48 protein-coding genes, 1 pseudogene and 1 riboswitch (2 of these 50 cut by a window edge) are annotated in these 57,671 nt (G+C 66.9%); of the genes and pseudogenes, 23 read left to right on the top strand and 26 right to left on the bottom strand.

Features of this window, described 5'->3' with window-relative positions:
* On the top strand, positions 1-167 hold the 3' portion of the coding sequence (locus tag QTH90_RS26800) for a JAB domain-containing protein (protein WP_286667606.1). 316 nt of this gene lie to the left of the window's left edge; 167 of the gene's 483 nt are visible here — the last part of the coding sequence; the start codon falls outside the window, past its left edge; the stop codon is at positions 165-167.
* An 18-nt stretch (positions 168-185) separates the two neighbouring features.
* Here QTH90_RS26800 and QTH90_RS26795 read toward each other — a convergent pair whose 3' ends face one another.
* Complete coding sequence (locus tag QTH90_RS26795) at positions 186-839, bottom strand: redoxin domain-containing protein (protein ID WP_286667605.1); 654 nt, start codon at positions 837-839, stop codon at positions 186-188.
* Positions 840-861: 22 nt separating this feature from the next.
* On the bottom strand, positions 862-4,128 hold the full coding sequence (locus QTH90_RS26790; RefSeq protein WP_286667604.1) for an adenylate/guanylate cyclase domain-containing protein: 3,267 nt from the start codon (positions 4,126-4,128) through the stop codon (positions 862-864).
* Positions 4,129-4,363: 235 nt separating this feature from the next.
* On the opposite strand from QTH90_RS26790, the pseudogene QTH90_RS26785 reads away from it, so the two are divergent.
* The 3 genes and pseudogenes from QTH90_RS26785 (at position 4,364) to QTH90_RS26775 (ending at position 5,853) form a co-directional block, all read left to right on the top strand.
* Positions 4,364-4,847, top strand: a pseudogene (locus tag QTH90_RS26785) (Hcp family type VI secretion system effector).
* A 59-nt stretch (positions 4,848-4,906) separates the two neighbouring features.
* On the top strand, positions 4,907-5,452 hold the full coding sequence (locus QTH90_RS26780; RefSeq protein ID WP_286667603.1) for a peptidoglycan recognition protein family protein: 546 nt from the start codon (positions 4,907-4,909) through the stop codon (positions 5,450-5,452).
* Positions 5,452-5,853, top strand: coding sequence for a hypothetical protein (locus QTH90_RS26775; RefSeq protein WP_286667602.1), 402 nt, complete (start codon positions 5,452-5,454; stop codon positions 5,851-5,853). Before QTH90_RS26780 ends, QTH90_RS26775 begins: the two co-directional genes overlap by 1 nt.
* A gap of 71 nt (positions 5,854-5,924) precedes the next feature.
* On the opposite strand, the gene QTH90_RS26770 is transcribed toward QTH90_RS26775, so the two are convergent.
* Entirely contained in the window at positions 5,925-6,839 is a 915-nt protein-coding gene (locus QTH90_RS26770) for a LysR family transcriptional regulator (RefSeq protein WP_286667601.1), read from the bottom strand.
* Between the two features lie 134 nt (positions 6,840-6,973).
* Here QTH90_RS26770 and QTH90_RS26765 point away from each other — a divergent pair, with 134 nt between their 5' ends.
* The 14 genes from QTH90_RS26765 to QTH90_RS26700 all read left to right on the top strand — a co-directional run bounded on the left by QTH90_RS26765 (position 6,974) and on the right by QTH90_RS26700 (position 24,118).
* Positions 6,974-9,103, top strand: coding sequence for a 3-hydroxyacyl-CoA dehydrogenase NAD-binding domain-containing protein (locus tag QTH90_RS26765; RefSeq protein WP_286667600.1), 2,130 nt, complete (start codon positions 6,974-6,976; stop codon positions 9,101-9,103).
* Positions 9,104-9,115: 12 nt separating this feature from the next.
* Entirely contained in the window at positions 9,116-10,306 is a 1,191-nt protein-coding gene (locus QTH90_RS26760; RefSeq protein WP_286667599.1) for an acetyl-CoA C-acyltransferase, read from the top strand.
* 10 nt (positions 10,307-10,316) lie between these two features.
* Positions 10,317-11,519 (top strand): acyl-CoA dehydrogenase family protein, encoded by a 1,203-nt coding sequence (locus tag QTH90_RS26755; protein ID WP_286667598.1) that lies wholly within the window; start codon positions 10,317-10,319, stop codon positions 11,517-11,519.
* Between the two features lie 9 nt (positions 11,520-11,528).
* Positions 11,529-12,665 (top strand): acyl-CoA dehydrogenase family protein, encoded by a 1,137-nt coding sequence (locus tag QTH90_RS26750; protein WP_286667597.1) that lies wholly within the window; start codon positions 11,529-11,531, stop codon positions 12,663-12,665.
* The gene (locus QTH90_RS26745; RefSeq protein ID WP_286667596.1) at positions 12,665-13,864 is read left to right on the top strand and encodes a CaiB/BaiF CoA transferase family protein; all 1,200 of its coding nucleotides are present in this window, start codon (positions 12,665-12,667) and stop codon (positions 13,862-13,864) included. Before QTH90_RS26750 ends, QTH90_RS26745 begins: the two co-directional genes overlap by 1 nt.
* Before the next feature lie 20 nt (positions 13,865-13,884).
* Positions 13,885-14,889 carry a Bug family tripartite tricarboxylate transporter substrate binding protein gene (locus QTH90_RS26740; RefSeq protein WP_286667595.1) on the top strand — a complete coding sequence of 335 codons (1,005 nt, stop codon included), beginning with the start codon at positions 13,885-13,887 and terminating at the stop codon, positions 14,887-14,889.
* A gap of 68 nt (positions 14,890-14,957) precedes the next feature.
* Positions 14,958-16,898 carry an acyl-CoA synthetase gene (locus QTH90_RS26735; RefSeq protein WP_286667594.1) on the top strand — a complete coding sequence of 647 codons (1,941 nt, stop codon included), beginning with the start codon at positions 14,958-14,960 and terminating at the stop codon, positions 16,896-16,898.
* Positions 16,899-16,935: 37 nt separating this feature from the next.
* Positions 16,936-17,934, top strand: coding sequence for a Bug family tripartite tricarboxylate transporter substrate binding protein (locus QTH90_RS26730; protein ID WP_286667593.1), 999 nt, complete (start codon positions 16,936-16,938; stop codon positions 17,932-17,934).
* A 34-nt stretch (positions 17,935-17,968) separates the two neighbouring features.
* Complete coding sequence (locus QTH90_RS26725) at positions 17,969-18,718, top strand: electron transfer flavoprotein subunit beta/FixA family protein (RefSeq protein WP_286667592.1); 750 nt, start codon at positions 17,969-17,971, stop codon at positions 18,716-18,718.
* Positions 18,719-18,729: 11 nt separating this feature from the next.
* Entirely contained in the window at positions 18,730-19,665 is a 936-nt protein-coding gene (locus QTH90_RS26720; protein ID WP_286667591.1) for an electron transfer flavoprotein subunit alpha/FixB family protein, read from the top strand.
* Between the two features lie 24 nt (positions 19,666-19,689).
* Positions 19,690-20,661 (top strand): NAD(P)H-dependent flavin oxidoreductase, encoded by a 972-nt coding sequence (locus tag QTH90_RS26715; protein WP_286667590.1) that lies wholly within the window; start codon positions 19,690-19,692, stop codon positions 20,659-20,661.
* A gap of 155 nt (positions 20,662-20,816) precedes the next feature.
* Positions 20,817-21,377, top strand: a complete 561-nt coding sequence (locus QTH90_RS26710; RefSeq protein ID WP_286667589.1) for a TRAP transporter small permease — start codon at positions 20,817-20,819, stop codon at positions 21,375-21,377.
* Positions 21,374-22,672: a TRAP transporter large permease gene (locus QTH90_RS26705; protein WP_286667588.1), complete on the top strand. Its 1,299-nt coding sequence runs from the start codon at positions 21,374-21,376 to the stop codon at positions 22,670-22,672. Before QTH90_RS26710 ends, QTH90_RS26705 begins: the two co-directional genes overlap by 4 nt.
* Positions 22,673-23,083: 411 nt before the next feature.
* Positions 23,084-24,118, top strand: coding sequence for a DctP family TRAP transporter solute-binding subunit (locus QTH90_RS26700; RefSeq protein WP_286667587.1), 1,035 nt, complete (start codon positions 23,084-23,086; stop codon positions 24,116-24,118).
* A gap of 74 nt (positions 24,119-24,192) precedes the next feature.
* On the opposite strand, the gene QTH90_RS26695 is transcribed toward QTH90_RS26700, so the two are convergent.
* The 3 genes from QTH90_RS26695 to uvrA all read right to left on the bottom strand — a co-directional run bounded on the left by QTH90_RS26695 (position 24,193) and on the right by uvrA (position 32,424).
* Entirely contained in the window at positions 24,193-25,155 is a 963-nt protein-coding gene (locus QTH90_RS26695; RefSeq protein ID WP_286667586.1) for a Bug family tripartite tricarboxylate transporter substrate binding protein, read from the bottom strand.
* Positions 25,156-25,274: 119 nt separating this feature from the next.
* Positions 25,275-26,321 (bottom strand): histone deacetylase family protein, encoded by a 1,047-nt coding sequence (locus tag QTH90_RS26690; RefSeq protein WP_286667585.1) that lies wholly within the window; start codon positions 26,319-26,321, stop codon positions 25,275-25,277.
* 286 nt (positions 26,322-26,607) lie between these two features.
* Complete coding sequence (gene uvrA, locus QTH90_RS26685) at positions 26,608-32,424, bottom strand: excinuclease ABC subunit UvrA (protein ID WP_286667630.1); 5,817 nt, start codon at positions 32,422-32,424, stop codon at positions 26,608-26,610.
* Between the two features lie 251 nt (positions 32,425-32,675).
* On the opposite strand from uvrA, the gene QTH90_RS26680 reads away from it, so the two are divergent.
* On the top strand, positions 32,676-33,233 hold the full coding sequence (locus tag QTH90_RS26680) for a nucleotidyltransferase family protein (RefSeq protein ID WP_286667584.1): 558 nt from the start codon (positions 32,676-32,678) through the stop codon (positions 33,231-33,233).
* Between the two features lie 67 nt (positions 33,234-33,300).
* Positions 33,301-34,596 (top strand): acetyl-CoA hydrolase/transferase family protein, encoded by a 1,296-nt coding sequence (locus QTH90_RS26675; protein ID WP_286667583.1) that lies wholly within the window; start codon positions 33,301-33,303, stop codon positions 34,594-34,596.
* Here the strand turns inward: QTH90_RS26675 and QTH90_RS26670 are convergent.
* The 7 genes from QTH90_RS26670 to QTH90_RS26640 all read right to left on the bottom strand — a co-directional run bounded on the left by QTH90_RS26670 (position 34,583) and on the right by QTH90_RS26640 (position 40,268).
* Complete coding sequence (locus QTH90_RS26670) at positions 34,583-35,680, bottom strand: DnaJ C-terminal domain-containing protein (protein WP_286667582.1); 1,098 nt, start codon at positions 35,678-35,680, stop codon at positions 34,583-34,585. The genes QTH90_RS26675 and QTH90_RS26670 overlap by 14 nt on opposite strands.
* A gap of 122 nt (positions 35,681-35,802) precedes the next feature.
* Positions 35,803-35,961, bottom strand: coding sequence for a hypothetical protein (locus QTH90_RS26665; protein ID WP_286667581.1), 159 nt, complete (start codon positions 35,959-35,961; stop codon positions 35,803-35,805).
* A 171-nt stretch (positions 35,962-36,132) separates the two neighbouring features.
* On the bottom strand, positions 36,133-37,827 hold the full coding sequence (locus QTH90_RS26660) for an MFS transporter (RefSeq protein ID WP_286667580.1): 1,695 nt from the start codon (positions 37,825-37,827) through the stop codon (positions 36,133-36,135).
* 143 nt (positions 37,828-37,970) lie between these two features.
* On the bottom strand, positions 37,971-38,612 hold the full coding sequence (locus QTH90_RS26655; protein WP_286667579.1) for a 2-hydroxychromene-2-carboxylate isomerase: 642 nt from the start codon (positions 38,610-38,612) through the stop codon (positions 37,971-37,973).
* Entirely contained in the window at positions 38,609-38,848 is a 240-nt protein-coding gene (locus tag QTH90_RS26650) for a DUF1289 domain-containing protein (RefSeq protein ID WP_286667578.1), read from the bottom strand. Before QTH90_RS26650 ends, QTH90_RS26655 begins: the two co-directional genes overlap by 4 nt.
* 11 nt (positions 38,849-38,859) lie before the next feature.
* Positions 38,860-39,348, bottom strand: coding sequence for a YbaK/EbsC family protein (locus tag QTH90_RS26645; RefSeq protein WP_286667577.1), 489 nt, complete (start codon positions 39,346-39,348; stop codon positions 38,860-38,862).
* The gene (locus QTH90_RS26640) at positions 39,348-40,268 is read right to left on the bottom strand and encodes a hydroxymethylglutaryl-CoA lyase (RefSeq protein ID WP_286667576.1); all 921 of its coding nucleotides are present in this window, start codon (positions 40,266-40,268) and stop codon (positions 39,348-39,350) included. Before QTH90_RS26640 ends, QTH90_RS26645 begins: the two co-directional genes overlap by 1 nt.
* A gap of 247 nt (positions 40,269-40,515) precedes the next feature.
* Between QTH90_RS26640 and QTH90_RS26635 the strand changes: the two genes are divergently transcribed.
* Entirely contained in the window at positions 40,516-41,232 is a 717-nt protein-coding gene (locus QTH90_RS26635; RefSeq protein WP_286667575.1) for a Crp/Fnr family transcriptional regulator, read from the top strand.
* 56 nt (positions 41,233-41,288) lie between these two features.
* Here QTH90_RS26635 and QTH90_RS26630 read toward each other — a convergent pair whose 3' ends face one another.
* From QTH90_RS26630 to QTH90_RS26595, 8 genes are all read right to left on the bottom strand, one after another.
* On the bottom strand, positions 41,289-42,218 hold the full coding sequence (locus QTH90_RS26630; RefSeq protein ID WP_286667629.1) for a 2-hydroxyacid dehydrogenase: 930 nt from the start codon (positions 42,216-42,218) through the stop codon (positions 41,289-41,291).
* A 21-nt stretch (positions 42,219-42,239) separates the two neighbouring features.
* The gene (locus QTH90_RS26625) at positions 42,240-44,234 is read right to left on the bottom strand and encodes an acetyl-CoA carboxylase biotin carboxylase subunit (protein ID WP_286667574.1); all 1,995 of its coding nucleotides are present in this window, start codon (positions 44,232-44,234) and stop codon (positions 42,240-42,242) included.
* A complete protein-coding gene (locus QTH90_RS26620) occupies positions 44,227-44,898 on the bottom strand; it encodes a DUF4126 domain-containing protein (RefSeq protein ID WP_286571190.1) in 672 nt (223 codons plus the stop codon). Before QTH90_RS26620 ends, QTH90_RS26625 begins: the two co-directional genes overlap by 8 nt.
* A gap of 124 nt (positions 44,899-45,022) precedes the next feature.
* The gene (locus QTH90_RS26615) at positions 45,023-45,811 is read right to left on the bottom strand and encodes an enoyl-CoA hydratase/isomerase family protein (protein WP_286667573.1); all 789 of its coding nucleotides are present in this window, start codon (positions 45,809-45,811) and stop codon (positions 45,023-45,025) included.
* A 5-nt stretch (positions 45,812-45,816) separates the two neighbouring features.
* Positions 45,817-46,326, bottom strand: coding sequence for a DinB family protein (locus tag QTH90_RS26610; protein WP_286667572.1), 510 nt, complete (start codon positions 46,324-46,326; stop codon positions 45,817-45,819).
* 11 nt (positions 46,327-46,337) lie between these two features.
* Positions 46,338-47,945: a carboxyl transferase domain-containing protein gene (locus QTH90_RS26605; protein WP_286667571.1), complete on the bottom strand. Its 1,608-nt coding sequence runs from the start codon at positions 47,943-47,945 to the stop codon at positions 46,338-46,340.
* Complete coding sequence (locus QTH90_RS26600; RefSeq protein ID WP_286667570.1) at positions 47,942-49,648, bottom strand: AMP-binding protein; 1,707 nt, start codon at positions 49,646-49,648, stop codon at positions 47,942-47,944. The genes QTH90_RS26605 and QTH90_RS26600 overlap by 4 nt, the downstream gene beginning before the upstream one ends.
* A 28-nt stretch (positions 49,649-49,676) precedes the next feature.
* Positions 49,677-50,849 (bottom strand): isovaleryl-CoA dehydrogenase, encoded by a 1,173-nt coding sequence (locus tag QTH90_RS26595; RefSeq protein WP_286667569.1) that lies wholly within the window; start codon positions 50,847-50,849, stop codon positions 49,677-49,679.
* Between the two features lie 126 nt (positions 50,850-50,975).
* Between QTH90_RS26595 and QTH90_RS26590 the strand changes: the two genes are divergently transcribed.
* Positions 50,976-52,028, top strand: coding sequence for an AraC family transcriptional regulator (locus tag QTH90_RS26590; protein ID WP_286667568.1), 1,053 nt, complete (start codon positions 50,976-50,978; stop codon positions 52,026-52,028).
* Positions 52,029-52,103: 75 nt separating this feature from the next.
* A complete protein-coding gene (locus QTH90_RS26585; RefSeq protein ID WP_286667567.1) occupies positions 52,104-52,304 on the top strand; it encodes a hypothetical protein in 201 nt (66 codons plus the stop codon).
* Between the two features lie 2 nt (positions 52,305-52,306).
* Here QTH90_RS26585 and QTH90_RS26580 read toward each other — a convergent pair whose 3' ends face one another.
* From QTH90_RS26580 to QTH90_RS26560, 5 genes are all read right to left on the bottom strand, one after another.
* Positions 52,307-53,680 carry a patatin-like phospholipase family protein gene (locus QTH90_RS26580; protein ID WP_286667566.1) on the bottom strand — a complete coding sequence of 458 codons (1,374 nt, stop codon included), beginning with the start codon at positions 53,678-53,680 and terminating at the stop codon, positions 52,307-52,309.
* 10 nt (positions 53,681-53,690) lie between these two features.
* Complete coding sequence (locus QTH90_RS26575; protein WP_286667565.1) at positions 53,691-54,383, bottom strand: HAD family hydrolase; 693 nt, start codon at positions 54,381-54,383, stop codon at positions 53,691-53,693.
* Positions 54,384-54,518: 135 nt separating this feature from the next.
* Positions 54,519-56,402: a phosphomethylpyrimidine synthase ThiC gene (gene thiC / locus QTH90_RS26570; protein ID WP_286667564.1), complete on the bottom strand. Its 1,884-nt coding sequence runs from the start codon at positions 56,400-56,402 to the stop codon at positions 54,519-54,521.
* An 82-nt stretch (positions 56,403-56,484) separates the two neighbouring features.
* Positions 56,485-56,590: riboswitch (TPP riboswitch) on the bottom strand.
* Positions 56,591-56,617: 27 nt separating this feature from the next.
* Complete coding sequence (locus QTH90_RS26565; protein WP_286667563.1) at positions 56,618-57,595, bottom strand: rhodanese-like domain-containing protein; 978 nt, start codon at positions 57,593-57,595, stop codon at positions 56,618-56,620.
* A gap of 45 nt (positions 57,596-57,640) precedes the next feature.
* A protein-coding gene (locus tag QTH90_RS26560; protein ID WP_286667562.1) for a DUF3047 domain-containing protein crosses the window boundary here: on the bottom strand, positions 57,641-57,671 show its 3' portion. It continues 803 nt past the right edge of the window; 31 of the gene's 834 nt are visible here — the last part of the coding sequence; the start codon falls outside the window, past its right edge; its stop codon occupies positions 57,641-57,643.

Raw genomic sequence — 57,671 nt, 5'->3', positions numbered from 1 at the left:
TCGTGGTCCACAACCATCCTTCCGGCACCTGCAAGCCTTCAAACGCCGACGTCGCCGTGGCACTCCGCATGAGTGAACTCGGCAAGCTGCACGACATGATTCTTCAAGACTTCATCATCATCGGCTTCGGCGAGTTCTACAGTTTCCGTGACCACGGCCAGTTCTGACCCTGCGGGACAGCAGAGTCAGGCCGCACAAGCGCGCGCCGCACCCAGGATCACCTCATCGGACGGCAGCTTGCCGATGCCCGGCAGGCCCTCCTTCTCGCACTCGATTTCCGCCCAGCGCACGATGCCGTCGCGATCGATCATGAACTGCGCCTTCAGTTGCGGCCATTGCCTGTCGACCTCACCCATGTCGGTCGGCGTGCAGACGTAGCCGTCGAGCGCTCCGATGACCTTGGCCGCCTCTGGTACCGGGAGCGGCTCCGGCAGGTCGCCGAAAGGATTCACGCGGGTCTGCTCCAACTGCTGCAGCATCTCCGGCGTCGACTCGGGCTTCGGAACCCGAAAGGCCCGGTGGATCGACAGCTCGGGGTCGGACGCGAGGCGCAGGCGCGTGGGCCTGAACTTGAAATAGAGCCGCGCGTTTTCCGGTTCCGTCGCCACGACCGCCAGGGTCTCGACGCCCACGGCCTTCAGTTTCTGTTCAAGCGCCCCGAGCTGGACGAGCTGCCGCCGGCAGAACGGGCACCACAAGCCCACCAGCAGCGCGAGGAACAAGGGGCTCCGTCCACGATAGTCGTCGAGCGAAACGGTTTCGGGGCCGGCCACGGCCGGGAGTGCGAAGTCGGGAGCCGGTTCACCCGGCGCCACGGGTTGATTCATCGCGTATGCCATGTCGAGGCTCCTTCAGGCAGGTTCAGCAGAGGAACGGAAGCACCATCAGGGCGTCGGGCTCGAGGCCGGCGCGCTCGCATACCGCTTGTGCCTTGGCGAGATAGGTTTCCGCCTGTGCGGGGCGCCCGGCATCGAGGTACAGCGTAGCCAAACCATCGTAGCAGGGAAAGAGCAGCTGAGGCTCGTCAACCTGCTCTGCCAGTTGCAGGGCTTCGGTGTACGACGCGAAGGCGCGCGCGTGGTCGCCGTGGCACTGGTAGATCTGGCCCAGCACGATCAGCGGCACCGCCAGATGGTCGAGCAATCCCAGGCGGCGATCGAGGCTGGCGGCCGCGTTCGCGGCCTCGATGCCCTCGGCCTCGCAACGGTTGGTCAAGGCGCAGTAAGCGACTGCAAGATTGGCGTACAGACGCGACTGGAATCCAAGGTCGCCCACCTTCCGGGCGGTCTCCAGACCACGCAGGCAGGTCTCGATGCTGCGTTGCGGGTCGAGCGATGCGTACAGCACACCCAGGTTGGTGTAGCCGCGGCAGGCGGCCTGCAGCATGTTGTTGGCTTCGGCCTGCGCGACGCTGCTTTCGACATGTTCCACGGCCTCGGCGGGCCGGCCCAGCCGGGCCAGTGCGACGCCGAGTGTGTTGCAGGCCTCGGCGCGCACGACGCTCGCTTCCCTTGCGCGCCCTGCCGGTTCGGCGGGCACCTCGGCCAGCGCGCGCTGCGCGAGCGCCAATGCCCTGTCGTTGTCACCGGCCCGAAAGGCCAGCCGCCCCATTTCCTGGAAAAGGTGCGCACGTTCGATCGGATCGCCGCTGTCGCCCAGCCGTTCGAGGCCAGCTGTGAAGCAGGCGCCGGCGCGCTCGCGCTCGCCCGCTTCCCAGTGCAGGCCACCCGTCTTGCGCAGCGCGCGCGCGGTGCGGACAGGATCGCGGTGTCGTTCATCCGCACGCTGCACGATCTCGTACTGCGCGAGCGCATCGCTGCGCCGCCCCTGCAATCCGAACAGATCGGCAACGCGCTCGCGCGCATCGAGTTCCGCGGCTTCGATCTCGGCCTTCGCGGCGGGCGTGTCGGCGGTCGACTCGGCCAGCGTGCGCAAGGCGCGTTCGTAGTGGCGAATGGCGTCGTCGTTGGCATAGACGGCGCGCGCCCAGTCGCCGGCCGCCACGAGGTAGTGAGCGCCGTGTGCCTTGTCCGGCGAAAGGCTCCAGTGGCGGGCCAGCGCCTCGAGGTCCGCCAGGCGCAGCGGGCTTCGGGCTTCGTCCTCGACGGGCGCCTTGGCGTCGACGCCCAGCACGGTTTCGAGGGCGCGGCCGGCGCGATGGTGCAGCTCCGTGCGCCGCGACAGCAGCAGGTTCTGGTAAGCCACTTCATGCAGCAGCGCGTGCGTGAAGCACCAGCCTTGCCCGGACGCACGGACGAGATCGGCCGCCGCCAGCCGATGCAGCGACGCTTCGAGCGATCGCGGCTCGCTCGCGATGCGCTGCAACAGCAAGCTGTCGAAGTCGGTGCCCAACACGGCGGCTTCCTGCAGCGTCCGCCGATCGTCGGTGCCCAGCCGGTCGATGCGCGACAACAGCAGTCCGTAGAGCGTCGGCGGAACATCCACGGCTTCGCGCGCGTCCTCGCAGGACCAGCGCCCGCCCTCTTTGCGAACCAGCAGGCCACGCCCCGCGAGGCTGCGAACGATCTCCTCGACGAACAGCGGATTGCCGCCCGCACGCGCCGCGACGAAATCGAGCAGGGGCGCCAGGCCGTCATCGGCCGGGGCACCCAGCAGGTGGAGCACGAGCGATCGTGCGTCCTGCTCGCCCAACGGGCTCAGATCGATCACGGTCTGCTCGGCACGACCCGCGCGCAGCGAACGTGCGTCGGGACGCTGGAAGGCCAGCACCATGAACGGCCGGTCCGCGAGTTGGTCGACGACCTCGCCCAGCAGGTCCACCGAAGCCGCATCCGCCCAGTGCAGGTCATCGACCACGACCATCACCGGCTGCTGCGACAGCCGGCGCTCGATCAACGCCCGCGCCGCCAGCGTGATCTGGCGCTGCAGTTGCTCGGGCTCGATATCGCGGGGCCGCGCCTCCTGGATGCCAAGCAGGTAGTTCAGCACCTGCGCCACCGCATCGGCCTCGTCCGCTTCGGCACCCAGCGCCGCCAGGCCCTCCTGCAGTTTGCGCCGCGCGGCTTCCAGCGAATCGCCGGCCTCCACGCGGTACGCATCGCGGAACAGCGCACCGAAGGTGCCGTAGGTCGGCTCGCCGAGCGACGAACAGGCGGCACGGCGAACGCCCGTGGTCTTGAACCGATCATCGCCTTCGAGGCGCGCGAACACCTCGGCCAACAGCCGCGACTTGCCGGCACCGGCTTCGCCGACCACGCTGACGACCTGGGCGTGGCCACCCTGCATGCGGTCAAATGCGGCCAGCAAACGCCCGAGCGCATCACCTCGCCCGACCAGCGGCGCCGACAGCCCGAGATCGGCGAGCCCGCGGGCGGACGCCCGCTCGGTGCGAACGCCGATCAGGCCATGCACCCGCATCGGCTCGGTCTTGCCGCGCAGCGCCAGTTCGGCGGGCGGCTCGAAATCGAAGTGGTGCCGCACCATCGCATGCGTCGCTTCCGACACCAGTACCCTGCCCGGCGCCGCCGCCGTCAGCAATCGCGATGCGGTGTTCACCGTGTCGCCGGTGACCGCGTAGGCACCGCCGGTGCCACTGCCCAGGCTGCCGGCGACCACCGCGCCGGTGTGCACGCCGATGTGCAGGGTGACCGCCCGCCCGAGGCGCGCCATCCATTGCGCGCTGAGCTGCTCGATGCCCCGCAACATGTCCTGCGCAGCCTCCACGGCACGCAGGGGATCGTCCTCGTGCGCGCGCGGCGCGCCGAACACCGCCATCACCGCATCGCCGACGAACTTCTCCACGAAGCCGTCGTAGCGCGCAATGGCCTGCGCCATCACGGCGAACAGCGCGTTCTGAAAAGTGCGCAGCGTTTCGGGGTCGAGGCCTTCGGCTAGCGATGTGAAGCCGGTCAAGTCGGCGAACACCACCGTGACCTGCCGGCGATCGGCTTCATGGCTGGGTTCGCTGGCGGCTGGTGGCGGCGGCACGGCAGAGGTCGCCGGGCCGGCCGCACCGCGCGCCGTGCCGCAGCGCGGGCAGAACGCAAAGTCGGACTCGCATTCATAGCCGCAGGACGCACAGGAACAGGCGAGCCGTCGCCCGCAGCGCTGGCAGAAGGAAGACGTGGGCAGCACATCGGCGCCGCAGCCGGCACAGGTCGTGGTCATCGAGCGTTCCGTGGCCCCGATGCTGCTCCACTTCCGGCGTCCGCGCCATGTCGCTTGCGTGCCGCCGTCCCCACCAGCGCCACCGGACGAGTCTTATTCGACGTGAGATTTTTCCCGGAACACGAAAGGCAGTGCTGTCCGCACTGACCCGTGCTGTAGCGTCGAATGCGGTGGAGCGCATCGCATGCCATCGCGCCCATCAGAACTACACGGTAGCTATCAGTGGAGGACACCTTTGACACAAGATATTTTCATGAAGCTGACCGGCATTGCCGGTGAATCACAAGACGCCAGTCATAAAGACGAAATTGAAGTCTTGGATTGGGAATGGGAGATCACCCAGAGATCCTCCATGCATTCCGGTAGCGGCGGCGGTGCCGGCAAGGCCACCGTCGGCGACCTGTGTTTTGACCACTACGTGGATCGGGCGAGCCCCAACCTGCTCAAGTACTGCCTGACCGGCAAGCACTCCGACACGGCGACCCTCGTCGTCAGAAAAGCTGGAGGCTCACCTCTGGAGTACCTCACGATCACCATGAGCAATGTGATCGTGACCCGCGTCGCCTCGGTACTCAACGCCAACATGGCGCGACCCCGAGAAACGGTCAGCCTTTCCTTTGCCCGGGTGAAACAGGAATACGTCATGCAGAGCCAGCAGGGTGGTTTCCGGCGGCACCGTTTCGGCCAGCTATGACATTCGAGCCAATCGCGAAGCGTAAGGAGGATAAGGATTCTTTACATCGCCAGGGGCGGGCACGTCGATGCGGAAAGAATCAAGATGAAGATCTTTTCGACCATTGAACGAAGACAACTCGACAAGATAAACGGCATTGTGGTACACCAAACGGCATCGCCCACAGCTCAATCCGCATTCAACAGCTATTCCAACGCGGGTGCGAACGGCGCGCATTTTCTGATTGACAAGGATGGAACGATTTATCAAACGGCGTCCCTCTACAAAACCACCAATCACGTAGGTTTATTGCAATCTCGCTGCATCGTCACAAAGAGATGCAGCCCATCTGAACTTAAAGCAGCCTCGTCAATCAGAAATGCCAAGCTACTGACTAGACACGAATCGAAGAAGGCATTTCCTGATCGTTTCCCCATGAACGAGGATTCCATTGGCATCGAAATCGTCAGTGCAGCCCCAAAGAAGGATGGCAAGGAAATATTCGATGCCGCGACGGAGGCGCAGAACGGCGCCCTTAAATGGCTCGTGAAAGAGCTCGCCGAGACTTTGGGGGTTTCGATGCAGGAGACATACAGACACCCCGAAATCGGCAGAAAAAATCCGACTGAGGCGAGCACCGCAAAATGGTAATGGCATGCATTCATCGTCTTGTGCTGGCTGCGGCGGCAATATTCTGCGTCTCTCATGCAACCGGACAAGAGAGAAAGATCCTCAAACTCGAGATTAAAAATCTCGGAATGAGCCTGAATGAGGGGGACGAAACCTCGGTGGCGACATGCAGAGATTTCAGACCCACTGCGCGCCAAGTAAGAAATTTTTTTCTCAGATCCTATCCAGTGCCCGGCGCATATATGGCACACGATTTGTATTCCGACTGCTACGCGATCGGCGAAATCACCTTCAACGACAACAAGAGCTTTGGAAAATGGATCCTTTACTCCACCGGAGTCGCGAGGATAGATTGGGATTTCGGAGGAGAAGTGTATTTGCTATACAGAAAAAACAAATGGTACAACCCAATGGGGGAGTAAACGTCTGTCACGGAGTCGATGTGATCGAGTCCAAGAAAATTGCGGATTCTTGAGTAATTCGGCCAAGGCCTTCAGACTTCCTGCTCGGCCCCGGCCACAGCGCCTCTCGCCCGTTCCAGGATGAAATCGATGAAGGTCCGCGTCGCCCGCGTGTGCTGGCGGTTCGGCATGTAGAGCATGAACATCTGCGTGCCGAAGATGCTGAGCCGCCAGTCGTCGAGCGTGGTCACGACGTCGCCACGCCGCACGTCGTCGTTCACCACATAGTCGGGCACGAGCCCGATGCCCAGGCCGGCCAGGATGGCCTGCCGCAGGAACAGAAAGTTCTCCGAGATCAGCGTGGGCTCCAGCACCACTTCGCGGCGCTCTTCGCCCTGATAGGCCGACACGCGCAGTTGTCGCCCGATCACCGCCGCGGTGACCACCGGGGCGCTCTGCAATTCATCAAGCTGCGTTGGCAGCGTGTGTTCCTGCGCATAGGCTGCCGATGCGCAGGCCACGTACCGAACCGGTCCCAGCGCGCGCGCCACGAGGTTCAGCGGCGGCTCGGGGATCACGCGGATCGCGATGTCCACTTCGTCGCGCAGCAGATCCTCGATGCGGTTCTCGAACAGCACGTCGAGCACGATGCCGGGGTATTGCCGCTTGAAGTCGATGAGCCACTCGGACATCACGAGTTGCCCGTAGCCGCTCGGCACGCTGAGCCGCACACGGCCTTGCAGGCTCTGGCCCAGCGTGGTCACCGATTCCCTCGCCGCCATCAGCTCGCCCTGGATGGCAAGGCCGTGCTGGTAGAGCCGCAGGCCGATCTCCGTCGGCTCGGCTCGCCGCGTCGTGCGCCGCACCAGTTGCGCCCCGACCGAGCGTTCGAGCTGGTTCAGGTGGTAGCTCACATTGGCGCGGCTCATCTTCAGCCGGCGGGCGGCTGCGCTCAGGTTGCCGGCGTCGAGGATTTCGACCAGCAGAGTCAGCGATTGCAGGTCCATGGGAACTATTGTGTCAAAAATCCTTTGACAGTCTGTCAATGCGTAATGCAATTGTCAAAGCCGCATGCCGGATCAAGAATCCGGGGTTCACCCCTCAAGGAACCATTCGGTTCCGCCATCCGGAGACACACAGCATGGCCACGACTCCCACCCCTTCTACGTCCGAACCCGTCACGTTCCAGCGAGATGCCGATGTGCTGGTCGTGACCATCGACAACCCGCCGGTCAATGCGCTGGGCGTCGACGTCCGCCGCGGGCTGGTGGCTGCGATCGACGCGGCCGAAGCCGACAGCGGCGTGGCCTCGGTGCTGATCGTGGGTGCGGGACGCAACTTCATCGCCGGCGCGGACATCCGCGAGTTCGGCAAGACGCCGCAGCCGCCGTCGCTGCCGGAAGTCTGCGCCCGGATCGAGAACTGCAGCAAGCCCGTGGTGGCTGCGATCCACGGTGCCGCGCTCGGCGGCGGCCTGGAGATCGCGCTGTCGGCGCACTACCGCCTGGCAGTGGCCTCGGCCAAGCTGGGCCTGCCTGAGGTGCAGCTCGGCCTGCTCCCCGGTTCTGGCGGCACGCAGCGTGCGCCGCGCCTGATCGGCGTGAAGACCGCGATCGAACTCATGCTGAGCGGCCGCCACGCCGGCGCGAAGGAAGCGCTGTCGCTGGGCCTGATCGACCGCCTCGGCGAAGGCACCGACGCGCTCCCGCAAGGCCTCGCCTACGCGAAGGAACTCGTCGCCGCCAAGGCGCCGGTCCGCCGCACCCGCGATGCGCAAGGGCTGGCCGATGCCGAAGCCAGCCGCGCCGCGCTCGAAGCCGCCCGTGCCGACACCGCCAAGAGGAGCCGCGGCCTGTTCTCGCCGATGAAGATCATCGAAGCCGTCGAAGCCGCGCTCACGCAGCCCTTCGACGAAGGCATGGCGCTCGAACGCAAGCTCTTCCTGCAATGCATCGACAGCCCGCAGCGCGCCGGCCTGATCCACGCCTTCTTCGCCGAACGCGAAGTGCTGAAGGCCCCCGAAACCAAGGCCGCCAAGCCCCGTCCGCTGGATTCGGCCGGCATCGTCGGCGGCGGCACCATGGGCGCCGGCATCGCGGTCGCGATGCTCGACGCCGGCATGCCGGTGACCATGATCGAACGCGACGAGCCCAGCCTCGCGCGCGGCCGTGCCCACGTCGAGAAGGTCTACGACGGCCTGATCCAGAAGGGCCGCATGACGGCCGAGGCCAAGGCCGCCGTGATGGCGCGCTTCAGTGGCTCGACCTCCTACGACGCACTCGCGAAGGTCGACATCGTGGTCGAGGCCGTGTTCGAGGAGATGGGCGTCAAGAAGGCCGTCTTCGCCGAACTCGACCGCGTTTGCAAGCCCGGCGCGGTGCTCGCCACCAACACCTCGTACCTGGACATCGACGAGATCGCGGCCAGCATCTCGCGCCCGGCCGACGTGGTGGGCCTGCACTTCTTCTCGCCGGCCAACATCATGAAGCTGCTGGAGATCGTGGTGCCCGCCAAGGTGAGCGCCGACGTGGTCGCCACCGGCTTCGAACTCGCCAAGAAGCTCAGGAAGGTGCCGGTGCGCGCCGGCGTGTGCGACGGCTTCATCGGCAACCGCATCCTCGCGGTGTACCGCCAGGCCGCCGACCACATGATGGAAGACGGGGCATCGCCTTATCAGATCGACAAGGCCGTGCGCGACTTCGGCTACCCGATGGGCCCGTTCCAGGTGTCCGACCTCGCGGGCGGCGACATCGGCTGGGCCACGCGCAAGCGCAAGGCCGCCACGCGCGACCCCAAGGCGCGCTACGTGCAAGTGGCCGACCGCATCTGCGAGCGCGGCTGGTTCGGCCAGAAGACGCAGCGCGGCTACTACCTCTATCCCGAAGGCGCGCGCGCCGGCAAGGAGGACCCGGAGGTGCTCGCGATCATCGATGCCGAGCGCCAGCGCGCGGGCATCACGCCGCGCAGCTTCACCGACGACGAGATCATGCGCCGCTACATGGCCGCGATGATCAACGAAGGCGCCAACGTCGTGCACCAGCGCATCGCGCTGCGCCCGCTCGACGTGGACGTGACCTTCCTCTACGGCTACGGCTTCCCGCGCCATCGCGGCGGTCCGATGAAGTACGCCGACACCGTGGGCCTCGCCAATGTGCTGGCCGACATCCGCGAATTCGCGAAGCAGGACCCGCTGTTCTGGAAACCCTCGCCGCTGCTGGTCGAGCTGGTCGAACGCGGCGCCGATTTCGCCAGCCTCAATCAATCCGAATAAGGAGATCTCCCCATGCGCGAAGCCGTCATCGTCTCAACCGCCCGCACGCCGCTCACCAAGGCGCACCGCGGTGAATTCAACATCACGTCCGGCGCGACGCTGGCCGCCTTCGCGGTGAAGGCCGCGGTCGAGCGCTCGGGCATCGACCCCGCGCTGATCGAGGACGCGATCCTCGGCTGCGGCTACCCCGAAGGCACGACCGGCCGCAACATCGCACGCCAGAGCATCATCCGCGCCGGCCTGCCGATCGGCATCGCCGGCACCACGGTCAACCGCTTCTGTGCCTCGGGCCTGCAGGCCATCGCCATGGCGGCGGGCCGCATCGTGGTCGACGGCGCCCCGGCCATGATCGCGGGCGGCGTGGAAAGCATCTCGCAGATCCGCACCCGCAGCGCCACCGACAGCGGCGACAACGGCATGGACCCGTGGATCGTCGAGCACAAGCCCGCGCTCTACATGGCGATGATCGAGACGGCCGACATCGTGGCCCAGCGCTACGGCATCAGCCGCGAGGCGCAGGACCGCTTCTCGGCGGAGAGCCAGCGCAAGACCGAGGAAGCGCAGATCGCCGGCCGCTACAAGGATGAGATCGTCGCCTGCACCACCACGATGGCCGTGACCGACAAGGACACGAAGGAAGTCACCTACCGCGAAGTCACCGCGACGGAAGACAACTGCAACCGCCGCGGCACCACCTACGAAGCGCTCGCCAAGCTGAAGCCGGTGATGGGCGAAGACAAATTCATCACCGCCGGCAACGCGTCGCAGCTCTCCGACGGCGCCTCGGCCTGCGTGCTGATGGAAGCCAAGGAAGCCGAGCGCGCCAACCTCAAGCCCCTGGGCGCCTTCCGCGGCCTCGCCGTGGCCGGCTGCGAGCCCGACGAAATGGGCATCGGCCCGGTGTTCGCCGTGCCGAAACTGCTGGCGCGTCACGGCCTGAAGGTCGACGATATCGGTCTCTGGGAACTCAACGAAGCCTTTGCTTCGCAGTCCATCTACTGCCAGGACAAGCTCGGCATCCCGGCCGAGCGGCTCAACGTCGACGGCGGCGCGATCTCCATCGGCCATCCGTTCGGCATGACGGGCGCGCGGCTCGCCGGCCACGTGCTGATCGAAGGCAAGCGCCGCGGCGCGAAGTACGCCGTCGTCACGATGTGCATTGCCGGCGGCATGGGCGCCGCCGGCCTCTTTGAAATCTATTGAGGAGTCCGCCATGGACCTGAACTTCACCCCCGAAGAAGAAGCCTTCCGCAGCGAGGTGCGCGACTTCCTGGCCGCCAAGCTGCCCAAGCGCCTCTCCGACAAGGTCGCGACCGGCAAGCACCTGAGCAAGGCCGACATGCAGGAGTGGCATGCCATCCTCAACGAGCGCGGCTGGCTGGCCAACCATTGGCCCGAACAGTACGGCGGCCCCGGCTGGACCGCGGTCGAGAAGTTCATCTTCGAGAACGAATGCGCGCTGGCGCATGCGCCGCGCATCGTGCCCTTCGGCGTGAACATGCTCGGCCCGGTGCTCATCAAGTACGGCAACGAGGCGCAGAAGCGCCACTGGCTGCCGCGCATCCTCGACGGCTCGGACTGGTGGTGCCAGGGCTATTCGGAACCCGGCGCGGGCTCCGACCTGGCCTCGGTCAAGACCTCCGCCGTGCGCGGCGTGGATGCCCAGGGCGACCACTACATCGTCAACGGCCAGAAGACCTGGACCACGCTCGGCCAGCACGCCAACATGATCTTCTGCCTGGTGCGCACCAACCGCGAGGCGAAGAAGCAGGAGGGCATCAGCTTCCTTCTGATCGACATGACATCGCCGGGCGTCGAAGTGCGCCCGATCATCACGCTCGACGGCGAGCATGAAGTCAACGAAGTGTTCTTCAGCGACGTGCGCGTGCCGGCCGAGAACCTCGTCGGCGAGGAAGACAAGGGCTGGACCTGCGCCAAGTACCTGCTGACCTACGAGCGCACCAACATCGCCGGCGTCGGCTTCTCGGTCGCCGCGATGGAGCAGTTGAAGGTCATCGCCGGCAAGCAGACGAAGAACGGCCGCCCGCTCGCCGAAGACCCCGCCTTTGCGGCGCGCATGGCGAAGGTCGAGATCGACCTGGAGAACATGAAGACCACCAACCTGCGCGTGATCGCGGCAGTGGCCGGCGGTGGCGTGCCGGGCGCGGAAAGCTCGATGCTCAAGATCCGCGGCACCGAGATCCGCCAGGAGATCTCGTCGCTGACCCGTCGCGCGATGGGCGCGCAAGCCCGCCCGTTCGTCGTCGAGGCGCTGGGGGAAGGCTACACGGGCGAGACCTTCAGCCCCGCACCGGCAGCCGCTGCGCGCTACTTCAACAACCGCAAGCTGTCGATCTTCGGCGGCTCGAACGAAATCCAGAAGAACATCATCTCGAAAATGATTCTGGGCCTGTGAGGAACTGACATGAACTTCGAACACACCGAAGACCGGCGCATGCTCGCCGACAGCCTGAACCGTTTCATCGCAGAGCAATACGCCTTCGAGGCGCGCGACCGCATCGCCAGGTCCGCGCAGGGATTCAGCACCGAGATCTGGCAGCAGTTCGCCGAACTGGGCGTGATCGGCGCGCTGTTCAGCGAAGCCGATGGCGGCTTCGGCGGCGGTGGCTTCGATGTCGCCGTGGTCTTCGAGGCGCTGGGCCGCGGGCTGGTGGTCGAGCCGCTGCTGGGCGCCGTGATGGCCGGTGAGGCGATTTCGGTTGCGGGCAATGACAAGCAGAAGGGTCTGCTCCCGGAGATCGTCGGCGGCACCACGATCGCCACGCTCGCCCATGACGAACCCGAGACCCACTACGAACTCAGCCGCGTGCAGACGCGCGCCGAGCGCAGCGGCGACGGCTGGGTGCTGAAGGGCGCCAAGGCAGTCGTGCAGCAAGGCGAACAAGCGAACCTCTTCGTCGTCTCCGCCCGCACTTCGGGCACGGTGGACGACGAAGCCGGCATCTCGCTCTTCCTCGTGCCCGCGAAGACGGCCGGCCTGACGGTGCGCGGCTGCCCCGCCATCGACGGTGGCCGCGTGGCCGAACTGCGCTTCGACAACGTGAAGCTCGGCGCCGACGCCCTGCTGGGCACCGAAGGTCAAGGCCACGCCACGCTGGAGCGTGCCATCGGCCGCGGCGTGCTCGCACTGTGCGCCGAAGCGCTCGGCGCGATGGAAGCCGCCAAGACCGCCACGCTGGAATACCTGCGCACGCGCAAGCAGTTCGGCACGCTCATCGGCAGCTTCCAGGCATTGCAGCACCGCATGGCCGACCTGCTGCTGGAGATCGAGCAGGCGCGCTCGGCCGTGATCAACGCGGCAGCCGCCATCGACGCCGATCGCGTGACGCGCGAGCGCGCGCTGTCGGCCGCCAAGGTCAGCATCGGCCGCATCGGCACGCTGGTTGCAGAGGAAAGCATCCAGATGCACGGCGGCATCGGCATGACCTGGGAACTGCCGCTGGCCCACTACGCCAAGCGGCTGGTGATGATCGACCACCAGCTCGGCGACGAAGACCACCACCTCCAGCGCTACATCGCGCTCGGAAAGGAGCGTCACTGATGAAAGGCGCTCTGCCGCTGGCCGGCGTCCGCGTTCTCGACCTTTCTCGCATCCTCGCCGGACCGTGGTGCGGCATGGTGCTGGCCGACCTCGGTGCCGAGGTCATCAAGGTCGAGCACCCCGGCCGCGGCGACGACACGCGCGACTGGGGCCTGCGCGTCGGCAACACCGAGACGGCCTACTTCAACAGCGTCAACCGCAACAAGCGGTCGATCGGCCTCGACCTGCAGACGCCGGAAGGCCAGGAGATCGCCCGCGAACTCGCGAAGAAGAGCGATGTCGTGATCCAGAACTTCAAGTTCGGCGGCATCGACAAGCTCGGCCTCGGCTACGAGGCCTTGCGCGAGGTCAATCCAGGCCTGATCTACTGCTCGATCTCGGGCTATGACCGCACCGGCCCCGAAGCGGCACGTCCCGGCTACGACCTGGTCGTGCAAGGTGAAGCGGGCCTGATGGCGCTCAACGGCGAGGCCAACCAGCCGCCGCTGAAGTTCGGTGTTGCAGCGGTCGACCTGTTCACCGGCATGTACTCCGCACAGGCCGTCCTCGCCGCGCTGTACGAGCGCGAGAAGACCGGCACCGGCCGCCACATCGAGATGGCGCTGTTCGACTGCGGCCTGATGATCACCGCCTACTACGGCCTCGAAGCCCTGCTGATGGGCGAGGACCCGCCGCGCTACGGCAACGCCCATCCGTCGATCGTGCCCTACGGCGTCTTCGATGCCGAGGACGGCCCGCTGGTCATCACCGTCGGCAACAACAGCCAGTTCGCGCGCTTCTGCACCGATGTGATCGAGCGCCCCGACCTCGCGGACGACGAACGCTTCAAGACCAACATCCTGCGCTCCGCCAACCGCGAGGCGCTGATGCCCGAGATCAACCGCGAACTCGGCAAGCGCAAGCGCAAGGCGCTGCTCGAACAGCTCACGCGCTCGGGCATCCCCTGCGGCGAAGTGCTCGGCCTGCTCGAAGCACTGCAGTCCAAGCGCGCCACGGATGCCGGGCTCGTGACCACGCAGCCGCATCCCGTGGCCGGCAGCGTCAACGTGCTCGCGCCACCCTATCGCTTCGACGGCGAACGCCTGCCGGTGCGCAGCGCCCCGCCGCAACTCGGCGAAGGCACGCGCGACGTGCTGCAGTCGCTGCTCGGCCTCTCCGACGAGAAGCTCTCCCAACTGAAATCGAATGGCGTCCTCTGACGCCGCATCCTGAAGAACACATGGCCTCCCGTTTCCCGACTTCCGTCCGCAACCCCGCGCGCCGCGCGCTGCTCGCCCTCGCACTGCCGCTGCTGGCAGGTTCCGCTTTTGCACAGGCTCAAGCCTGGCCGACCAAGCCCATCACGATCATCGTGCCCTTCCCCGCTGGCGGCCCGACCGACACGGCGACGCGCATCATCGGCCAGAAGATGTCGCTCGGCCTCAAGCAGCCGGTGCTGATCGACAACCGCAGCGGCGCATCGGGCACCATCGGCGCGGCCGCAGCCGCCAAGGCCGCGCCGGACGGCTACACGCTGGTGATGCTCGCGACACCCACCCTGCTGGCGGGACACCTCTACGGCCCCACCAGCTACGACATCTTCAAGAACTTCACGCCGGTCGGCACGACCTACGACTTGCCGATCGTGATGGTGGTCAATCCGAAGGCGCTGCCTGACGTGACGGGCCTCCAGCAACTGATCGCCAAGGCCAAGGAGCAAGGCGGCAAGTTCAACTACACGACCGCCGGCACGGGCAGCTTCGGCCACCTGACGACCGAGTCGCTCAAGACGGTCGGCCACTTCGACATGCAGCACGTGCCCTACCGCGGCAGCGCGCCGGCCGTGACGGACCTGATCGGCGGGCAGGTGCCGATGATGTTCTCGGACCTCATCGCCGTGCTGCCGCACATCAAGTCCGGCACGCTGCGCGCCATCGCCGTCGGTTCGTCCAAGCGCCTGAGCCTGCTGCCCGACGTGAAGACGGTGGCCGAGCAAGGCTTCCCCGGCTTCGACGCCACCTCGTGGGGCGGCATGCTCGCGCCCGCCGGCACGCCGAAGGAAGTCATCGCGCGCCTGAACGCCGAACTGAAGAAGGCACTCGCCGACAAGGAAGTGCAGGAGAAGCTCGAAGGCGTCGGCACCTTCGCGGCCTTCCAGACGCCCGAGCAGATGGCCACGCGCATGCGCCAGGACTACGAGCGCTGGGGCAAGGTGATCCGCGACAACAACATCACCAACAAGTAGGCCGCGCTCCGGGCCGGGGACGGCCCGGCGCATGATTCGAGAAACGCCCGCATCAGGAGACAGCACCCATGAGCCGCACCAGCGAACCCCGGATCGCAGCGCCCTTCAGCGCGTCCTTTCCCATCCGCAGCCTCGCGGACATCCGCCGGCTCGAGGAGACGCCGCTCGACCAGGCGCTGACCGTTCGCAGCACCTACGAGATCTTCCGCAATGCCGGTGCCGCTTTCGGCGACAAGACGGCGCTGACCTTCCTGCGCACGGGCAACCCGGCGGACGAGCCGATCCGCTGGTCCTACGCCAGGCTGCTGGCCGGCATCCACCAGACCGCCAACGCGCTGCACGCGCTCGGCGTCGGGCCGGACGACGCAGTGGCCGTGCTGCTGCCGGGTTGCCTGGAGTACCACCTCGCGCTGTGGGGCGGTGCGGCGGCCGGCATCGTGCAGCCGCTCAACCCGCTGCTGACGGACGAAAAGCTGGTGTCGCTCATGACGGCCGGCCGGGCCAAGGTGCTGATCGCCTATGGCTCCGACGCCGAGTCCGGCATGTGGTCGAAGGCGATGCGTCTGCGCAGCCAGGTGCCCACGCTCACCACGGTGCTGCGCGTGGCGCCGCACGACGAAGCGCCGGGCAGCGCCGGGCCGTTGCCCGAAGGCGTGGCCGACTTCAAGGCCTTGCTCGAACGCGAGCCCGATGACCATCTGGTGAGCGGCCGCGACATCCAGGCCAGCGACATCGCGGCCTACTTCCACACCGGCGGCACCACGGGCGCACCCAAGCTGGCGCGCCACAGCCACGGCGCGCAGGTGTTCACCGCCTGGGCCAGCGTGAACGTCGCAGGCCAGGGTTCGAGCGACATCTCCATCAACGGCTATCCGCTGTTCCATGTGGCGGGCGTGTTGCCGGCCTCGCTGGCCTCGCTCTCGGCGGGCGTGGAAGTGATCATTCCGACCACCTCGCTGCTGCGCAACAAGGAGGTGCTCGCCAACTACTGGCGGCTGGTCGAGAAGTACCGACCGACCTCGCTGTCGGCCGTGCCGACCGTGCTCGCCGCGCTGGCGAACGTGCCGCTCGACGGCGCGGACATCTCGTCGATCCGCTACTGCCGCACCGGCGCCGCCGTCCTCGCACCGGAGCTCGCGGCGCGCTTCGAGCGCCTCTTCGGCCTGCACGTGCACGAGAGCCTGGGCATGACGGAGATGGCCGGCATCTCGACCATCACGCCACCGGGCGTGATCGGGCCTGCGGGCTGCGTCGGCTTTCCGCTTCCCTTCACGCAGTTGCGCATCGTCGCGCTCGACGAGAACGGCAATGCCAGCGACCGCGACCTGCCTGCGGGCGAACAGGGCATGGTGCTGTTCAAGTCGCCGAACCTGTTCTCGGGCTTCGTCGACCCGGCCGACAACGCCAAGGCCTTCACGGCCGACGGCTGGCTCGCCACCGGCGACCTGGGCTGGATGGACGACGAGGGACGGCTGAACCTCAGCGGCCGCTCGAAGGACCTGATCATCCGCAGCGGCCACAACATCGATCCCAAGGTGATCGAGGACGCGCTCGGCGCGCACCCGGCGGTGCAACTCTGCGCCGCAGTGGGCGCGCCCGATGCCTATGCAGGCGAGTTGCCGGTGATCTTCGCGACGCTGGTGCCCGGCGCATCGGCGAGCGAGGAAGAACTGTTGGCCTTCACGGCCGGGCGGGTCGACGAGGCGCCGGCCAAGCCCAGGTCGGTGATCGTCATCGAGACGATGCCGATGACCAACGTCGGCAAGATCTACAAGCCCGAACTGCGCTCGATGGCCTCGCGCAAGGTGGCCGCCACCATGGTGGACGAGGCCTGCGCCGCATTGGGCATCGACGCGGCGGCACGCCCGCAGGTGCAGGCCGATGGCGACAGCGCGCTGAAGGTCGTCATCGACCCGGCCGCCGTGGGCGCGCAGGCCCAGGCGCTGCAGGGCCAGTTGCAGCAGGTGCTGGGGCGCCTGCCCGTCAAGGCGCAGGTGATCCTGAAATAGCCGCGCGCATTTTCCTGAACACAACCGGAGACACACCTTGACCTCATCGCAAGCTTCGAGCCGCCGTGCGTGGCTCTGCGCCGCGGCCTCCGCCGCCGCGCTGTGCGCCACCGCAACTGCGCAGGCACAGACCTATCCGACCAGGCCGATCAAGATGGTGGTGCCCTTCGCCGCCGGCGGCGCGACCGACGTGCTGGCCCGTGTGCTGGCCGAGAAGATGGCGGCCGGCCTCGGCCAGCCCGTCATCATCGACAACAAGCCCGGCGCGGCCGGCATCATCGGCACCGATGCGGTCGCCAAGGCGGCGCCGGACGGCTACACCATCGTGCTGTCGCTCAGCAATTCGCTGCTGACCAACCAGTTCCTCTACGAGAAGCTGCCCTACGACACGCAGCGCGACCTCACGCTGGTCTACCAGATCGCGATGGCGCCGCTGGTGCTGGTGGTGCATCCGAGCGTGCCGGTCAAGACCGGGCCGGAGCTGCTCAAGTACGTCAGCGCCAACAAGGGCAAGGTGGCCTACGGCTCCTACGGCGTGGGCGCCTATCCGCACCTGGCCGGCGCGCACATGAGCCTGACGCAGAACGCCGACATGAACCACGTCGCCTACAAGGGCGAGGCGCCGATGCTGCAGGACCTCATTGGCGGCCAGATCCAGATGGCCTTCGCCAGCGCGCTGGTCGCGAAGCCGCAGATCGAGGCCGGCAAGGTCAAGGCCATCGGCGTGACCGGCGACCGCCGCATGAGCACGCTGCCCAACGTGCCGACGCTGGCCGAGCAAGGCATGAAGGACGAGGCCTATCGCGTGACCGGCTGGCTCGCCATCGCGGCGCCGGGCAACACGCCGAAGCCCATCGTGCAGCGCATAGCGGACGAAGTGCGCAAGGCGACGCAGCAACCGGACGTGCAGGCGAAGGTCGCGGGAATGGGCTTCGAGCTGAAAGACAGCTCGCCCGAGGCCTTTACCGCCGCCTACAAGCAGGAGCGCCCGGTGTGGGAGCGCCTGATCAAGCAATCGGGCGCCAAGCTCGAGTGAATCCCAGAATCCCAAAACCGAAGGAGCTAGACACATGAAGATCCTGGTCCCCGTCAAGCGGGTCGTCGACTACAACGTGAAGGTGCGCGTCAAGAGCGACGGCACCGGTGTGGACATCGCCAACGTCAAGATGAGCATGAACCCCTTCGACGAGATCGCCGTCGAAGAGGCGGTGCGCCTGAAGGAGAAGGGCGTCGCCACCGAAATCATCGCCGTCTCGTGCGGCGATGCGAAGTGCCAGGAAACCCTGCGCACGGCCATGGCCATCGGTGCGGACCGCGGCATCCTGGTCGAGACGACCGAAGAACTCCAGCCGCTGGCCGTTGCCAAGCTGCTGAAGGCGCTGGTCGACAAGGAACAGCCCCAACTGATCATCCTGGGCAAGCAGGCGATCGACGACGACGCCAACCAGACGGGCCAGATGCTGGCGGCGCTGGGCGATCTGCCGCAAGCGACTTTTGCCTCCAAGGTCGAAGTCTCGGGCGACAAGGTCAGCGTGACCCGTGAAGTGGACGGCGGCCTGGAGACCATCTCCCTGTCGTTGCCCGCGGTCATCACCACCGACCTGCGCCTGAACGAGCCGCGCTACGTGACCTTGCCCAACATCATGAAGGCCAAGAAGAAGCAGCTCGACACCGTCAAGCCCGAAGACCTCGGCGTGGACGTCAAGCCGCGCCTGAAGACCCTGAAGGTTTCGGAGCCCCCGAAGCGTGGCGCCGGCATCAAGGTGCCCGACGTGGCCACCCTCGTCGAGAAGCTGAAGAACGAAGCCAAGGTGATCTGAGGAAGAACGACATGACCGTACTTGTTATTGCCGAACACGACCACGCCACGCTCAAGCCGGCGACCCTGAACACCGTGACCGCAGGGATTGCCTGCGCCAGCGGCGATGTCCACGTGCTGGTGGCTGGAGCGAATGCCGCCGAAGCCGCCAAGGCCGCCGCCCAGGTGGCGGGCGTTGCCAAGGTGATCGTGGCCGACAGCGCCAGCCTGGCCGAGAACCTCGCGGAGAACGTCGCGGCCCAGGTGCTGGCGATTGCCAAGAACTACAGCCACATCCTGTTCCCGGCCACGGCCAACGGCAAGAACGTCGCACCGCGCGTGGCCGCCAAGCTGGATGTGGCCCAGATCAGCGACATCACCAAGGTCGACAGCCCCGACACCTTCGAGCGCCCGATCTATGCGGGCAACGCCATCGCCATCGTGCAAAGCAGCGACGCCATCAAGGTCGTGACCGTGCGCACCACGGGCTTCGACCCGGCAGCGGCGACCGGCGGCAGCGCAGCGGTGGAAACCGTGGACGGCGTGGCCGACAGCGGCAAGTCGAGCTTCGTGGGCCGTGAAGTCACCAAGAGCGAACGCCCTGAGCTGACGGCAGCCAAGATCATCGTCTCCGGCGGCCGGGCACTGGGCAGCGCGGAGAAGTTCACCGAGGTGATGGCGCCTCTCGCGGACAAGCTCAACGCAGGCCTCGGCGCGAGCCGCGCCGCGGTGGACGCGGGCTACGCGCCGAACGACTGGCAAGTGGGCCAGACCGGCAAGATCGTGGCGCCGCAGCTGTACATCGCAGCCGGCATCTCCGGCGCGATCCAGCATCTGGCGGGCATGAAGGACTCCAAGGTGATCGTGGCGATCAACAAGGACGAAGAAGCGCCGATCTTCAGCGTGGCCGACTACGGCCTCGTGGCTGACCTGTTCACGGCCGTGCCGGAACTGGTCAAGACGATCTAGGCCCTCCGAGGAGAAAGCAGCACCATGAAGACCCGCGTCACCGAACTGCTCGGCATCCGCTACCCGATCATCCAGGGCGGCATGCAATGGGTCGGGCTGGCGGAGCTGGCCTCGGCGGTTTCCAACGCCGGGGGCCTCGGCATCCTGACTGCGCTCACGCAGCAGACGCCCGATGCGCTGCGGCGCGAGATCGAGCGCACGCGCGCCATGACCGATCGCCCTTTCGGCGTGAACCTCACGATCCTGCCCGCGCTGAAGCCGCCACCGTATGCCGAGTACGTGCAGGCCATCATCGACAGCGGCATCAAGATCGTCGAGACGGCCGGCAACAGCCCGCGCGACTTCATCGACCAGTTCAAGGCGCACGACATCAAGGTCGTGCACAAGTGCACTTCCGTGCGCCATGCGCTGTCGGCGGAACGCAATGGCGTCGATGCGGTCTCGGTCGATGGCTTCGAATGCGCGGGTCATCCGGGCGAGGACGATGTGCCCGGACTGGTGCTGCTGCCGATCGCGGCACGCGCGCTCAAGATCCCGATCATCGCCTCGGGCGGCATCGCGGACGGGCGCGGCATGGCCGCCGCGCTGGCGCTGGGCGCCGAGGGCGTCAACATGGGCACCCGCTTCTGCGTGACGCAGGAGGCGCCCATCCACTACAACATCAAGCAGGCCCTGGTCGCGGCCTCGGAGCGCGACACCAAGCTGATGTTCCGCACCATGAAGAACACGGCGCGCGTGTTCAGGAACGCGATCTCCGAGGAAGTGGTCGCGACCGAGACCCGGCCGGGCGGATGCCAGTTCGACGACATCCGTCCCCTGGTGGCCGGCGTTCGCGGGCGCGCTGCGCTGGAGTCCGGCGAGGTCAACGGCGGGGTGGTCTCGGCGGGCCAGTGCATCGGCCTGATCGACGATGTGCCGACCTGCGCCGAGCTGCTCGAACGCATGGTCCGGGAGTGCCGCGAGCACCTGGACCGATCGCGCGCCTACTTCGACTGACGGGGTCCGGCGGGGCGGCAGCTAAGGAAACCCCCGATGACCAATGTGGTCATTGATCGTTACGATTCATAGCTGCTTCCCTGTCGAGGTGTACGGATCGCATCCCGGCGTCCGGCCGGTGACGACGTTGGCACCACCTTCCTGCTCCTCCCCCGATGACCACTCCCACCGAGTCCGGCCCCGTGCTGGACGCCGCCAGTCCCATTCCCCCTGAAATCGAAGCCGCCGACGAACCGACGCGCGTTCCCCTCGCCATCGAGGACTGGGCCACGGTGATCATCATGGGCCTGCTGGCCTGCATCACTTTCGCCAACGTGCTGGTGCGCTACTTCACCGACTCCTCCTTCGCGTGGACCGAGGAGTTCTCGGTCTTCCTGATGATCCTGCTGGCGCTGGTGGCGGGCTCCGCCGCCGTCGCGCGCGACCGGCACATCCGCATCGAGTACTTCGCCGAGAGCGGCACGATGGCGCGGCGCAAGCGCCTGGCGCAGTTCGGCGCGCTGATGGTGGCGGTGCTGTTCCTGCTGATCGGCGCGCTCAGCGTGCGCGTGGTCTGGGACGACTACCGTTTCGAGGAAACCTCGCCCGGCATCGGCGTCCCGCAGTGGTGGTATTCGATCTGGCTGCCCATCGTCTCCTTCGCGATCGCGCTGCGCGCCATCGGCCTCTTCGTGCGCCGCGGCCGCAAGACGAACTACGGGGGCTCGGACCAGTGATCCCCACGCTTCTCTTCGTCGCCTTCCTGCTGATGATGCTGGTCGGCGTGCCGATCGGCGCGGCGCTCGGCCTCGCCGGTGCGGCCTGTATCGCGCTCGCCAACGCCGACGCGCAATGGTTCGGCCTGCTGGCCGTGCCGCAGAACTTCTATGCGGGCCTCGGCAAGTATCCGCTGCTCGCGATCCCGATGTTCGTGCTGGTCGGCTCGATCTTCGACCGCTCGGGCGTGGCGTTGCGGCTGGTCAACTTTGCGATCGCGATCGTCGGACGCGGCCCCGGCATGCTCCCGCTGGTCGCGATCGTGGTGGCGATGTTCCTCGGCGGCATCTCGGGCTCGGGCCCGGCCAATGCGGCTGCCGTCGGCGCCGTGATGATCACGGCAATGTCGCGCGCGGGCTACCCCGATGCGTACTCGGCCAGCGTGGTGGGCGCCGCGGCGGCCACCGACATCCTGATTCCGCCGTCGGTGGCGTTCATCGTCTACTCGGTGCTGGTGCCCGGCGCCTCGGTGCCGGCGCTGTTCGCCGCAGGCATGGTCCCCGGCATCCTGGCCGGCATCGCGCTGATCGTCCCGGCGGTGTGGCTGGCGCGCAAGCACAAGATGGGCGCGCTCGAATCCAGCCTGCCGCGCCCGCCGTTCTGGAAGAGTTTTCGTGAAGCGACCTGGGGCCTGGCGGCGCCGGTGCTGATCCTCGGCGGCATGCGCGCCGGCCTCTTCACGCCAACCGAGGCGGCCGTGGTGGCGGTGTTCTACGGGCTGTTCGTGGGCATGGCGATCCACCGCACGATCAAGGTGAGGGATCTGTTCGTGATCCTGCGCGAATCGGGCGAGTTGTCGGCGGTGATCCTGCTGGTGGTGTCGCTCGCGGGCATCTTCGCGTACTCGCTCTCGACGCTGGGCGTGATCGATCCGGTCACCCGCGCAATCGTGAATTCCGGGCTGGGCGAATACGGCGTGCTGTCGCTGCTGATCCTGATGTTGATCACGGTCGGCATGTTCCTCGACGGCGTATCGATCTTCCTGATCTTCGTGCCGCTGCTGTGGCCGATCGTGCAGTACTACAAGTGGGACCCGGTGTGGTTCGGGGTGATCCTCACGCTCAAGGTCGCGCTCGGACAATTCACGCCGCCGCTGGCCGTGAACCTCATGGTGTCCTGCCGCATCGCCAACGTGCGCATGGAAGAGACGGTGCGCTGGGTGGGGTGGATGCTGTTCGCGATGTTCCTTGTGATGGTGGCTGTGATTGCGTGGCCTGAACTGGCGTTGTGGTTGCCGCGGAAGCTGGGTTACTAGAGATGCTGGTTTGGGACGCGTGCGTTGGGCGATGGTGGGCGGTGACACGTTGCAGGAAAACTGTCCGCCTCAATCGCTGTGATTGGCGCGCAGGCTCGCAGCGTCAGAGGCGGACGCCGCCTTTGCACACCCATGGAACCCGGCATACGGTGCGCGCCGGCCGACCCCTCTACGCCGCCGAAGCGCGCAGCTTCAGGCGGAAAAAGGGCCGCGCGTGTTTGAGCGAAGCGAGTTTGCGCGGACCCCGCCTGAAGCGAGCACTGCAGGGCAGCCCGAAGGGCCGGCGTAGCGGGGTCGGCCGGCGCGCACCGTATGCCGGGCGGACGCCGCAAGCGACAACAAAAACCTCACCCCAAGTCCAGTGCACCCAAGGACTGGTTCCATCCGATTTACCCCAAGGAGACTGACCTCATGAATTTCCGTCGTTCCCTGCTCGGCCTCCTGGCCGTGGCAGCCACCCTGAGCACCTTCTCGGTCACCGCACCCGCGCAAACCTACAAGGCCGAATACAAGATGTCGCTCGTGCTCGGCCCACCCACCCCCTGGGGTGAAGCCGGCCGCATCTGGGCCGACCTCGTGAAGGAACGCACCCAGGGCCGCATCAACATCAAGCTCTACCCCGGCGTCTCGCTGATCCAGGGCGACCAGACGCGCGAGTTCAGCGCACTGCGCCAGGGCGTGATCGACATGGCCGTCGGTTCGACCATCAACTGGTCGCCGCAGGTCAAGCAACTCAACCTCTTCTCCATGCCCTTCCTGATGCCCGACTACGCGGCAGTGGACGCGCTCACGCAAGGCGAAGTCGGCAAGGAAATCTTCGCCACGCTCGACAAGTCCGGCGTCGTGCCGCTCGCCTGGGGTGAAAACGGCTTCCGCGAAATCACCAACTCGAAGAAGGCCATCAAGTCCCCCGAGGACCTCAAGGGCATGAAGATCCGCGTCGTCGGCTCGCCCATCTTCTCCGACACCTTCAGCACCCTCGGCGCCAACCCCACGCAGATGAGCTGGGCCGATGCGCAGCCCGCCCTCGCCAGCGGCGCCGTCGACGGCCAGGAGAACCCGCTGTTCCTCTTCACCGTGCTCAAGATGCAAACCGTCGGCCAGAAATTCGTGAGCACCTGGGGCTATGTGTGCGACCCGCTGGTGTTCGTCGTCAACAAGGAAATCTGGGCTTCCTGGACGCCAGCCGACCAAGCCATCGTGCGCCAGGCCGCGATCGACGCCGGCAAGCAGAACATCGCGCTGGCCCGCAAGGGACTGGTCGAAACCGACAAGCCGGTGCTCAAGGACATCGCGGCGATGGGCGTGACCGTCACGCAACTGTCGCCAGCCGAACGCGAGGCCTTCGTGAAGGCGACGCGCCCGGTGTATGCGAAGTGGAAGCCGACGGTCGGCAACGACCTCGTGGCGAAGGCCGAGCAGGCCATCGCCGCCCGGAAGAAGTAAGAACCCCTCCGCCCGACAAAAAAAGCCCCGCACTGCGGGGCTTTTTTTTGCTTCAGGGTGGCGACGCTAGCTACTTACTGCGGCTTCGCCAACCCCAGCTTCTCGATCAACGCCTTCTCGCGCGTGAACGTCGTCTGCGCGAACTTCGCGTAGTCGCTGGAACTCATGTAGATCGGCAGCATGTCGTAACGGCCCAGCGCTGCGACATAGCTCGGTTCTTCCATCGCCTGCTTGAAGGCGTCGTGCAGCTTCCTCACCACCTCCGGCGGCGTGCCCTTGGGTGCGCCGATGCCGAAGGGCGAGTTCTGCACGATGTCGATTCCCAGTTCCTTGAGCGTGGGCGCGTCGGGGAACTTGGCGAGGCGCTTCTCGCCCCAGGTGTTGAGCACGCGCAGCTTGCCCGACTCCACCAGCGGCGCGAAGCCGGTCGAATCCGCAATGGCCATCAGGTGGTTGCCAAGCACCGCCTGCGACAGCTCGGCGCTGCCCTTGTACGGCACGTGCTGCAACTGGATGCCCAACTGCTGCGCAATCAGTTCGGTCGTCAGGTGCGGGCTGGTCATCGTGCCGGTCGAGCCGTAGGTGAGCTTGCCCGGATTGGCCTTGGCATAGGCCACGAACTCGTTCCAGTTCTTGATCGGGCTGTCGGCCGGCACCGCGATGCCGAAGGCGTAGCCGGTGACGTTGATCACATAGCTGATGTCCTTGACCGGGTCCCAGTTGATCTTGGTGGTGTACGGCAGGCGGAACACGCCGAGCGGGATCTGGCCGATGGTGTAGCCGTCGGGCGCGGCGGTCTGCAACGCCTGCGCGGGCAAGGTGCCGCCGGCGCCGGGCTTGTTGTCCACCACGATCGGCTGGCCGAGGATCTTCGAGGCGTTGTCGGCCAGTTGCCGCATCGTGATGTCCGTGGGCCCGCCGGCAGGGAAGGCGATCACGAGCTTGATGGGCCGGGTGGGAAAACTCTGGGCGTGCACGGCCGTGGCCGTGGCGGCGATGCCGAAAAGTGCGGCACACAAGAGAGAACGACGAAACATGAGGCTGGCTCCGGAAAACGGGTCGAAATCGACGGTCCGCCATTGGGCCGCAGGGACATTCCGCGGGCAATGGGGGAATGTCCCGGTCGAGTCACCCGACCGCCGCGCGGGGCGCTCGCTCAGCCCGCGTGTTGCATGAATCCGTCAAGCACGTTGACCGCGTTGACGCCGACCTCCGCCACCGCATAACCGCCTTCGAAGACGAACACCGTCGGCAGCCCGGCGCGCGCGATGTCCTCACCGATACGCAGGTAGTCGGCCGTGGCGAGCGTGAAGCCCGCGATCGGGTCGCCCTCGAAAGTGTCGAGGCCCAGCGACACGACCAGCGCACCGGGCTTGTATTTGGCGATGCCGCTCAACGCATCCTTCAGCGCCTCTCGCCAAGCCGAAAAGCCTGTACCGCGCGCCAGCGGCAAGTTGCGATTGAAGCCCGATCCGGCGCCCGCGCCACGCTCGTCGGCGTAGCCCAGGTAGTAGGGGTATTCGGTGTGCGGATCGCCATGGATGCTCGTGAACTGCACGTCGGCCCGTTCGTAGAAGATCGCCTGCGTGCCGTTGCCGTGGTGATAGTCGATGTCGAGCACCGCAACGCGCTTCACGCCGGCATCGCGCAACGACTGCGCCGCAATCGCCGCATTGTTGAGAAAGCAATAGCCGCCAAAGAAATCCGCGCCCGCATGGTGCCCCGGCGGCCGCGTGAGCGCGAACGCCGCGCGCTGCCCCTGCAGCACCCGCGCCGCGGCAGTCAACGCGCAACAGGCGCCCGCACGTGCAGCCTCCCAGGTTCCCGATGTCAGCGGCGTGCCCGCGTCGTACGAAAACAAGCCCATGCGCGCGGGAAAGCTCGCGGGCAGCACATCGGATCGAAAGGTGCGGATCGGCCAGTACGAAGGCAAGGCATCGCGCTCGGCGTTGGCCGGATCGAGTGCCACCCATTCGCTCCATGCGTTGGCGAGGAACTCGAGATAGCGCGGCGCGTGCACGCGGCCCATGGCCGCATCGTCAAACGCGTCCGGCGACTCGATGGATCCAAGATTGCGCTCCTGCAGTTCACGCAGGACGTAGTCGGCACGCGCCGGAACCTCGAAGCACGGCACCAGCTCGCCCCTGAACATCTCCACCTTGCCGTGATGAACCGAATGGCGAACGTTGTAGATCGTGAGCATGTGCGTAGATTAGCGCGGCTCGCATGAAAAGGGACCTGCGCCACCGGCGTACGCACCCGTCGCAAACCCCCAAGCCCGGCATGCGGTGCGCGCTGGCCGACCCCTCTACGCCGCCGAAGCGCGCAGCTTCAGGCGGATCAGGGCCGCGCGTGTCTGAGCGAAGCGAGTTTGCGCGGACCCCGCCTGAAGCGAGCACTGCAGGGCAGCCCGAAGGGCCGGCGTAGCGGGGTCGGCCAGCGCGCACCGCGTGCCGGGCGCCCTACCAAAGGGGAGAAAACCCCTCTAGTCAGGCCTCCCGCCGAATAGGCGAAGGCGTAGCTTCCTGCACAGGCAATGTCAGCACCACATGCTTCTCCAGCGACCGGGCCAGCACCGGCGCCAGCGCAACACCGGTATGCGTACCGAGCCGCACCACCTCTTCAGGCGGCGCCGCAGCCACCACGCGCCCACCGGCGTTGCCGCCCTCAGGCCCGAGGTCGATCAGCCAATCGGCTTCCGCGATCACATCCAGGTCATGCTCGATCACCACCACGCTGTGCCCGCCGTTCACCAGCCGGTGCAGCACGTGGATCAGCTTCTCGACGTCCGCCATGTGCAACCCCACCGTCGGCTCGTCGAGCACATACAGCGTGTGCGGCGCCTTGTTGCCGCGCCGCGTGACGTCGTCGCGCACCTTGCTGAGCTCGGTCACGAGCTTGATGCGCTGCGCCTCGCCGCCAGACAACGTCGGCGAAGGCTGGCCCAGCGTGAGATAGCCCAGCCCCACATCCTTGAGCAACTGCAGCGGATGGCTGATGTTGGGCATCGACGCGAAGAACTCCACGGCCTCGTCGACCTCCATCTGCAGCACATCGCCGATGCTCTTGCCACGCCAGCTCACGGCCAGCGTCTCCGGGTTGAAGCGTGCGCCATGGCACACCTCACAGGGGACCTTCACGTCGGGCAGGAAACTCATCTCGATGGTGCGAACACCCGCGCCGTCGCAGCCCGGGCAACGGCCCTCGCCCGTGTTGAAGCTGAAGCGCGCCGGACCATAGCCCCGCGCCTTCGCTTCCAGCGTGTCGGCGAACAGCTTGCGGATCGTGTCCCAGAAACCGATGTAGGTCGCCGGGCAGCTGCGCGGCGTCTTGCCGATGGGCGTCTGGTCGACCTCCAGTACGCGGTCGATGGTCTCGTAGCCCTCGACCGCGCTGCATCCAACCCATTTCGGATGCTTGCCGGCCGCATCGGCGTCGCGCCCGGCCTTGGTCATCCGCTGCACCACCGCCGCATACACATTCGCGAGCAGCACGTCGCGCGCCAGCGTCGACTTGCCCGAGCCGCTGACGCCGGTCACCGCCACCAGCCGATGCAGCGGCAACGATACCGTCACGTCCTGCAGGTTGTGCAGGTCCGCACCGCGCACCGTGAGCCAGTCGGGCGCACCGGGCTCCGGCATCGGCACCGGGCGCCGCGCCTGCAGCGGATGCTTGATCGCATCGCGCAGGTAGCGCCCCGTCTGCGAATCGCCGGCACCCTGGATATCGGCCACCGTGCCCTCTGCCACCAGCCGCCCGCCTCGCTTGCCCGCACTCGGGCCGATGTCGATGATGTGATCGGCGCGGCGGATCGTGTCCTCGTCGTGCTCCACCACGACCAGCGTGTTGCCCTTGTCGCCCAGCTTGTGCAGCGCGTCCAGCAGGATCTGGTTGTCGCGCGCATGCAGGCCGATGGTCGGCTCGTCGAGCACGTAGCAGACGCCCTGCAGGTTGCTGCCGAGTTGTGCCGCGAGGCGGATGCGCTGCGCTTCGCCGCCGCTCAATGTGGGCGCGCCGCGGTCGAGCGTGAGATAGCCCAGTCCGACCTCTTCCAGAAACTCCAGCCGACTCTTGATCTCCGGCACCAGGTCGCGCGCGATCTCCGCTTCGCGGCCGCTGAGCCGCAGCCCTTCGAACCACACGCGAATGTCACCCACGCTCATCCGCGCCAGCTCGGTGATGCCGATGCCGCCATTGCCAGCCGCATCGGAGGTGCCGAAGCTCACAGCCCGCGCCGTCGCATTGAGCCGCGTGCCTTCGCAGGTCGGGCAGGCCACGTCGCCGACGTCTTCCGCCTCGGGCTCGGCAAAGGTCTGCTCGCGCCCCTTCTGGTCGTCCGCCATCACCGAGTCGTCGTAGACCTTGCGCTGCTCCTTCGTGAGCTTCACCCCGGTGCCCACGCAGTCGGGGCACCAGCCATGCTTGCTGTTGTACGAGAACAGGCGCGGATCGAGTTCCGCATAGCTGGTGCTGCACACCGGGCAGGCACGCAGCGTCGAGAACACGTGCGCCCGGCCGATGGCGGCGGTCGGTGAACCAGCCATCATCGCGCCACGCAGGCCCGTGAGATCGCTCAGCACGTGAACCACGCCCTTGCCGTGCTCCAGCGCGCGCGTGAGCGCCTGGCGCAATTCGGTTTCCTGCGATGGCAGCACGTCGAGGCTCGCCACAGGCAGCTCGATGCTGTGCTCCTTGAAGCGGTCGATGCGCGGGAAGTTCGTGGTCGGCAGAAACTCGCCGTCGACCCGCAGATGCGTGTAGCCGCGCGGCCGCGCCCAGTCGGCCAGCTCGGTGTAGACGCCCTTGCGGTTGCTCACCAGCGGCGCGAGCAAGCCGATGTGCTGGCCCTTGAAGTTCTTCAGCAACTGCGCCGCAATGCTGTCCGGCGTCTGCGGCTGCACTGCCGCGCCGTCGTGGATGCAGTGCTGGATGCCGAGCTTGACGTAAAGCAAGCGCAGGAAGTGCCATACCTCCGTGGTGGTGCCCACCGTGCTCTTGCGGCCGCCGCGCGACAGCCGCTGCTCGATCGCGACGGTGGGCGGAATGCCGTACACCGCATCTACCTCGGGCCGGCCCGCGGGCTGCACGATGCTGCGCGCATACGCGTTCAGCGATTCGAGGTAGCGGCGCTGTCCTTCGTTGAACAGGATGTCGAAAGCCAGCGTGGACTTGCCCGAACCACTCACGCCGGTGACCACGCTGAACTTGCCGCGCGGAATGTCGACCGAGAGATTCTTGAGGTTGTGCTCGCGCGCGTTGACGATCTGGATCGCATCGCGTCCCGCGGCCGGCTGCGCGCGTGCCGCGTACGAACGCGCGGCGCGTTCCGCCACCTTGTAGGCGCCGGGGCCGATCGCCAGTTCGTAGTCGGCCAGCGCGGCACCGGTGAGGGACGCGCGGTTCTCCCGCACCTGCTCGGGCGTGCCGACCGCAACGACCTGGCCGCCGCCTTCGCCACCTTCCGGCCCCAGGTCGATCAGCCAGTCGCTGGCGCGGATCACATCGAGGTTGTGTTCGATGACGACCAGCGAATGCCCCGCTTCGAGCAGCTTGCGCAACGCGCGCATCAGCCGCGCGATGTCGTCGAAGTGCAGGCCGGTGGTCGGTTCGTCGAAGAGGAACAGCGTGCCCTTGCGCGCCAGCGGCTGCTTGCTGGCGCTGGCGTTCTTCGCGGCTTCCGCAAGAAAGCCCGCCAGCTTGAGGCGCTGCGCCTCGCCGCCGCTGAGCGTGGGCACCGGCTGGCCGAGCTTCACGTAGTCGAGCCCGACGTCGACGATGGGCTGCAGCATGCGCAGCACCTCGCGATCGGAGGCGAAGGCCGCAGCGGCCTCTGCCACCGTGAGGTCGAGCACATCGGCCACGTTGACGGCACGCCCTGCGCGCTCGATCGTCACTTCGAGAATCTCGGGCCGGTAGCGCTTGCCATCGCAATCCGGGCAGCGCAGGTAGACGTCGGAGAGGAACTGCATCTCCACGTGCTCGAAGCCCGAACCGCCGCAGGTCGGACAGCGGCCATCACCGCTGTTGAAGCTGAACTTCGACGCCGTGTAGCCGCGCTGCCGCGAAAGCCCGGCCGTGGCGAAGATCTCGCGGATCGCGTCCCACGCGCCCACGTAGCTCGCAGGGTTGGAGCGCGCCGTCTTGCCGATCGGCGATTGGTCGACGAAGACCACGTCGCTCAGATGATCGGCGCCCAGCATCCGGTCGTGCGCACCGGGGGTTTCGGTCGCCTTGCCGAAGTGCCGCATCAGCGCGGGCGCCAGCACGTCCTGCACCAGCGTGGACTTGCCGGAGCCGCTGACGCCGGTGATGCACACCAGCCGTGCGAGCGGCAGCTCGACCGTCACGTCCTGCAGGTTGTGCTCGCGCACGCCTTCGAGGATGAGGCGCGGCGTGTTGTCGCTCACCATGCGGCGGAAGCCCATGCCGATCTGCTTGCGGCCGCCGAGGTACTGGCCGGTGAGCGTCTCGGCGTCGCGCAATGCGTCGGTGCTGCCGTCGAACACGATCTGCCCGCCGCGCACGCCGGGACCAGGCCCCATGTCGATCACGCGGTCGGCGGCCAGCATCACGGCCGGGTCGTGCTCTACCACCACCAGCGTGTTGCCCGCATCGCGCAGGCGCAGCATCGCTTCGGTGATGCGGTTCATGTCGCGCGGATGCAGGCCGATGCTGGGCTCGTCGAGCACGAAGAGCGTGTTGACCAGCGAGGTGCCCAGCGCCGTCGTGAGGTTGATGCGCTGCACCTCGCCGCCGCTGAGCGTGCGGCTCTGGCGGTCGAGCGTGAGGTAGCCGATGCCGACGTCGTGCAGGTAGCGCAGGCGCGTCGTGATTTCCTCGAACAGGAGCTTGAGCGCCTGCACGTCGCCTTCGCTGGCCGTGCTGCTGTTGCCGTGGCTCTCGATGCCGTCGAAGAAGCGCCGGAGCCGTTCGATGGGCAGCAGCATGAGGTCATGCAGGCACAGGCCGGGCAGGGCTTCGAGCTGTTCGCGCGACCACTTCGCGCCGACCGGCATGAAGCGCTTGGCGGGAGGGAGCACCGCATCGGCGTCTTCCTTGCTGCCGATGCGCCACAAGAGGCTTTCGAGCTTGAGCCGCGCGCCCGCGCAGACCGGGCACGGCGTGTAGCTGCGGTACTTCGACAGGAGCACACGGATGTGCATCTTGTACGCCTTGCTCTCCAGGTAGGCGAAGAAGCGGCGCACGCCGTACCACTGCTTGTTCCAGTTGCCTTCCTTGTAGTTGGGCGTGCCCTCGATCACCCAGTGCTTCTGCTCGTCGGTGAGCTTGTTCCACGGCGTGTCGCGCGGGACGCCCGCCGCTTCGGCGTGCCGCATGAGATCGTCCTGCGCTTCCTTCCATGCGGGCGTCTGGATGGTCTTGATCGCGCCGGCGCGCAAGGTGAGCTTGTCGTTCGGGATCACGAGGCCGAGATCGACGCCGATCACGCGGCCGAAGCCGCGGCAGGTCTCGCAGGCGCCGACCGCCGAGTTGAACGAGAACATCGACGGGATCGGGTCGGTGTAGCGGATGTCGCTCTCGGGGCAATGCAGGCCGGTAGAGAACTTCCAGATATCCGGCTCCGTACCCTCTTCCGCCGACAGCGCGTAGACCGTGAGGCGCCCGCTGCCGCGCTTGAGCGCCACTTCGATCGCCTCCACCACGCGCGCCCGTTCGGCGCCGGCGATACGGAAGCGATCGGCCACCACGTCGAGCACCTTGCGCGGCCCGGTCGGCGTCGCGACCTCGCGCTCGGCCTGCACGCGCGTGAAGCCGCTGGCGGACAGCCATTGCGTCACTTCGTCGGCGCTGGTGCTGGCGGGCAGTTCGACCGGGAAGGTCAGCACCACGCGCGGATCGCCCGCAGCGGCAGCGCGCGAGACCAGTTCGGCATAGATCGAATCCGGCGAGTCGTGCCGCACGGGCAATGCCGTCTCGCGGTCGAACAACTGGGCCGCCCGCGCGAAGAGCAGCTTCAGGTGATCGTTGAGTTCCGTCATCGTGCCGACGGTCGAGCGCGACGAACGCACCGGATTCGTCTGGTCGATGGCGATCGCGGGCGGCACGCCCTCGACCTTGTCGACGGCCGGCTTGTCCATGCGATCGAGAAACTGCCGCGCGTAGGCCGAAAAGGTCTCGACGTAGCGCCGCTGGCCTTCGGCGTAGAGGGTGTCGAACACCAGGCTCGACTTGCCCGAACCGCTGGGCCCGGTGACCACCGTCATCTCGCCGGTGCGGATGTCGAGGTCGAGGTTCTGGAGATTGTGCTGACGTGCACCGCGTATCCGGATGGAGCCCTGTGTCATGTCTACCTTGCGGGATGGGGCAGACATTCTAGGAACTCGGCTCGACCCTGGCTTGTGAAAGGACAACCGGATACAGGCGCCGAAAGTTGCGCCGGATTTCTGTGGATAAGGCTGTGCGTGGCGCCGGGACGGCCCCCACGAAACCCAGAAGCGGCGCGGCTTTCCGCTGGGTTGCCCGCAAAACAGGCACCCGCGATCCGGGGCGCCTCAAAAGATGGTGACAATCGCCGGCCAGGAATCCATTGAGCGCCATGCAAGAACGCTTCATCGCCGACATTCTCAGGAATCGCAACAACCGGGCCATCCTCGACCGATGGCCCGCCTTGAACCTCCCGGACGGATGGCTGGTCGCCGGCTGCCTCTTCCAAACGGTGTGGAACCTGCGGTCCGGCCATGCGCCAGAAGCGGGCATCAAGGACTACGACCTGTTCTATTTCGACGCCAGCGACACGAGCGAAGAGGGTGAGCGCCGGGTGCAAGCGCGCGTCGATGAAGCGCTCGGCGACCTCGGCGTCACGATCGAGGCGTCGAACCAGGCGCGCGTTCACCTCTGGTACGAATCGCACTTCGGCCAGCCTTACGAGGAACTGCGCAGCGCCCGCGACGGAATCGACCGCTTCCTCGTTCCCGCGACGTGCGTCGGCATCCGGCCGGGTGATCTCTATGCGCCGAACGGCCTCGCCATGCTGTACGACGGCCTGTTGACGATGAACCCGCTCGTACCCCATCGCGATCTGTTCCACGAGAAATCCGCGTCCTATCGCGCGCGCTGGTCGTGGCTGCAGATTCAGGCGGACTGCGCCACCTAGCGGCCACCACGGGATCGGCCTCAGAATGAGGTCAGCGGGGGCCGTCGCTCCCACGGGAGACCCGAGAATGTCGCCACGCGAGATGTACCAGCAACGGCGGACCACGCCGGCCGAAGCCGTGCGCCACGTGCGCGATGGCGACTTCATCGTCGTGCCAACGGGTGTCGGTGAACCGCCAACGCTCCTGACGGCACTGTCGGAGCAGCGCCTGGATTTCCGCGACGTCAAGGTCGGCCAGATCCTCGCGCTGCGGAAGTACGGCTACATCGATCCGGCCACGGTGGACCATGTCCGCCACGTCGCCTATTTCTTCGGCGGCGCCACGCGCGAGGGCGGACAGGCCGGCTGGGTCGATTTCATTCCGAACTACTTCTCGGAGATCCCCGACCAGATCGAACGCGGGCTGGTGCCCGCGGACGTCGTGTTCAGCATGGCCTCCCCCATGGACGAGCAGGGCTTCTTCGCGCTCAGCCTCGGCGCCGACTACACCATGGCCGCGGTCGCCAAGGCGCGCGCCGTGGTGCTGGAGGTGAATCCGCATGTGCCCTTTGCATTCGGCAACTGCCGTGTGCATGTGTCGAAGGTCGCCGCCCTGGTCGAGAGCGAAGAGCCGGTGCTCGAGGTCGGCCTCCCGAAGATCGGCGTCGTGCAGGAAGCCATCGGCAAGTACGTGGCCGACATGATCGACGACGGCTCCACGTTGCAGATCGGCTATGGCGGCATTCCCGATGCCGTGGTCATGCAACTGGCGCACAAGCGCGATCTCGGCATTCACACCGAGATGATCGGCGACGGCATCCTGTCGCTGGTGGAGTGCGGGGCCGTCACCAATCGACGCAAGAATTACCTGCCGGGCAAGATGATCGCCACCTTCGCGCTGGGCTCCGGGAAGCTCTACCGGTACATGAACCGCAACCCCGCGCTGGAGATGCATCCGGTGAACTACACCAACGACCCGGCGCTGGCGGGCATGAACGACAACCTGGTCGCGATCAACGCCACCCTGCAGATCGACCTCCTGGGGCAATGCGGCTCGGAGAGCCTCGGCTCGGCACCGTTCTCGGGAACCGGAGGCCAGTCCGACTTCGTGCGTGCCGCCAACCGGTCGCGGGGTGGCAAGGCATTCATCGTGCTGCCATCGACGGCCAAGGGCGACACCGTCTCGCGCATCGTGCCGGTGCTTTCGCCGGGCACCCACGTGACGACCAGCAAGAACGACATCAACTATGTCGTGACCGAGTACGGCGTGGCGCAGTTGCGCGGCAAGTCGGCGAAGCAGCGTGCCCGCGAACTCATCGGCATCGCGCACCCCGCCTTCCGCGAAGAGCTTGCGGCGCAGGCCGCGCGCATCAGGCTCCTGTAGCGCCTCGGCCGGACAAGCCCCGCTCCCAGGCACGAAGGTCTCGGCTCCACGCGCGAAGGCGAGAGTCCGGGCTGTGCCCGCCGCCCGAGGTCGTGGCCAGAAGCTGGTCGAGCAGGATCTGCTGATCCGTGCTGAGCGAATCCGGGAAGATCGGCGAGAGCGTGATCACCTGATCCCCGCGCGCACCACGGCGCGTCGTCGGGAAGCCCTGGCCCTTCAGGCGGTAGGAGAGTTGCTCGCGGTCCAGCTGCAGCGCGTGCAGGCCGGTGACGGTCGGCACCTGGATCGACCGGTTGGCGATCCACGCAAAACCATCGACCGGGATCTCGCATCGGATCGTGCCGTCGCCATCGAGTTGGAAGAACGCGTGCTCCGACACCTCGACGCGGATCTCGAGGTCTGCGGGAGGGCTGTCCGGACGCGAGCGTCCTCCAGCGACATGCAGCAGGTCCCCATGGCGCACGCCATGCGGGATGCGAACCTTGATCTTGTACGCGCGCGCATCCATCTTGCCGGAGCCGTCGCAGGCCGGGCACGGCTGCCTCGCGATGCCGCCGCCCAGGCAGGCATCGCACTCGTAGTAGCCACTGGGCCATCCGAAGAAGGAGCGCTTCGGCATGGCGCCCGAGCCGCCGCACTGGGCGCAGTTTCCGCCGAGCACCTGATGACCTGCGCCCGCGCAGGTCGAGCAGACATCGGTGACCTTGCCGCGCAGCACCTTGATGCAACCGATGGCGGCTTCCTCCAGCGTGAGCTTGACCTTGCGGGAGATGGGCCGACGCGACCGATGCGCGCCGTCGGCGTGCCGCGACGCCGTACCGTCGTCGTCGAATCCGCGGGCGTTTTCTTGCGCTGTGCCAGGCGCTGCGCCGTCAGCGGCCGCGTCATCCGTGCGCACACGGGTTCCGGCACGACGGATTTCCTCGAACGCCTGATTGATGCGCTGCATCTTGGCCACCGCATCGGAACTGTCGTTGCGGTCCGGATGCCACTGCGAGACGAGCCGGCGCCATGCTGCCTTCACCTCGCTGTCGGTCGCATCAGGTGCCAAGCCCAGTTCGGTGAAAGCGTTCTCGGTGCCCAAATCAGTGTCCTTGTCCAGGCTCGGCGTTCGGGACGATGTCCCGATGGAAGCGACGGCCTGCCGGCACGAATGTTAATCGAGCGTCGAAGCCGTCATCGACGTCTTTCAGCACTCAGAGGTGCCTATTTCGATGCTTCACCCGCAGCCGGTGCAGTCGCCGGCGCGTGCATCGAGTCCCCGCCGTGCTTCTCCCCCGACATGTCCACCTTGTCCCCCGCCTTCATCAAGACGAACAACACGACAACCGCAAAGATGGCAAACCCAATCCCGATCTTCCACATGACCCAATCTCCTGACTGAAATGAAAAAGGCCCCGCACCGCAAGGCGCGAGGCCCATAAAAACTCCCCACCCAAGCCGGGAAATACCGCGGAACCGGCTTCGCCGGGCCGCAGGTATTGCCCCCTGCAAGGGGGTAGGCGTTTACACGAAGTGAAAAAGCCTGGGGGTTAGCTAGTCGTTGGCGTAGATGTCCACATCCTTCGTCTCACGAATGAAGATCGTGCCCACCACCAGCGTCATCGCGGCGATGACGATCGGGTACCAGAGGCCGTTGTACATGTTGCCGGTGCTGGCAACGATCGCGAACGCAGTCGTCGGCAGCAGACCACCGAACCAGCCGTTGCCGATGTGATACGGCAGGCTCATCGAGGTGTAGCGGATGCGGGTCGGGAAGAGTTCGACCAGCATCGCGGCGATCGGGCCATAGACCATCGTCACGAGCAGCACCAGCCAGAACAGCAGCACCACCGTCAAGACCTTGTTGATCTTGGCCGGGTCGGCCTTGGTCGGGTAGCCGGCGGCCTTCAGTTGTTCGCCCACGCTCTTCTTGAACGCGGCGATCTCCTTGGCGGAGGCTTCGTCGAACTTGTGATTGACCACGTTGCCGCTCGGGGCGGTGATGGCCACGTCGCCGATCTTGACGACCGCCGGGGAGCCGGCCGGGCCATCGACGCGCTCGTAGCTCACCGAGTTCTGCACCAGGTAGCGCTTGGCGATGTCGCAGGAGCTGCTGAAGTCGATCTCGCGTGCCACCGGGTTGCCCTGGAAGGAGCACGAGCGCGGATCGGCCGTCACCGTCACGCCGGCCGTGGCCTGTGCGCGGGCGAGGTCGGGGTTCGCGGCTTCGGTCAGCATCTTGAAGACCGGGAAGTACGTGACCACGGCCAGCAGGCAGCCGGCCATGATGATCGGCTTGCGGCCGATCTTGTCCGAGAGCGTGCCGAACACGACGAAGAAGGGCGTGCCGATCAGCAGTGCGGCCGCGATCATCAGGTTGGCGGTGGTCGCATCGACCTTGAGCTGCTGCGTCAGGAAGAAGAGCGCATAGAACTGGCCCGAGTACCAGACCACGGCCTGGCCGGCGGTCAGGCCGATGAGCGCCAGGATCACGATCTTGAGGTTCTTCCACTGGCCGAAGGATTCGGACAGCGGCGCCTTCGAGGTCTTGCCCTCGGCCTTCATCTTCTGGAATGCGGGCGATTCCGACAGCGACAGGCGAATCCACACCGACACGCCGAGCAGCAGGATCGACACCAGGAACGGAATGCGCCAGCCCCATTCGGCGAACGCGGCCTCGCCCATGCCTTCACGCACGCCGAGAATGACCACCAGGCTCAGGAACAGGCCGAGCGTTGCAGTGGTCTGGATCCACGAGGTGTACGCACCGCGCTTGCCGTGCGGCGAGTGCTCGGCCACGTAGGTGGCTGCACCGCCGTACTCGCCGCCGAGAGCCAGGCCCTGCAGCATGCGCAATGCGATGAGGATGACCGGCGCCGCGACGCCGATGGTCGCGTAGCTGGGCAGCAGGCCGACGATGAAGGTCGACAGGCCCATGATCAGGATGGTGACCAGGAAGGTGTACTTGCGTCCGATCATGTCGCCGAGCCGGCCGAACACGATGGCGCCGAAAGGCCGAACCAGGAAGCCCGCCGCAAAGGCCAGCAGCGCGAAGATGAAGGCCGCGCCCGCATCCAGGCCGCTGAAGAACTGCTTGGCGATGATCGCCGCGAGCGAACCGTAGAGGTAGAAGTCGTACCACTCGAACACGGTCCCGAGGGACGAGGCGAAGATGACTTTCTTCTCCTCGGCACTCATGGGTCGGGGGGCGCTGTGCGGCGCTCCCCGTGAATCTAGTGTGGCTGCCATGTCGTCTCCTTAGAAATATGCGCCCACGGCGTGGGACGTGATGCATTCTTGGAGTGCCGACTGACCCGAGCCTGTCGCCAAACTGAACGCTTGCTGACGACTTAAGGTGAAACCCGCAGGCCGCGTTTCAGCCTGTAAGAAAGTCAGCGATTGCTGCGGAGCAGCGAAGGCCGCTGGTCGGCGCCGGCCCAGTCCGGGCCGCTGAACCATGCGTCGCCTTCAAGGTAGGCGCGCAGCATGGCAAGGCCATCGAAACCCCAGAACAGATGGCCGTCGACGACGAAGGCCGGCACGCCGAAGACGCCCTGGGCGATGGCTTCATCCGTGTTGGCCTTGAGCTGCGCCTTGGCTTCGTCGCTGCCCGCGTCGCGCACCTGCTTCAGTTGTGCTGCCAGCGCGGCGAGCCGGGCGGCGTCACCCGCCTCGCCGCTCGTGCGCCACACGTCGCGAAAGATGGTCTCGGCCACGTGCCGGCTGATGTCACCGTCCGGCGTGGTCGCCAGCGCCAGGCGCAGGTGCGGCAGCGGGTTGTAGGGATGCGTGGCAGGCATCTGGATCGGGATGCCGTGCTGGTGGCCGAGCCACAGCACGTGGCGATAGGTCCACGTGCGCTTCGCAGGGATCTCGCCCGGCCCGAGCTGGCCATGGTGCTTGAGCAGCGCACCGAGCAGCACCGGCCGGTAGGCCACGCTGTAGCTCAGCCCTTCGAGCGCTTGCGGCAGTTGCTCGAAGGCCAGGTACGCATAGGGCGAAATGAAGTCGAGATGGAAAGTGATGTGCTTCATGGCCTGTCTCCCTCGGGGATGAGGAAACCCGCCTGCGCGCGCAACTCGATCGCGCGCCAGACGCTGCGCTTGTCCGCCTCGCCCATGCGGCTCCACGCGGCAATTTCCTGGATGGTGCGCAGGCAGCCCTGGCAGAAGCCGCTGGCCGCGTCCATGCGGCAGATGGAGATGCAGGGCGACGGCACATCGCCCACGGCGGCAAGCGCGGCCTCGGCACGCTCGGCCAGTGTTGCCACGGCGTCTGCCGTCACACCACGTCCGCGACCGGCGCACCGGTCAAGGCTTCGAGGTCTTGCGGACGCAGCCGCACGACCGCGTGCGGATGGCCCGCGGCCGCCCAGATGTCCTCGAAGCGGAACAGCTCCCGATCGATCAGCATCACCGGCGGCGTGGCATGCGCGAAGGGCGAGACGCCGCCGATCGAGAAGCCGGTGCGTGACTTGACGAAGTCCGCGTCGGCACGGCCGAGCTTGCCGACCAGCTCCGCGACCTTCTTCTCGTCCACGCGCTTGTCGCCCGAGGTCACGACCAGCACCGCGACGTCGTCCGTCTTGCGACGAAAGACGATGCTCTTGGCGATCTGCCCCACGTCGATCCCCAGCGCATCGGCGGCCTGCTGCGCGGTGCGCGCGGCATCGTCGAGCATCTGCGGCGCATGCGGATGGCCCTTGTCCTGAAGGAGGCGCGCGACGCGCTGCACGCCATCGGGCAATGAACTCAGCTCGGCACCGCACATCAGGCAGCCCTCTTCGTGCGAATGGCCTTCGAGGCGCGCGAGTTCGGCTCGCGGCCCAACGCCTCGCTGATGTAGACGCCCGCATCGATCAGCTTGTCGAGGTCGATGCCGGTCTCGATGCCCATGCCGTGCAGCATGTAGACCACGTCCTCGGTCGCGACATTGCCGGTCGCGCCCTTGGCGTAGGGGCAGCCGCCAAGGCCGGCGGACGAGGTGTCGTACTGCCACACGCCCATCTCCAGGCTCGCGAGCGTGTTGCCCAGTGCCTGCCCGTAGGTGTCGTGGTAGTGGCCCGACACATCGTCGATGCCGTAGTGCTTCAGCGTGGCCTCCAGCGCACGCTGCACCTTGAGTGGCGTGCCCACGCCGATGGTGTCGGCGACACCCACGTGCTGCACGCCGATCTCCTTCATGAGCCCGGCCAGCATGTCGACGCGCGACGGCGCGATCTCGCCTTCATACGGGCAGCCGACGGTGCACGACATCGCGCCGCGCACGTAGATGCCCTTCTCGCGCGCCGCCTCGACCACAGGCCGGAAGCGCTCGATGCTCTCGGCGATGGAGCAGTTGATGTTGCGCTGGCTGAAGGCCTCGCTGGCGGCGCCGAACACCACGATCTCGTCGGGCCATTCCTCGCGCGGCGCGGCGATGGCGGCTTCGAAGCCTTTCATGTTGGGCGTCAGCACCGAATAGCGGACACCGGGCTTGCGCTGGATGCCATGCATGACCTCCGCGTTGTCGGCCATCTGCGGCACCCACTTGGGCGATACGAAGCTGGTGACCTCGATCTCCCTGAGCCCCGCGTCCTGCAAGCGGTGCACCAGCCCGATCTTGGTCTCGGCCGACACCGGCTGCTTTTCATTCTGAAGCCCGTCGCGCGGGCCGACGTCGACGATCTTGACTCTGGAGGGAAGTTTCATGGGGGTCTCGTTCGAAGAATGGGAGCGTGCCTCGCGGCGCATCCGTCATTTTCGCTGTCTTCAATAAGACTGAGGTAGGCCCAAGGCCTATGCGGCGCGTGGGAGGTGCATTCATCAGGCCTTTTGCTCCACGGTCAGGCAGGCGGCAAGGCATCAGGGTTTGTCCCGGCTCGGGCGCAGGACTTGCAATACGCACGGCTGTGGCACATTGCACAAGGCCTTATGCGGGCCTCTACCAGGAGCAGAAATGCTGTCAACGCAAGCACTGATCGACGCCGCCAACGCGGGCCTTGCGCAGGCGCTCGCCACGCCCTCGGGAATCATCGCGCTGTGCTCGGCAGGCATCGCGGGCGCGCTGGTGGTTGTCAGTTCCCTGGTCAAGACCATGATCCCCCTGCGCTGCCTGGCGGTCGGCAGCAATCTCGGCTTCCTGGTCTATGGGGCCTTGCACCCCTCGTTGCTGATGGTGCTGCTGCACGGCGCGCTGCTGCCGATCAACATCGTGCGCACGGCCCAGATGGTGCGGCTGACGCGCCGCGTGAGCGCGGCAGCGGAGGCGAGCGACCTGTCGGGCGTCTGGCTGCGGCCCTACATGCGCAGCAAGCGCCTGAAGGCCGGCCACGTGCTGTTCCACAAGGGCGAAACCGCCACGCACCTGTACTTCCTTGCCGCGGGCCGCATCGAATTCGTGGAGATCGGCGAGGTGATGGAAGAGGGTCGCCTGTTCGGCGAGATCGCCTTCTTCGCACCCGACAAGCGCCGCTCGCTGACCGCCCGCTGCGTGACGGACTGCAACGTGCTGCGTATCGACGAGCTGACTTTCAAGCAGCTGTACTACCAGAATCCGGCGTTCGGCTTCGAGGTCGTGACGCTGGTTGCCGGCCGCCTGCTGGCCGACCGGAAGCGGCTGGAGCAGCAGATCGCAGTGAAGCGGCAGGACGCGATTTCAAGCGCCGCCGCCTGACCGAGCAGGAATACCGCGGAACCGGCTCTGCCGGGCCGCAGGCATGGGGCGGGTGACTAGTACCCGCGCGTGACGTCGACGACGCCCGCGATCGGCTCGCCCTGCTCCATCGCGCGGATCTTGCTGGCGATCTGGGCGATCGAGGCCTCGCGTTCGGTGCGCGCGGAACCGTGCGGCGTGACGGTGATCTTCGGATGGCGCCAGAACGGATGCACGCCCGGCAGCGGCTCCACCTCGAACACATCGAGCGTCGCGCCGGCCAGCTGGCCGCTGTCGAGCAACGGAATCAGGTCCGCATCCACGAGATGCGCACCCCGCGCGACGTTGATCAGGTAGCCGCCGGGCTGGCCGCCATTGAGCTTCGAGAGCGTGTCGCGGTTGAGGATGCCACGCGTGGCCGGCGTCAGCGGCAGCAGATTGACGAGCACGCGGCTCGCGCCGAGGAAGGCGTCGAACTCCGACTCGCCGGAATAGCAGCGCAGGCCGTCGATGGCCTTGGCCGAGCGGCTCCAGCCGTTGACCGGAAATTCGAACTGGCTGACGGCCTTTGCCACGCGCTCGCCCAGCACGCCGAGTCCCATGACGCCTACGGAGAAATCCTTGCGATCGCGCGGCTTGCGATAGCTCCAGCGGCCCGCGCGGCCCTCGGCTTCATAGGCGTCGAATTCGCGGAAATGCCGGATCAGGAAATGGCAGACGTACTCGGCCATCTGCACCGACATGCCCGCATCGTCGAGCCGCACGACGCGGGTCTGCGATGGCACCTTGAGCTTGAGCAGCGCGTCGACACCGGCGCCGATGTTGAACATGCCGCGCAAGCCGGGCTGATCGTCGAGCAGGGCCTGCGGCGGAGCCCAGACCACGGCGTGATCGGCCGGCGCGGCGCCGGGCGCCCAGTTCTCCACCTCGGCTTCAGGCAAGGCGGCGCGGAGGCCCTCGATCCACGGATCGGGGCGGTTGTCGGTCAGGCAGACAGTGATTCGGATTCGGGAGGTCATCCCCGAAGCTTAAGCTCCGATCCGCAGAAGCTCTGCCCCCTCGGTGACCTGATCGCCCGGCAGATACAGCAGCTCCTCGACCGTGCCGTCCGCCGGCGCCGCGATCGTGTGTTCCATCTTCATCGCCTCCATCACCGCAAGCGGCTGGCCACGGCTGACCTTGTCGCCCGCCTTGACCGCAAAGGACACGACCTTGCCGGGCATCGGCGCGGTGAGCCGGCCGCCCTCGGCGTGCGTGTCGCCCGCATGGGCGAGGCGGTCGATGGCGGTGATCTTCGTCGCACCGTGCGCCGCGAAGACATAGGCCGTGGCCTGGTCTTCGTAGACGTTGAGCGTGTGGCGATGGCCGTCGAACTGCAGTTCGAGTTCGCCCGACGGAAAACTGCCGATCTCCAGCGGCCCCGACACGTCGCCGACTTGCAGCGACAGCGCGCCATCGTGCAGGTAGCGCAGCGCGGCGCTCTTCGGCTCGCCGCGGAACTCGAATTCGAAGGGCCGCGTGGCGACGCCGTGCGACTGCCAGCCATCGCGCCGGCTGAACGGGTCGCCGGTCGACGTCGCCGTTTCCGCGAGCAGCGTGCAAGCGATCGAGGCGGCGGCAGCGAGCGGCAGGCCCAGCGGCTCCTGATCGAACAGCACCGCGCGCTCGCGTTCGATCAAAGCGGTATCGAGCTTCGCATTCGCGAACGAATCCGTGCGCAGGATGCCGCGCAGGAACTGCACGTTGGTCGCGACGCCGACGACGTGCGTCTGCGCCAGCGCCAGGTCCAGTCGGGCCAGCGCTTCCTCGCGCGTGGCGCCATGGACGATCAGCTTGGCGATCATCGAGTCATAGAAAGGCGAGATCACGCCGCCCTCGCGCACGCCGTCGTCGATGCGCACGCGGCTGCGCTGGAAGGCCGTGGCCTGTGGCTTGCGGTAGACGTGCAAGGTGCCGGTGGCGGGCAGGAAGTTGTTGTCGGGGTTCTCGGCGCAGATGCGCGCCTCGATCGCATGGCCGTGGATCTGCAGCTGGTCCTGCTTCAGCGGCAGCGTTTCGCCGGAAGCGACACGCAGTTGCCATTCGACGAGATCCAGCCCGGTGATGGCTTCGGTCACCGGATGCTCCACTTGCAGCCGCGTGTTCATCTCCATGAAGAAGAAGGTCATGCTGCCATCGGCGCGCTGCTCGACGATGAATTCCACCGTGCCCGCGCCGACGTAGTTGACCGCCCGCGCAGCGGCCACGGCCGCCTCGCCCATCTCCTTGCGCATCGCGTCCGTCATGCCGGGTGCGGGCGCTTCCTCCAGCACCTTCTGGTGGCGGCGCTGCACCGAGCAATCGCGCTCGAACAGGTAGACGTAGTTGCCCTTCGTGTCGCCGAACACCTGGATCTCGATGTGGCGCGGGCGCTGCACGTACTTTTCGATCAGCACCGCGTCGTCGCCGAAGCTGTTGATCGCCTCGCGCTGGCACGAGGCCAGCGCTGCGGAAAAATCGCCGGCCTTCTCGACCACGCGCATGCCCTTGCCGCCGCCTCCTGCGCTGGCCTTGATGAGCACGGGGTAGCCGATGCGGTCGGCCTCGCGTTGCAGCAAAGCCGGGTCCTGGTCGCTGCCGTGGTAGCCGGGCACCAGCGGCACGCCGGCCTTCTCCATGAGTTGCTTGGACTCGGCTTTCAGGCCCATCGCCTTGATGGCCGAAGGCGGCGGGCCGATGAAGACCAGGCCGGCATCGGCGCAGGCCTGCGCAAACTCCTCGTTCTCGCTGAGGAAGCCGTAGCCGGGATGCACCGCTTCGGCGCCCTTCGCCTTGGCGGCTTCGAGGATCTTTTCCCAGCGCAGGTAGCTGTCCTTGGGCGCGCTGCCGCCGAGGTACACCGACTCGTCGCAGGCGCGCACATGGTTGGCGTGCGCATCGGCATCGGAATACACGGCCACGGTGCGGATCGCCATGCGGCGTGCGGTCGCCGCAACCCGGCAGGCGATCTCGCCACGGTTCGCGATCAGGATCTTCTTAAACATTCGATGAGTCTCCGGGGGAGTTCTTCTTGAGCTGGAACGCGGGGGCCACGCCAGGATCGGGGCGGCCGCTGAAGATGCGGGCCACGCGGCCGAAAAGAGATTTGAGGAAGCGCCAGCTCTTGCGGATCAGCCACACGCTGAGCACCAGCACGGCGATGAAGAGCACGCCGAACACCAGCGGGTGCGCGACAGCGAGCCAGAGCCCTGCCGGCACCATGCCGTCCTCGACCAGCGAAGCGCCGACGTTGCTGAAGGGTTCCGGCGAGGTGTTGATCGCTGCGCGCGTCGTTGCCTTGGCCGCATGCGCGGTCGCCGCGAAGCCGCCGCCGAGCAGGGCCGCGACCAGCGCCATCGCCGCGTGGTCGGCGCCAAACACGCCCGCCGCCAGCGCGGCGCCGGCCGGGATGCGGATCGCCGTATGGACCATGTCCCAGATCGAATCGAGCCCCGGGATCTTGTCGGCGAAGAACTCCACGAAGACCATGAAGCCGCTCGCCGCCAGCACGACCGGATGGGCCAGCAGGTGCAGGCCGTTCGGCAGCGGCACCCAGCCCATGTAGCCGGCCAGGCCGGTCAACAGCACGACGAGGTACAGCCGCACGCCGCTGGCCCAGCCCAGAGCGGCAGCCAACGCCAGCAGTTGGGGCATGTCAAGGCTGGTCATGGCTCACCCCCAGCCTCGCCCACTGCGTGTGGCTCGGACACCCCCTTGCAGGGGGCAATCCCAGTGGCCCGGCAAAGCCGGTTCCACGGGATTTCCGGTACGGACCGAGTGTTCGCCACGTTCGTCAACCTAGCCAACTCGGCTTGCGCTTCTGCAGGAAGGACTGCACGCCTTCGCGGCCTTCTTCGCTGGCGCGGATGTCGGCGATGCCCTGCACCGTATTCGCGACCAGCGCATCGTCGATCTCGCGGCCCGCCACGTCCGCGATCAGCGTCTTGCAGGCGCGCACCGCCGCCGGGCTGGCGCTCGTGAGAGCCTTCACGATCTCGGCGACCTTGGCGTCCAGCGCATCGGCGGCGACCACCTCGTGCACGAAGCCGATGCGATGCGCCTCGGCCGCGGTGAAACGCTCGGCCGTCAGGAACCAGCGCTGCGCGGCGCGCGTGCCCATGGCGCGCAACACGTAGGGGCTGATGGTGGCGGGGATCAGGCCGATCTTGACTTCGCTCAGGCAGTACCAGGCCGTGTCCACGCTCACCGCGATATCGCACGCGGCGACCAGGCCCATGCCGCCCGCATAGACGTCGCCCTGCACGCGGGCGATCACCGGCTTGGGGCTTTCGTGGATCGTGCGCAGCATGGCGGCGAGGCCGCCTGCGTCGGCGATGTTCTGCTCATGCGTGAAGTCGGCTGCGCGGCGCATCCAGTTCAGATTGGCGCCGGCGCAGAACGCGGGGCCATTGGCGCCCAGCACGATCACCCGCACCCCGGCTTCAGCACTCGCCTGCGCAAAGGCCTCGCCGAGTTCGCGGATGACGACGTCGTCGAAGGCATTGCGGAGTTCGGGCCGGTTGAGCCAGATGCGCGCAACGGCGCCTTCGACCGCGAGTTCGAGGGTGGTGAATTCGCTCATCGGTGTCATTCCCTGGCTTCTTGTTGAAGGAGATAAACCCAGTCCAGCTCCGGCCCCGGTTGCGCCATGGCCGTGAGCGCCGCAGCCACCTGGCCGCGATGATGGGTCGCGTGATTGAAGACGTGGCCCAGTGCCGGCGCGAACGGGATCAGCACCTGCTCGCCGTTGTTGCGCGTGTAGGCCAGGTCGCCGTCGTAGCGCTCCGGCGGCAAGGTCGCGAGCCAAGGGCTCCAGCGCGTGACGGCTGCGGCGAGCGCGCTGCACACTTCAGCGCGGTCCGTGTGCAGCTCGGTGTCGAGCGACATCCGCAGCGACTTGCCTTCGGCGAAGCGTGCGTACCAGATGTTGTCGGTCACCAGCAGGTGGTTGACCGTCAGGTGCACGGAGCGGAAGTACAGGCCGCAGTCCTTGTGCCAGTCCTCGTCGGACAGGCCCGCGAGGTTCGACGTGATGAGCCTGTTGGTCGCCCACACGTGGTAGCGCCCGAGGCTGGCGAAGTAGTTGGCGAGCGACATGGTGCCGGTCCTCACATGCGGAAGATGCCGAATTTCGGCTCGGGAATCGGCGCATTGCGTGCCGCAGCCAGCCCCAGCGCGAGCACGCGGCGCGTGTCGGCGGGGTCGATGATGCCGTCGTCCCACAGCCGCGCCGTCGCGTAGTAGGGATGGCCCTGTGCCTCATATTGCTGGCGGATCGGCGACTTGAAGGCTTCTTCCTCCTCCGCGCTCCATTGCCCGCCCTTGCCCTCGATGCCATCGCGCTTGACGGTGGCGAGCACGCTCGCGGCCTGCTCGCCGCCCATCACGCTGATGCGCGCGTTGGGCCACATCCAGAGGAAGCGCGGCGAATAGGCGCGGCCGCACATGCCGTAGTTGCCCGCGCCGAAGCTGCCCCCGATGATGATGGTGAACTTGGGCACATTGGCCGTGGCCACGGCCGTCACCATCTTCGCGCCGTGGCGCGCGATGCCTTCGTTCTCGTACTTGCGCCCGACCATGAAGCCGGTGATGTTCTGCAGGAACACCAGCGGGATCTTGCGCTGGCAGCAGAGTTCGATGAAGTGCGCGCCCTTCTGCGCCGATTCGGAGAACAGGATGCCGTTGTTCGCGACGATGCCCACCGGCATCCCCTCGATCTCGGCGAAACCGCAGACCAGCGTGCTGCCGAAGCGCGACTTGAACTCATGGAACTCGCTGCCGTCGACGATGCGGGCAATGATCTCGCGCACATCGAAAGGCTTGCGCGTATCGACAGGGATCACGCCATAGAGTTCGTCGGCAGGGAACCCGGGCGCGCGCGGGGCTGTCGCCTGCTTCTCGCCGCTGCCGTTCCGCGCGTTGAGGTTGGCGACGGCCGATCGCGCCAGCGCCAGCGCATGCAGGTCGTTCTGCGCCAGGTGGTCGGCCACGCCCGACAGCCGCGTGTGCACGTCACCGCCGCCCAGGTCCTCGGCAGTCACGACTTCGCCGGTGGCGGCCTTCACGAGCGGCGGGCCGCCCAGGAAGATGGTGCCCTGGTTCCTGACGATGATGCTTTCGTCGCTCATCGCCGGCACGTAGGCGCCGCCTGCCGTGCAGGAGCCCATCACCACGGCGATCTGTGCGATGCCCTGCGCGCTCATGTTGGCCTGGTTGTAGAAGATGCGGCCGAAGTGATCGCGGTCGGGGAACACTTCGTCCTGGTTCGGCAGGTTGGCGCCGCCCGAGTCCACGAGGTAGATGCAGGGCAGGCGGTTCTGCTCGGCAATCTCCTGCGCGCGCAGGTGCTTCTTGACGGTCATCGGGTAGTAGGTGCCGCCCTTCACCGTCGCGTCGTTGCAGACGATCATGCAGTCCACGCCGCTGACCCGGCCGATGCCGGCGATCAGCCCCGCGCCAGGTGCGGCGCCGTGGTACATCGCATGCGCTGCGAGCGGCGCCACTTCGAGAAAGGGCGTGCCCGGGTCCAGCAGTTGCGCGACGCGATCGCGTGGCAGGAGCTTGCCGCGCGCCGTGTGCTTGCTGCGCGCGGCCTCGCCGCCGCCGGCCTCGACCTTGGCGAACTGCGCGTGCAGGTCATCGACCAGTGCGCGCATGGCGGTCGCGTTGGCCTGGAATTCGGCCGAGCGGGCGTTGAGTTTCGTCTCCAGCTTCATGCAGTTTGGTCCTCGTCGAGCCCGAGCTGGCTCTTCATCGCTTCGCGAATCTTGAATTTCTGGATCTTGCCGGTCACCGTCATCGGGAACGCGGTGACGAACTCGATGTACCTCGGCACCTTGTAGTGCGCGATCTGGCCCTTGCAAAAGTCGCGGATCTCGTCGGCGGTCGCGGTCTGTCCCGGCTTGGGGATGATCCAGGCGCACAGCTCTTCGCCGTACTTCTTGTCAGGCAGGCCGACGACCTGCACGTCCTGCACCTTCGGATGGCGGTAGAGGAACTCTTCGATCTCGCGCGGGTAGATGTTCTCGCCGCCGCGGATCACCAGGTCCTTGATGCGGCCGACGATGTTCACGTAGCCTTCGGCGTCCATGGTGGCGAGGTCGCCGGTGTGCATCCAGCCTTCGGCGTCGATGGCTTCGCGGGTCTTTTCCTCGTCTTCCCAATAGCCGTGCATCACCGAATAGCCGCGCGTGCAGAACTCGCCGGAGACGCCCGTCGGGACGGTGTCGCCCGTGACCGGATCGATGATCTTGATCTCCAGGTGCGGCTGCACCGTGCCGACAGTGGACACGCGCTTTTCGAGCGGCGTGTCGGTCGAGCTCTGGCAGCTCACCGGGCTGGTCTCGGTCATGCCGTAGGCGATGGTGATCTCGCGCAGGTGCATCTGGTCGACCACGCGCTTCATCACCTCGGTGGGGCACGGCGAGCCGGCCATGATGCCGGTGCGCAGTGTCGAGAAGTCGAACTCCCTGAAGCGGGGATGGTCGAGCTCGGCGATGAACATGGTCGGCACGCCATGCAGCCCCGTGCACTTCTCGGCCTGCACCGTCTGCATCACGGTGAGCGGGTCGAAGCCGTCGTTGGGATAGACGATGGTCGCGCCGTGCGTGATGCATGCGAGGTTGCCCAGCACCATGCCGAAGCAGTGGTAGAGCGGCACCGGGATGCACAGGCGGTCCACCGGCGAGAGCTTCATGCATTCGCCGATGAAGAAACCATTGTTCAGGATGTTGCGGTGCGTGAGCGTCGCGCCCTTGGGGAAGCCGGTGGTGCCGCTGGTGAACTGGATGTTGATCGGGTCCGTCGCCTTCAGCGTCTTCGCGATGGCGGCGACCTGCGGGTCATCGGGCGTGCCGCTGTCGAGCAGGGTCGAGAAGCGCAGCAGCCCCGGCAGTTCCCCGCTGTCGGCCAGCGTGTCGATCCATGCCACGGTGCGCAGGTGCGGCAGGCGCGCGGCGTTCAGTGCGCCGGGCTTGGCATCCGCCAACTCGGGCGCGAGTTCGCGCAGCATGCCGACGTAGTCGCTGGTCTTGAAGCTCTTCATCGTGACCAGCGCCTTGCACGCCACCTTGTTGAGCGCGTATTCGAGCTCGGAGGTGCGGTAGGCCGGATTGATGTTGACCAGGATGATGCCGATCTTCGCCGTGGCGAGCTGCATCAGCACCCAGGGCGCGTTGTTGTGCGACCAGATGCCGACGCGGTCGCCCGGCACGAGGCCCAGGCCCAGCAGGGCGCTGGCGAGCCGGTTGGCTTCGCGCTGGAGTTCGCTGTAGTTGTAGCGCTTCGACTCGTGGGCGCTGACCAGGGCTTCATGGTCGCCCTGCCGCGCCGCCATGTCATCGAAGAAGTCGCCGATGGTCTGCTCGATCAGCGGCACATCGGTGGCGCCTCGCGCCATGCTTTCGGTGAGTGCGGCCATTTTTTTCTTGCTCCTGGTGCCTTGCGGGTCAGGCTGTCTCGGAGAACAGCTCACGGCCGATCAGCATGCGCCTTATCTCGCTGGTCCCGGCGCCGATTTCGTAGAGCTTGGCATCGCGCCAGAGCCGCTCGACCGGGAAGTCCTTGGTGTAGCCCACGCCGCCGAGCGCCTGGATCGCCTCGCCGGCCATCCACGTCGCCTTCTCCGCCGAATAGAGGATTGCGCCAGCGGCGTCCTTGCGGAAGGTGCGCGCGTGGTCGCTGCGGTCGCAGGCCTTGCCGACCGCATAGACGTAGGCCCGCGTCGCCTGCCACGTCGAATACATGTCGGCCAGCTTGCCCTGCATGAGCTGGAACTCGCCGATGCTCTGGCCGAACTGCTGGCGTTCATGCACGAAAGGCAGCACCGCGTCCATGCAGGCGGCCATGATGCCCAGCGGCCCGCCGGAGAGCACGGCACGCTCGAAGTCGAGGCCGCTCATGAGCACCTTGGCGCCCATGCCTTCGCCGCCCAGCACGTTCTCTTCGGGCACTTCGCAGTTGTCGAAGAACAGCGGGAAGGTGTTGGAGCCGCGCATGCCGAGCTTGTCGAGCTTGGTGCCGGCCGAGAAGCCCTTGAAGCCCTTCTCGACGATGAAGGCCGTCATGCCGCGAGCGCCCATCTCGGGCTCGGTCTTGGCGTAGATCACGAGCGTGTCGGCGTCGCCGCCGTTGGTGATCCACATCTTGCCGCCGTTGAGCACGTAGCGGTCGCCCTTCTTCTCGGCGCGCAGCTTCATGCTGACGACGTCGGAGCCGGCATTCGGCTCGCTCATGGCCAGCGCGCCGACGTGCTCGCCGCTCACCAGCTTGGGCAGGTATTTCTTCTTCTGCGCCTCGCTGCCGTTGCGGTGGATCTGGTTGACGCACAGGTTGGAGTGCGCGCCGTACGAAAGGCCGACTGAGGCCGACGCGCGCGAAACCTCCTCCATCGCCACGATGTGCGCGAGGTAGCCGAGCTCGGTGCCGCCGTATTCCTCTTTCACCGTCATGCCGTGCAGGCCGAGGTCGCCGAGCTTCTTCCAGAGGTCGGCCGGGAACAGGTTGTCGCGGTCGATCTCGGCTGCGCGGGGTGCAATCTCGTCGGCGGCGAATGTCTGGATCGCGTCGCGCAGGGAGTCGATGGTGTCGCCCAGGTCGAAGTTCAGGCCGGGATCGTGCATGGGGGTGTCTCCTCAATCGGTTCGGCCGCGCCGGAATTTCGCGCGCGGAAAGCCGCAGCTTACGCCGTGTGCCGTTGCAATTGGCGCCACAATGGTTGCAAATCACGCCACACTCTCGGACCCGCCATGTCTTCGTCCCCGCTGCGGAACAGCAGCCGCGCCGCCACGCCGATCGCCTTTGTGCGCGCCATTGTCAGGGGCTACGAGCGCTACGGCGTCGACCCGTCCCAGGCGCTGGCGGAGGCACAGATCGCGCCGCATGATCTCGATAATCCGCAGGCCCGCGTCACCGCGGCGCAGTTCGAGGCGCTGTCGGGCTTTGCGATGCAGCAACTCGACGACGAGGCGCTCGGCTGGTTCGCCCGCCGTCTCCCGTGGGGGACCTACGGCATGTTGTGCCGCGCCTCGCTGGGCTCGCCGAACCTGGGCGTGGCGATCAAGCGATGGTGCAGGCACCACCGGCTGCTGACGGACGACATCACGCTCGACCTGGCGGTGGCCGGCGGCGTCGCCACCGTGTCCATCACCGAGCACCGCGCGCTGGGCGACTTCCGGGAGTTCTGCCTGGTCTCGAGCCTGCGCTTCCTGCACGGCTACGCCTGCTGGGCGATCGATTCGCGGGTCTCGCTGAGCGCAGCCTCGTTCCCGTTCGAGGCGCCGGCGCATCGCGACGCCTATCCATTGATGTTCGGCGGCGAACTGCATTTCGGCGCGGCCCAGGCCGGCTACAGCTTCGACGAGCGCTACCTGGCCTTGCCGCTCCAGCGGGACGAGCGAGCGCTGCGGACCATGCTGCGCCGCGCCCTGCCGCTCACGGTGCTCCAGTACCGCCGCGACCGCCTGCTGGGGCAGCGCGTGCGGGAGCTGTTGCGGGTGCGCGGCGGCGAAGCCGCCACGGCCGACGCGCTCGCCGAGCTGCTGAACCTCTCCACCCGCACCTTGCACCGCCAGCTGCTGGAAGAAGGCATCTCGCTGCAGGCGCTGAAGGATGAAGTGCGGCACGAACTGGCCGCCGAGCAGTTGCGCCGCACCGACCGGCCGATCAAGCAGGTGGCGCTGGCTGTGGGCTTCCGCAACGAGAAGAGCTTTTCCCGAGCCTTCCGCGGCTGGGCGGGCATGACGCCGGGCGCCTTCCGGCGCGGCGCGCAGCCCGTTACAGTCTCGGCCGCCGATCCGTGAAAAAAGCACGCCCAGCGTGCGTTCGGCGCAGCGCGGCACCCCGGAATGGTGCATTGGCCCGCCTAGGATCGACGGATGCATCAAGTTCCCGACACCGACAGCTCCGAGTTTGCCGCCCTGATGGACTTCATCGCCACCTCAGGACGCGTCCGCAGCCATCCGTCGGTGAGCGAGAACGCCGACAAGCTGGTCTCCCGCATGTGGTCCGGCCGCGCCAAGGCCATGACCCAATCGATCGCCGCCATGGCCAAGGCGGCCGTTCGCACCAGCAACTGAGTTCAGTCCCCCTGGACGTTCAATGAGCCGCGCAGCGCCTGGAACTCGGGCGAGCGCCGCAGCGCGCTGCGCCCAGCGGCGATGAGCCGCGTGACCTCCTCGTCCGTGATCGAGAACGCCGTCGGCACCTGAAGCAGGCGGAGCCGCAATTCGCCGTCCGCGGCGTCGCGGAGGTTGACCTGCACTACGTGGATCTCCGCGTCGGGAGCGAACGCATCGGACCCATCCGTGCTGCGCGACTTCAGGTCCTCCCGCCACTGCCGCGCGGTGTCGAGCAGGAATTCCTGCGTTTCCAGCACCGCGCGCGCGCCGGCGCCGAACAGCAGGGTGTCGGCCACGGCCCGGGCGCGCGGCAGCCTGTCGCTGGTGTCGACGTTGTTCGACGGGTCGCGCGCCGAGTTGACGCTGATCAGGACCAGCTTGCGGACGCTGCCGCGCGGAATGCCGACCTCATCGAAGCTCTCGCGCAATCCCCCACCGAGCAATGCGCGGTCGAGCAGCCTGCGCACGGCCAGGTTGTCCGCGACGCCCCCGTCCACGAGATGGATGAAGGGGCGGGCCTGCGCATCGAGGTAGCTGTTCGCCTGCATGCGGAACATGCGTGCGCGGTAGTTGCCCTGCCCGCGCAAGGCCAACCGCGGCACGATGCCGCGGTCATGGCATTCCTGGGCGTAGTTCTTCAGGGTCAGCGGGCTCAACAGGATGGGCACCGCCGACGATGCCGCGACCGCGAAGGAGAGCGGCACGGTCTGCAGGTCCGAACAGATCAGCTCGAACTGGTCCTGCGTGAACTCGAAGGGCGTGCCCAGCGACATGTCCGTCGCGGCGATCACGAGCTGCGGATGCCGGGGATGACTCTCGATGTCGGCGTAGGTCTTGCCCTCGTAGATCTCGTCGAGCCGGCGCGCCAGCAGATGGGAGCGGCCGTACCAGGGCGAGCTGAGGTCCCACAGGCTGCGGGGCCGCAGCGCCTGCAGGATGAGGCTGTTCTGGAAATTCTGGCGGAGGAAGTCGCGTTCGAAATCGGGCAGCTTCTCGGCGCCGAAAGCCGCGTAGTAGGCCGCGAGGATGCTGCCGCCCGAGACGCCGCTGATGACGTCGGTGGCGTCGAGCAGGTCGGTGGTGCGGCCATTCCACTCGAACTGGGTGCGGTGGAGTTCTGCCAGCACCCCGTAGCCGAAGGCGGCAGCGCGTGCACCGCCGCCGGACAGCGTGACGGCCACCAGGATGGTCGGGTCGCGGCCCGAACTGGCGGCCACGGCGAGACGCGGCGGGGGGTTCTCGGGCAGCGGGTCGTTGAGCCAGGGCCGCAGCGACGAGCAGCCGGCGGCGCACGCCGCGATCAGGAGGCCACAGAAAAAGCGGAGGCCTCGCATCGGGGTGGTCTCAGGCGAGCACGGGGCGCCAGTCGGCCAGCAGTGCCGGCAGCTGCGCCATGTCGGTGAACACGTGCACCACGCCGACGGCGCGCAGCGCGTCGGGCCCGCTGTGGCCGAGGTCGGTGGGGCTGTAGCCGAAGACGGTCGCGCCCGCTGCAACGCCTGCCATGGCGCCGGTGACGGTGTCCTCGACCACCGCGCAGCGCGCCGGGTCCACGCCCAGCGCGGCGGCAGCCGCCAGGTAGACATCCGGCGCAGGCTTGGAGCGCGGGGTTTCGTGGCCGCTGAAGATGCGGCCCGCGAAGCAGTCGAGCAGGCCGATCTTGTCGAGCTGCAGTTCGACCTTCAGCCGGTCGGCGCCCGATGCGCAGGCAATGCGACCGCCGAGTGCCGCATGCAATGCCCGCACGGCTTGCACCGCGTTGGGAATGGCGAGCAAGTCGCGCTCCAGCGCCTCGTTGCGGCGGATGCGGAAACCGTCGAGCCAGTCCTCGGTGATGGCGAAGCCGGTCTTCGACTCGATCAGCGCGACCTCGTCCTTCACCGCCTTGCCCACGAAGAGCCGCATGGACTCTTCCACGCTGAGCTTCCAGCCCAGTTCGCCGAGCATCTCGGCCAGTACGCGGTTGGTGATGGGTTCGGAGTCGACCAGGACGCCGTCGCAGTCGAAGAGGACGGCGTCGAAAGGGAATGAATTCATGGGGGGCCATCGTATCAACGAAGCAAATCGGATGATCGAAGCCGATGGAACCCCGCGGAGCCGGCTCCGCCGGTCCGCCGGGGTTGCCCCCTGGAAGGGGGTGTCAGAGCCACACGAAGTGGGCCAGGCTGGGGGTCAGGTCTTGACCTGGATCGGGATGTACATCTCGCCGCCCGCCGCCTTGAACTCCGCCGACTTGCCCGCCATGCCATCCTCGACCGCGATGGTCTCGTCGATGCCGCGTTGAGCTGCATACTCGCGCACCTCCTGCGTGATCTTCATCGAGCAGAACTTCGGACCGCACATGGAGCAGAAGTGCGCGACCTTGCTGCTGTCCTTGGGCAAGGTCTCGTCGTGGAATTCGCGCGCGGTGTCGGGGTCGAGGCCGAGGTTGAACTGGTCCTGCCAGCGGAATTCGAAGCGCGCCTTGGAGAGTGCGTCGTCGCGCGCCCGCGCGCCGGGGTGCCCCTTGGCGACGTCCGCCGCATGCGCCGCGATCTTGTACGCGATGATCCCCTGCTTCACATCGTCGCGATCCGGCAGGCCCAGGTGTTCCTTGGGCGTGACGTAGCACAGCATCGCGGTGCCGGCCCAGCCGATCATGGCGGCGCCGATGGCGCTGGCGATGTGGTCGTAGCCCGGCGCGATGTCGATGGTCAGCGGGCCGAGCGTGTAGAACGGCGCCTCGTGGCAGTGCTTCAGCTGCTCGTCCATGTTGGCCTGGATCAGGTGCATCGGCACGTGGCCCGGGCCTTCGATCATGGTCTGCACGTCGTGCTTCCACGCGATCTGCGTGAGCTCGCCGAGGGTGCGCAGCTCGGCGAACTGGGCCTCGTCGTTGGCATCCGATGCGCAGCCGGGGCGCAGGCCGTCGCCGAGCGAGAAGCTCACGTCGTAGGCCTTCATGATGTCGCAGATGTCCTCGAAGTGCGTGTAGAGGAAGCTCTCCTTGTGGTGCGAGATGCACCACTTGGCCATGATCGAGCCGCCGCGCGAGACGATGCCGGTGCGGCGGTCCGCCGTGAGGTGGATGAAGGGCAGCCGCAGCCCCGCGTGGATGGTGAAATAGTCGACGCCCTGCTCGGCCTGCTCGATCAGCGTGTCGCGGTAAATCTCCCAGGTGAGGTCCTCGGCCACGCCGCCGACCTTTTCGAGCGCCTGGTAGATCGGCACCGTGCCGATGGGCACCGGGCTGTTGCGCACGATCCAGTCGCGCGTGGTGTGGATGTTGCGGCCGGTGGAAAGGTCCATCACGTTGTCGGCACCCCAGCGGATGGCCCACACGAGCTTCTCGACTTCTTCCTCGATGCTGGAGGTGACAGCCGAGTTGCCGATGTTGGCGTTGATCTTGACCTTGAAGTTGCGGCCGATCGCCATCGGCTCGACTTCGGGGTGGTTGATGTTGGCCGGGATGATGGCGCGGCCGCGCGCCACTTCATCGCGCACGAACTCGGGCGTGATGATCTTCGGGATGCGCGCGCCCATCGGGTTGCCGGCCAGGCGCTTCTCGCGCGCTTCGTCGGCGAGGTACTCGGCCATCCATTCGCGGCGGCCGTTCTCGCGCAGGGCGACGTATTCCATCTCGGGCGTGACGATGCCCCGGCGCGCGTAGTGCATCTGCGTCACGTTGGCGCCTGCCTTGGCGCGCCGTGGCGTGCGCTGGAGGGCGGCTGCGCCGGCGCGCAGTTCGGCGATGCGCTGCGCATCGCGGTCGGCGTGCGTGGCGCCGTCGTCGAGTGCCAGGTGCACGCGGCCTTCGTAGCTTTCGGTGTCGCCGCGCTCGGCAATCCATGCATCGCGCACGCCGGGCAGGCCGCGCCGCACGTCGATGTCGGCGGCAGGATCGGTGTACGGCCCAGAGGTGTCGTAGAGCGACACACGCTCGCCGTTGGTGAGCAGCACCTCGCGCACCGGCACGCGCAGGTCGGGCCGGCTGCCGGCGATGGTGCTCTTGCTGGAGGCGGGGAAAGGCTCACGCGTGAGCGTGAGAAGGGACGCGAACTTGTCGATGGCATTCATGCGGGGCACTCCTGGTTGTGGGACAACGGGTGCTCCGCGATCGCTCCGGGTAACGGTGACGGCCATCGAGGACGGACGGGCACCTTGGAGTCGCAGCTCTTCTTACGCTGGTATGAACCAGATCAAGTTCGCGGGTTCGGCCGCTTGGCCATCTCAGTACGCATCTGCGTGCACCCCGGAGCGGGGCCGATTCTAGGCCTTGCCTGCGCGCGGGATCAAGTCGGACGCACAGCGGCCATCGGCGTGACTGCCAACGGGCCCTCGGCATCGGCCCCTGCCGCCTCGGCCGCGGCCCAGGCATCCAGGCCACCGGCAAGCACGCGCACGCGGGGCAGGCCCGCAGCCATCAGCACGCGCGCAGCCGCGACGGCCGATTCATCGTTGGGGCAATCGCAGAACACGACGAGTTCGCGGCCATCGGAGAAACTGCCGAGACGCTTCGGAAGGTGCGAGAGCGCAATGCCGATGGCACCGGGAATCGCGCGTTCGTCCAGCGCACGTGCCTCGTCGGAGCGCACGTCGATCAGGGTAGGGCCGGCGCCGGCTGCCAAGGCTTCGCGCAGCACCTGGACTTCCATCAACTCGATGTCGTCGGCGCGCAGCGCCATGCGGCGTTGCCGATAGCGCCACAGGATGAACCCGACCAGCAGCAGCGCGAACACCCCCATGGCAGCAAGCCCGATCTCGGACAGGACCGCCAGCACGTCCTCGATGGCAGCATGGAAGACGCGCCCGAGGATCAGGAACCCCAGCGTCCAGATCAGCGCAGCCACCGTCTCGTAGGACAGGAAGCGCACGTTCGACATGCCCAGCGCACCCGCCATCGGCGGCGCAACCACCGACACGCCCGGCACGAACTTCGCCGCGATCAGCGACAGGCCGCCCCAGCGGCCCAGGATCGATTCACTGCGCCGCACGCAGGAGTCCGCCGACAGCGAAATGCGGCACAGCAGCCGCATGACCCGGTAGCCCCAGCGCCGCCCCGCGAGGAACCACACGCCGTCGCCGAGGATGTTGCCCAGCACCGCGGCCAAGGTCACCGCCAGAAAAGACACCTGCCCTCCGACCGTGAGCCCGCCCGCGACGATCAGGAAAGGCACCGCCGGCACGGGTGCGCCCAGGCGCGTCGCCAGCGTGGCAACGAACACCAGGGCCGAACCCTGGCTGGCGAGTAGTGTGACGAAGTCATTCATGATTTCACGGGACCGGTGTTCTTTTCTGCAGGAATCGGAAGACGGCTATTCCCCTTGGGTGGGTCGTTCCGTCGGG

Origin of the sequence: Variovorax flavidus (genome assembly GCF_030317145.1) — a bacterium.
Classification (GTDB): domain Bacteria; phylum Pseudomonadota; class Gammaproteobacteria; order Burkholderiales; family Burkholderiaceae_C; genus Variovorax; species Variovorax flavidus.
Note: the sequence above shows the minus strand (reverse complement) of the source record. Positions and strands in the feature narration are given on the sequence as shown.

Excerpts from the sequence above, each read along its gene's own strand:
- QTH90_RS26795 (WP_286667605.1), bottom strand. The coding sequence starts at position 839 with ATGGCATACGCGATGAATCAACCCGTGGCGCCGGGTGAACCGGCTCCC.
- QTH90_RS26790 (WP_286667604.1), bottom strand. The coding sequence starts at position 4,128 with ATGACCACGACCTGTGCCGGCTGCGGCGCCGATGTGCTGCCCACGTCT.
- QTH90_RS26780 (WP_286667603.1), top strand. The coding sequence starts at position 4,907 with ATGAAGATCTTTTCGACCATTGAACGAAGACAACTCGACAAGATAAAC.
- QTH90_RS26775 (WP_286667602.1), top strand. The coding sequence starts at position 5,452 with ATGGCATGCATTCATCGTCTTGTGCTGGCTGCGGCGGCAATATTCTGC.
- QTH90_RS26770 (WP_286667601.1), bottom strand. The coding sequence starts at position 6,839 with ATGGACCTGCAATCGCTGACTCTGCTGGTCGAAATCCTCGACGCCGGC.
- QTH90_RS26765 (WP_286667600.1), top strand. The coding sequence starts at position 6,974 with ATGGCCACGACTCCCACCCCTTCTACGTCCGAACCCGTCACGTTCCAG.
- QTH90_RS26760 (WP_286667599.1), top strand. The coding sequence starts at position 9,116 with ATGCGCGAAGCCGTCATCGTCTCAACCGCCCGCACGCCGCTCACCAAG.
- QTH90_RS26755 (WP_286667598.1), top strand. The coding sequence starts at position 10,317 with ATGGACCTGAACTTCACCCCCGAAGAAGAAGCCTTCCGCAGCGAGGTG.
- QTH90_RS26750 (WP_286667597.1), top strand. The coding sequence starts at position 11,529 with ATGAACTTCGAACACACCGAAGACCGGCGCATGCTCGCCGACAGCCTG.
- QTH90_RS26745 (WP_286667596.1), top strand. The coding sequence starts at position 12,665 with ATGAAAGGCGCTCTGCCGCTGGCCGGCGTCCGCGTTCTCGACCTTTCT.
- QTH90_RS26740 (WP_286667595.1), top strand. The coding sequence starts at position 13,885 with ATGGCCTCCCGTTTCCCGACTTCCGTCCGCAACCCCGCGCGCCGCGCG.
- QTH90_RS26735 (WP_286667594.1), top strand. The coding sequence starts at position 14,958 with ATGAGCCGCACCAGCGAACCCCGGATCGCAGCGCCCTTCAGCGCGTCC.
- QTH90_RS26725 (WP_286667592.1), top strand. The coding sequence starts at position 17,969 with ATGAAGATCCTGGTCCCCGTCAAGCGGGTCGTCGACTACAACGTGAAG.
- QTH90_RS26720 (WP_286667591.1), top strand. The coding sequence starts at position 18,730 with ATGACCGTACTTGTTATTGCCGAACACGACCACGCCACGCTCAAGCCG.
- QTH90_RS26715 (WP_286667590.1), top strand. The coding sequence starts at position 19,690 with ATGAAGACCCGCGTCACCGAACTGCTCGGCATCCGCTACCCGATCATC.
- QTH90_RS26710 (WP_286667589.1), top strand. The coding sequence starts at position 20,817 with ATGACCACTCCCACCGAGTCCGGCCCCGTGCTGGACGCCGCCAGTCCC.
- QTH90_RS26700 (WP_286667587.1), top strand. The coding sequence starts at position 23,084 with ATGAATTTCCGTCGTTCCCTGCTCGGCCTCCTGGCCGTGGCAGCCACC.
- QTH90_RS26695 (WP_286667586.1), bottom strand. The coding sequence starts at position 25,155 with ATGTTTCGTCGTTCTCTCTTGTGTGCCGCACTTTTCGGCATCGCCGCC.
- QTH90_RS26690 (WP_286667585.1), bottom strand. The coding sequence starts at position 26,321 with ATGCTCACGATCTACAACGTTCGCCATTCGGTTCATCACGGCAAGGTG.
- uvrA (WP_286667630.1), bottom strand. The coding sequence starts at position 32,424 with ATGACACAGGGCTCCATCCGGATACGCGGTGCACGTCAGCACAATCTC.
- QTH90_RS26680 (WP_286667584.1), top strand. The coding sequence starts at position 32,676 with ATGCAAGAACGCTTCATCGCCGACATTCTCAGGAATCGCAACAACCGG.
- QTH90_RS26675 (WP_286667583.1), top strand. The coding sequence starts at position 33,301 with ATGTCGCCACGCGAGATGTACCAGCAACGGCGGACCACGCCGGCCGAA.
- QTH90_RS26665 (WP_286667581.1), bottom strand. The coding sequence starts at position 35,961 with ATGTGGAAGATCGGGATTGGGTTTGCCATCTTTGCGGTTGTCGTGTTG.
- QTH90_RS26660 (WP_286667580.1), bottom strand. The coding sequence starts at position 37,827 with ATGGCAGCCACACTAGATTCACGGGGAGCGCCGCACAGCGCCCCCCGA.
- QTH90_RS26655 (WP_286667579.1), bottom strand. The coding sequence starts at position 38,612 with ATGAAGCACATCACTTTCCATCTCGACTTCATTTCGCCCTATGCGTAC.
- QTH90_RS26645 (WP_286667577.1), bottom strand. The coding sequence starts at position 39,348 with ATGTGCGGTGCCGAGCTGAGTTCATTGCCCGATGGCGTGCAGCGCGTC.
- QTH90_RS26640 (WP_286667576.1), bottom strand. The coding sequence starts at position 40,268 with ATGAAACTTCCCTCCAGAGTCAAGATCGTCGACGTCGGCCCGCGCGAC.
- QTH90_RS26635 (WP_286667575.1), top strand. The coding sequence starts at position 40,516 with ATGCTGTCAACGCAAGCACTGATCGACGCCGCCAACGCGGGCCTTGCG.
- QTH90_RS26625 (WP_286667574.1), bottom strand. The coding sequence starts at position 44,234 with ATGTTTAAGAAGATCCTGATCGCGAACCGTGGCGAGATCGCCTGCCGG.
- QTH90_RS26620 (WP_286571190.1), bottom strand. The coding sequence starts at position 44,898 with ATGACCAGCCTTGACATGCCCCAACTGCTGGCGTTGGCTGCCGCTCTG.
- QTH90_RS26615 (WP_286667573.1), bottom strand. The coding sequence starts at position 45,811 with ATGAGCGAATTCACCACCCTCGAACTCGCGGTCGAAGGCGCCGTTGCG.
- QTH90_RS26610 (WP_286667572.1), bottom strand. The coding sequence starts at position 46,326 with ATGTCGCTCGCCAACTACTTCGCCAGCCTCGGGCGCTACCACGTGTGG.
- QTH90_RS26605 (WP_286667571.1), bottom strand. The coding sequence starts at position 47,945 with ATGAAGCTGGAGACGAAACTCAACGCCCGCTCGGCCGAATTCCAGGCC.
- QTH90_RS26600 (WP_286667570.1), bottom strand. The coding sequence starts at position 49,648 with ATGGCCGCACTCACCGAAAGCATGGCGCGAGGCGCCACCGATGTGCCG.
- QTH90_RS26595 (WP_286667569.1), bottom strand. The coding sequence starts at position 50,849 with ATGCACGATCCCGGCCTGAACTTCGACCTGGGCGACACCATCGACTCC.
- QTH90_RS26590 (WP_286667568.1), top strand. The coding sequence starts at position 50,976 with ATGTCTTCGTCCCCGCTGCGGAACAGCAGCCGCGCCGCCACGCCGATC.
- QTH90_RS26585 (WP_286667567.1), top strand. The coding sequence starts at position 52,104 with ATGCATCAAGTTCCCGACACCGACAGCTCCGAGTTTGCCGCCCTGATG.
- QTH90_RS26580 (WP_286667566.1), bottom strand. The coding sequence starts at position 53,680 with ATGCGAGGCCTCCGCTTTTTCTGTGGCCTCCTGATCGCGGCGTGCGCC.
- QTH90_RS26575 (WP_286667565.1), bottom strand. The coding sequence starts at position 54,383 with ATGAATTCATTCCCTTTCGACGCCGTCCTCTTCGACTGCGACGGCGTC.
- thiC (WP_286667564.1), bottom strand. The coding sequence starts at position 56,402 with ATGAATGCCATCGACAAGTTCGCGTCCCTTCTCACGCTCACGCGTGAG.
- QTH90_RS26565 (WP_286667563.1), bottom strand. The coding sequence starts at position 57,595 with ATGAATGACTTCGTCACACTACTCGCCAGCCAGGGTTCGGCCCTGGTG.